The organism is Synechococcus sp. HIMB2401 (assembly GCF_042883245.1).
GTDB lineage: Bacteria > Cyanobacteriota > Cyanobacteriia > PCC-6307 > Cyanobiaceae > Parasynechococcus.
Map to the genome: position 1 here is coordinate 277,406 of NZ_JBDJKK010000002.1, position 55,570 is coordinate 332,975.

Annotated in this window: 56 protein-coding genes and 1 tRNA gene (1 of these 57 only partly in view); 30 read left to right on the forward strand and 27 right to left on the reverse strand. The window is 60.7% G+C overall.

The genetic code is table 11. The features are described from left to right. Positions 1-124: the beginning of an SDR family oxidoreductase gene (locus tag AAXE93_RS06360; RefSeq protein ID WP_390129171.1), read on the reverse strand. Its footprint begins 830 nt before the window's first position; 124 of the gene's 954 nt are visible here — the first part of the coding sequence; the start codon lies at positions 122-124; the stop codon falls past the left edge of the window. A gap of 32 nt (positions 125-156) precedes the next feature. Between AAXE93_RS06360 and AAXE93_RS06365 the strand changes: the two genes are divergently transcribed. Beyond that, positions 157-324 (forward strand): hypothetical protein, encoded by a 168-nt coding sequence (locus AAXE93_RS06365; RefSeq protein ID WP_390129174.1) that lies wholly within the window; start codon positions 157-159, stop codon positions 322-324. Between the two features lie 3 nt (positions 325-327). On the opposite strand, the gene AAXE93_RS06370 is transcribed toward AAXE93_RS06365, so the two are convergent. After that, positions 328-723, reverse strand: coding sequence for an HNH endonuclease (locus AAXE93_RS06370; protein ID WP_114988841.1), 396 nt, complete (start codon positions 721-723; stop codon positions 328-330). Between the two features lie 161 nt (positions 724-884). Here AAXE93_RS06370 and AAXE93_RS06375 point away from each other — a divergent pair, with 161 nt between their 5' ends. Next, complete coding sequence (locus AAXE93_RS06375) at positions 885-2,489, forward strand: SNF2-related protein (protein WP_390129178.1); 1,605 nt, start codon at positions 885-887, stop codon at positions 2,487-2,489. On the opposite strand, the gene AAXE93_RS06380 is transcribed toward AAXE93_RS06375, so the two are convergent. The 3 genes from AAXE93_RS06380 to AAXE93_RS06390 are packed head-to-tail and all read right to left on the reverse strand — an operon-like array spanning position 2,444 to position 3,782. After that, positions 2,444-2,803 carry a hypothetical protein gene (locus AAXE93_RS06380; RefSeq protein ID WP_244275807.1) on the reverse strand — a complete coding sequence of 120 codons (360 nt, stop codon included), beginning with the start codon at positions 2,801-2,803 and terminating at the stop codon, positions 2,444-2,446. The two genes, AAXE93_RS06375 and AAXE93_RS06380, sit on opposite strands and share 46 nt — an antisense overlap. Before the next feature lie 22 nt (positions 2,804-2,825). Continuing rightward, positions 2,826-3,236, reverse strand: a complete 411-nt coding sequence (locus tag AAXE93_RS06385) for a DUF6554 family protein (protein ID WP_390129182.1) — start codon at positions 3,234-3,236, stop codon at positions 2,826-2,828. A 33-nt stretch (positions 3,237-3,269) separates the two neighbouring features. Beyond that, the gene (locus AAXE93_RS06390) at positions 3,270-3,782 is read right to left on the reverse strand and encodes an AbrB family transcriptional regulator (RefSeq protein WP_114988843.1); all 513 of its coding nucleotides are present in this window, start codon (positions 3,780-3,782) and stop codon (positions 3,270-3,272) included. Positions 3,783-3,865: 83 nt separating this feature from the next. Here AAXE93_RS06390 and AAXE93_RS06395 point away from each other — a divergent pair, with 83 nt between their 5' ends. Both AAXE93_RS06395 and AAXE93_RS06400 read left to right on the forward strand, forming a co-directional pair. Continuing rightward, positions 3,866-4,189, forward strand: coding sequence for a chemotaxis protein (locus tag AAXE93_RS06395; protein ID WP_115131450.1), 324 nt, complete (start codon positions 3,866-3,868; stop codon positions 4,187-4,189). A gap of 38 nt (positions 4,190-4,227) precedes the next feature. After that, entirely contained in the window at positions 4,228-4,446 is a 219-nt protein-coding gene (locus tag AAXE93_RS06400) for a hypothetical protein (protein WP_038551887.1), read from the forward strand. A 351-nt stretch (positions 4,447-4,797) separates the two neighbouring features. Here AAXE93_RS06400 and AAXE93_RS06405 read toward each other — a convergent pair. Then, a tRNA-Gly gene (locus AAXE93_RS06405) sits at positions 4,798-4,869 on the reverse strand. A gap of 32 nt (positions 4,870-4,901) precedes the next feature. Continuing rightward, positions 4,902-6,050 carry a pyridoxal-phosphate-dependent aminotransferase family protein gene (locus AAXE93_RS06410; protein ID WP_390129186.1) on the reverse strand — a complete coding sequence of 383 codons (1,149 nt, stop codon included), beginning with the start codon at positions 6,048-6,050 and terminating at the stop codon, positions 4,902-4,904. Between the two features lie 38 nt (positions 6,051-6,088). On the opposite strand from AAXE93_RS06410, the gene cbiD reads away from it, so the two are divergent. The 5 genes from cbiD (at position 6,089) to mrdA (ending at position 11,681) form a co-directional block, all read left to right on the forward strand. Then, the gene (gene cbiD / locus AAXE93_RS06415) at positions 6,089-7,195 is read left to right on the forward strand and encodes a cobalt-precorrin-5B (C(1))-methyltransferase CbiD (protein WP_390129188.1); all 1,107 of its coding nucleotides are present in this window, start codon (positions 6,089-6,091) and stop codon (positions 7,193-7,195) included. A 32-nt stretch (positions 7,196-7,227) separates the two neighbouring features. Then, complete coding sequence (gene guaA, locus AAXE93_RS06420) at positions 7,228-8,814, forward strand: glutamine-hydrolyzing GMP synthase (RefSeq protein ID WP_115009697.1); 1,587 nt, start codon at positions 7,228-7,230, stop codon at positions 8,812-8,814. A 78-nt stretch (positions 8,815-8,892) separates the two neighbouring features. After that, positions 8,893-9,504: a hypothetical protein gene (locus AAXE93_RS06425; RefSeq protein WP_390129193.1), complete on the forward strand. Its 612-nt coding sequence runs from the start codon at positions 8,893-8,895 to the stop codon at positions 9,502-9,504. A 9-nt stretch (positions 9,505-9,513) separates the two neighbouring features. Next, positions 9,514-9,897, forward strand: coding sequence for a hypothetical protein (locus tag AAXE93_RS06430; protein ID WP_390129195.1), 384 nt, complete (start codon positions 9,514-9,516; stop codon positions 9,895-9,897). After that, positions 9,894-11,681 (forward strand): penicillin-binding protein 2, encoded by a 1,788-nt coding sequence (gene mrdA / locus AAXE93_RS06435; protein ID WP_390129198.1) that lies wholly within the window; start codon positions 9,894-9,896, stop codon positions 11,679-11,681. Before AAXE93_RS06430 ends, mrdA begins: the two co-directional genes overlap by 4 nt. Here mrdA and AAXE93_RS06440 read toward each other — a convergent pair. The 4 genes from AAXE93_RS06440 to AAXE93_RS06455 form a co-directional block, all read right to left on the reverse strand. Beyond that, positions 11,678-12,823 carry a glycosyltransferase family 4 protein gene (locus tag AAXE93_RS06440; protein WP_390129200.1) on the reverse strand — a complete coding sequence of 382 codons (1,146 nt, stop codon included), beginning with the start codon at positions 12,821-12,823 and terminating at the stop codon, positions 11,678-11,680. The genes mrdA and AAXE93_RS06440 overlap by 4 nt on opposite strands. A gap of 13 nt (positions 12,824-12,836) precedes the next feature. Then, positions 12,837-14,033, reverse strand: a complete 1,197-nt coding sequence (locus tag AAXE93_RS06445; protein ID WP_115009693.1) for an NAD-dependent epimerase/dehydratase family protein — start codon at positions 14,031-14,033, stop codon at positions 12,837-12,839. Positions 14,034-14,107: 74 nt separating this feature from the next. Further along, positions 14,108-14,281: a photosystem II assembly protein Psb34 gene (gene psb34 / locus AAXE93_RS06450; RefSeq protein ID WP_115131458.1), complete on the reverse strand. Its 174-nt coding sequence runs from the start codon at positions 14,279-14,281 to the stop codon at positions 14,108-14,110. 92 nt (positions 14,282-14,373) lie between these two features. Beyond that, positions 14,374-15,192: a thiazole synthase gene (locus AAXE93_RS06455; RefSeq protein ID WP_390129204.1), complete on the reverse strand. Its 819-nt coding sequence runs from the start codon at positions 15,190-15,192 to the stop codon at positions 14,374-14,376. A gap of 51 nt (positions 15,193-15,243) precedes the next feature. On the opposite strand from AAXE93_RS06455, the gene AAXE93_RS06460 reads away from it, so the two are divergent. Next, entirely contained in the window at positions 15,244-15,789 is a 546-nt protein-coding gene (locus tag AAXE93_RS06460) for a hypothetical protein (RefSeq protein WP_390129206.1), read from the forward strand. 38 nt (positions 15,790-15,827) lie between these two features. Here AAXE93_RS06460 and AAXE93_RS06465 read toward each other — a convergent pair whose 3' ends face one another. The 3 genes from AAXE93_RS06465 to rpmI are packed head-to-tail and all read right to left on the reverse strand — an operon-like array spanning position 15,828 to position 16,959. Further along, positions 15,828-16,346 (reverse strand): hypothetical protein, encoded by a 519-nt coding sequence (locus AAXE93_RS06465; RefSeq protein WP_390129208.1) that lies wholly within the window; start codon positions 16,344-16,346, stop codon positions 15,828-15,830. A gap of 11 nt (positions 16,347-16,357) precedes the next feature. Next, positions 16,358-16,705 carry a 50S ribosomal protein L20 gene (gene rplT / locus AAXE93_RS06470; RefSeq protein ID WP_011363098.1) on the reverse strand — a complete coding sequence of 116 codons (348 nt, stop codon included), beginning with the start codon at positions 16,703-16,705 and terminating at the stop codon, positions 16,358-16,360. A 56-nt stretch (positions 16,706-16,761) separates the two neighbouring features. Beyond that, a complete protein-coding gene (rpmI, locus tag AAXE93_RS06475; RefSeq protein ID WP_006852081.1) occupies positions 16,762-16,959 on the reverse strand; it encodes a 50S ribosomal protein L35 in 198 nt (65 codons plus the stop codon). 57 nt (positions 16,960-17,016) lie between these two features. Here rpmI and AAXE93_RS06480 point away from each other — a divergent pair, with 57 nt between their 5' ends. Together AAXE93_RS06480 and AAXE93_RS06485 are read left to right on the forward strand one after the other, a co-directional pair. Continuing rightward, positions 17,017-18,576, forward strand: coding sequence for a SpoIID/LytB domain-containing protein (locus tag AAXE93_RS06480; protein ID WP_390129213.1), 1,560 nt, complete (start codon positions 17,017-17,019; stop codon positions 18,574-18,576). Between the two features lie 24 nt (positions 18,577-18,600). Beyond that, positions 18,601-19,920 carry a glycosyltransferase gene (locus tag AAXE93_RS06485; protein ID WP_390129215.1) on the forward strand — a complete coding sequence of 440 codons (1,320 nt, stop codon included), beginning with the start codon at positions 18,601-18,603 and terminating at the stop codon, positions 19,918-19,920. A gap of 61 nt (positions 19,921-19,981) precedes the next feature. Here the strand turns inward: AAXE93_RS06485 and AAXE93_RS06490 are convergent, their stop codons facing one another. From AAXE93_RS06490 to tig, 5 genes are all read right to left on the reverse strand, one after another. Then, positions 19,982-21,850, reverse strand: coding sequence for a DNA polymerase III subunit gamma/tau (locus tag AAXE93_RS06490; protein WP_390129218.1), 1,869 nt, complete (start codon positions 21,848-21,850; stop codon positions 19,982-19,984). A 23-nt stretch (positions 21,851-21,873) separates the two neighbouring features. After that, on the reverse strand, positions 21,874-22,512 hold the full coding sequence (locus AAXE93_RS06495; protein WP_390129221.1) for a lecithin retinol acyltransferase family protein: 639 nt from the start codon (positions 22,510-22,512) through the stop codon (positions 21,874-21,876). A 4-nt stretch (positions 22,513-22,516) separates the two neighbouring features. After that, complete coding sequence (clpX, locus tag AAXE93_RS06500; protein WP_390129223.1) at positions 22,517-23,866, reverse strand: ATP-dependent protease ATP-binding subunit ClpX; 1,350 nt, start codon at positions 23,864-23,866, stop codon at positions 22,517-22,519. 90 nt (positions 23,867-23,956) lie between these two features. Next, on the reverse strand, positions 23,957-24,631 hold the full coding sequence (gene clpP, locus AAXE93_RS06505) for an ATP-dependent Clp endopeptidase proteolytic subunit ClpP (protein ID WP_186494226.1): 675 nt from the start codon (positions 24,629-24,631) through the stop codon (positions 23,957-23,959). 43 nt (positions 24,632-24,674) lie between these two features. Next, the gene (gene tig / locus AAXE93_RS06510) at positions 24,675-26,084 is read right to left on the reverse strand and encodes a trigger factor (protein WP_390129226.1); all 1,410 of its coding nucleotides are present in this window, start codon (positions 26,082-26,084) and stop codon (positions 24,675-24,677) included. Positions 26,085-26,241: 157 nt separating this feature from the next. Between tig and AAXE93_RS06515 the strand changes: the two genes are divergently transcribed. Genes AAXE93_RS06515 through AAXE93_RS06525 form a run of 3 tightly spaced genes read left to right on the forward strand, consistent with a single transcriptional unit; the run spans position 26,242 to position 30,260 of the window. Further along, positions 26,242-27,264, forward strand: coding sequence for an aspartate-semialdehyde dehydrogenase (locus AAXE93_RS06515; RefSeq protein WP_390129229.1), 1,023 nt, complete (start codon positions 26,242-26,244; stop codon positions 27,262-27,264). Further along, positions 27,264-28,172 (forward strand): 4-hydroxy-tetrahydrodipicolinate synthase, encoded by a 909-nt coding sequence (gene dapA / locus AAXE93_RS06520; RefSeq protein ID WP_390129231.1) that lies wholly within the window; start codon positions 27,264-27,266, stop codon positions 28,170-28,172. The genes AAXE93_RS06515 and dapA overlap by 1 nt, the downstream gene beginning before the upstream one ends. 51 nt (positions 28,173-28,223) lie before the next feature. Then, positions 28,224-30,260, forward strand: a complete 2,037-nt coding sequence (locus tag AAXE93_RS06525) for a ribonuclease J (RefSeq protein ID WP_390129233.1) — start codon at positions 28,224-28,226, stop codon at positions 30,258-30,260. Here the strand turns inward: AAXE93_RS06525 and AAXE93_RS06530 are convergent. The 3 genes from AAXE93_RS06530 to holA all read right to left on the reverse strand — a co-directional run bounded on the left by AAXE93_RS06530 (position 30,246) and on the right by holA (position 33,877). Further along, positions 30,246-30,869 (reverse strand): hypothetical protein, encoded by a 624-nt coding sequence (locus tag AAXE93_RS06530; protein WP_390129235.1) that lies wholly within the window; start codon positions 30,867-30,869, stop codon positions 30,246-30,248. The two genes, AAXE93_RS06525 and AAXE93_RS06530, sit on opposite strands and share 15 nt — an antisense overlap. Positions 30,870-31,058: 189 nt before the next feature. Further along, complete coding sequence (locus tag AAXE93_RS06535; protein ID WP_390129237.1) at positions 31,059-32,864, reverse strand: aspartate kinase; 1,806 nt, start codon at positions 32,862-32,864, stop codon at positions 31,059-31,061. 47 nt (positions 32,865-32,911) lie between these two features. Then, the gene (gene holA / locus AAXE93_RS06540) at positions 32,912-33,877 is read right to left on the reverse strand and encodes a DNA polymerase III subunit delta (RefSeq protein ID WP_390129240.1); all 966 of its coding nucleotides are present in this window, start codon (positions 33,875-33,877) and stop codon (positions 32,912-32,914) included. A 9-nt stretch (positions 33,878-33,886) separates the two neighbouring features. Between holA and AAXE93_RS06545 the strand changes: the two genes are divergently transcribed. After that, a complete protein-coding gene (locus AAXE93_RS06545; RefSeq protein ID WP_390129242.1) occupies positions 33,887-34,534 on the forward strand; it encodes a precorrin-8X methylmutase in 648 nt (215 codons plus the stop codon). On the opposite strand, the gene tilS is transcribed toward AAXE93_RS06545, so the two are convergent. Further along, on the reverse strand, positions 34,482-35,462 hold the full coding sequence (gene tilS, locus AAXE93_RS06550; RefSeq protein ID WP_390129245.1) for a tRNA lysidine(34) synthetase TilS: 981 nt from the start codon (positions 35,460-35,462) through the stop codon (positions 34,482-34,484). The genes AAXE93_RS06545 and tilS overlap by 53 nt on opposite strands. 59 nt (positions 35,463-35,521) lie before the next feature. Between tilS and AAXE93_RS06555 the strand changes: the two genes are divergently transcribed. The 3 genes from AAXE93_RS06555 (at position 35,522) to ribH (ending at position 37,129) form a co-directional block, all read left to right on the forward strand. Then, a complete protein-coding gene (locus tag AAXE93_RS06555; protein WP_390129247.1) occupies positions 35,522-36,280 on the forward strand; it encodes a DUF561 domain-containing protein in 759 nt (252 codons plus the stop codon). Between the two features lie 114 nt (positions 36,281-36,394). After that, positions 36,395-36,583 carry a photosystem II reaction center protein PsbZ gene (psbZ, locus tag AAXE93_RS06560; RefSeq protein WP_006850156.1) on the forward strand — a complete coding sequence of 63 codons (189 nt, stop codon included), beginning with the start codon at positions 36,395-36,397 and terminating at the stop codon, positions 36,581-36,583. Between the two features lie 63 nt (positions 36,584-36,646). Then, entirely contained in the window at positions 36,647-37,129 is a 483-nt protein-coding gene (ribH, locus tag AAXE93_RS06565) for a 6,7-dimethyl-8-ribityllumazine synthase (protein WP_115009674.1), read from the forward strand. A gap of 4 nt (positions 37,130-37,133) precedes the next feature. On the opposite strand, the gene mutS is transcribed toward ribH, so the two are convergent. The 3 genes from mutS to AAXE93_RS06580 are packed head-to-tail and all read right to left on the reverse strand — an operon-like array spanning position 37,134 to position 41,296. Then, complete coding sequence (gene mutS, locus AAXE93_RS06570) at positions 37,134-39,842, reverse strand: DNA mismatch repair protein MutS (protein WP_390129251.1); 2,709 nt, start codon at positions 39,840-39,842, stop codon at positions 37,134-37,136. A 52-nt stretch (positions 39,843-39,894) separates the two neighbouring features. Continuing rightward, positions 39,895-40,350: a GNAT family N-acetyltransferase gene (locus AAXE93_RS06575; RefSeq protein WP_390129255.1), complete on the reverse strand. Its 456-nt coding sequence runs from the start codon at positions 40,348-40,350 to the stop codon at positions 39,895-39,897. Between the two features lie 55 nt (positions 40,351-40,405). Beyond that, positions 40,406-41,296 (reverse strand): glycosyltransferase, encoded by an 891-nt coding sequence (locus AAXE93_RS06580; RefSeq protein WP_390129258.1) that lies wholly within the window; start codon positions 41,294-41,296, stop codon positions 40,406-40,408. Positions 41,297-41,348: 52 nt separating this feature from the next. Between AAXE93_RS06580 and uvrB the strand changes: the two genes are divergently transcribed. From uvrB to pseI, 11 genes are all read left to right on the forward strand, one after another. Then, positions 41,349-43,382: an excinuclease ABC subunit UvrB gene (gene uvrB / locus AAXE93_RS06585; RefSeq protein ID WP_390129261.1), complete on the forward strand. Its 2,034-nt coding sequence runs from the start codon at positions 41,349-41,351 to the stop codon at positions 43,380-43,382. Positions 43,383-43,730: 348 nt separating this feature from the next. Further along, entirely contained in the window at positions 43,731-44,621 is an 891-nt protein-coding gene (locus tag AAXE93_RS06590; protein WP_390129264.1) for an aldo/keto reductase, read from the forward strand. A 3-nt stretch (positions 44,622-44,624) separates the two neighbouring features. After that, positions 44,625-45,872, forward strand: a complete 1,248-nt coding sequence (locus AAXE93_RS06595; RefSeq protein WP_390129267.1) for an N-acetyl sugar amidotransferase — start codon at positions 44,625-44,627, stop codon at positions 45,870-45,872. Beyond that, complete coding sequence (gene hisH / locus AAXE93_RS06600) at positions 45,869-46,522, forward strand: imidazole glycerol phosphate synthase subunit HisH (RefSeq protein WP_390129269.1); 654 nt, start codon at positions 45,869-45,871, stop codon at positions 46,520-46,522. The genes AAXE93_RS06595 and hisH overlap by 4 nt, the downstream gene beginning before the upstream one ends. A gap of 26 nt (positions 46,523-46,548) precedes the next feature. Further along, the gene (gene hisF, locus AAXE93_RS06605; RefSeq protein WP_390129772.1) at positions 46,549-47,301 is read left to right on the forward strand and encodes an imidazole glycerol phosphate synthase subunit HisF; all 753 of its coding nucleotides are present in this window, start codon (positions 46,549-46,551) and stop codon (positions 47,299-47,301) included. 2 nt (positions 47,302-47,303) lie between these two features. Further along, positions 47,304-47,840: a GNAT family N-acetyltransferase gene (locus AAXE93_RS06610; protein WP_390129271.1), complete on the forward strand. Its 537-nt coding sequence runs from the start codon at positions 47,304-47,306 to the stop codon at positions 47,838-47,840. Continuing rightward, a complete protein-coding gene (locus AAXE93_RS06615; RefSeq protein WP_390129273.1) occupies positions 47,837-49,927 on the forward strand; it encodes an aminotransferase class III-fold pyridoxal phosphate-dependent enzyme in 2,091 nt (696 codons plus the stop codon). Before AAXE93_RS06610 ends, AAXE93_RS06615 begins: the two co-directional genes overlap by 4 nt. A gap of 31 nt (positions 49,928-49,958) precedes the next feature. Then, positions 49,959-50,645, forward strand: a complete 687-nt coding sequence (locus tag AAXE93_RS06620; protein ID WP_390129275.1) for a PIG-L deacetylase family protein — start codon at positions 49,959-49,961, stop codon at positions 50,643-50,645. Further along, positions 50,642-52,882, forward strand: coding sequence for a UDP-2,4-diacetamido-2,4,6-trideoxy-beta-L-altropyranose hydrolase (gene pseG, locus AAXE93_RS06625; RefSeq protein ID WP_390129278.1), 2,241 nt, complete (start codon positions 50,642-50,644; stop codon positions 52,880-52,882). Before AAXE93_RS06620 ends, pseG begins: the two co-directional genes overlap by 4 nt. A gap of 157 nt (positions 52,883-53,039) precedes the next feature. Beyond that, complete coding sequence (locus AAXE93_RS06630) at positions 53,040-53,711, forward strand: hypothetical protein (protein ID WP_390129280.1); 672 nt, start codon at positions 53,040-53,042, stop codon at positions 53,709-53,711. Continuing rightward, entirely contained in the window at positions 53,708-54,757 is a 1,050-nt protein-coding gene (gene pseI, locus AAXE93_RS06635; RefSeq protein WP_390129283.1) for a pseudaminic acid synthase, read from the forward strand. Before AAXE93_RS06630 ends, pseI begins: the two co-directional genes overlap by 4 nt. A gap of 79 nt (positions 54,758-54,836) precedes the next feature. Here pseI and AAXE93_RS06640 read toward each other — a convergent pair whose 3' ends face one another. Continuing rightward, complete coding sequence (locus AAXE93_RS06640; RefSeq protein WP_390129285.1) at positions 54,837-55,451, reverse strand: hypothetical protein; 615 nt, start codon at positions 55,449-55,451, stop codon at positions 54,837-54,839. Positions 55,452-55,570: the final 119 nt, after the last annotated feature.

A 55,570-nucleotide genomic window follows, 5' to 3' on the forward strand; every position in this document is an offset into this window, starting at 1 on the left:
GCACCGGTGTTCCCAGGGCTCGAGCCAGCCCGGCCAGACAACGTCCGCTGTATCCGCCGCCCAGCACCAGCAGCTTGGTGTCAGCCGCCAGCGGCTGCGACCGCTTGACAAGATCAGCAAGCATCAGTACACCTGTATTAGATCAAATGTACTGTCGTGACGTCGTCGTCTCTCCATCGTTCCCGTTCCGGGCCCATTCTGCTCCGGGCCATCCTGACGGCTGCCCTGCTCGCCGGTGCTGTGGTGCTGGCGCCTGAAGACCCAGGCGTTCAGGCCTCCATCTGCCACCGTCACCACTCCTCGGATGTCTGTCGGGTTTGGTGAGCCTCAGGCCGCCTGAGCCGCGATTGAGATGTCGTCCGGCTCGTTGATGGGCTGATCCGGTTGGGCCCACTGCAGCAGCCGAACGGCGAGCCGAAGGTCGCCATCCATCCAGGCCCGAATCGCCATGGCGCGGCGTGGGTCATAGAAGCGCTGTCGCCGGTACCAGTCGAAAACGTCGGCGTCCGATTTGCGGCCGTTGCAAGACAGGCAGGCCGGTACGCAGTTTTCAGTAACGCTTGAACCCCCTTTAGCCTGGGGGTGAATGTGATCAATTGATTCGGAAGGTTTGCCGCAATAAATACAACTTTTGCCGGTAAAAGTGTGAAGAGACTGTCGCCATCTTCGAACGCGTAATTTGGGACAGAGTTCGTCGAGAAAAACCGCGTCCCTGCTATGCATCCGAATGCATCGGTTGAGGGAATTCTGCCTTGAACGAAAAGCCCGTCAATGTGTCGAGCGCTGCATTTTCGATAATTTTTCAGCCTGTGATGTGAATCTTGATCTCAATGCTTGCGCGCTGATCTGAGTTCACTAAAGTGATTGTTTGTGGGGGCCTGTTGGTGGCGTCAAAACCCACATTGACCTGTTGCCTGGATCTGTCCCCAGCGGGTCTGATTCGCGTGGTCAGCCCCTTTGATGCGGTGACCCAGTCCCAGTTGCGTCGGATCAAGCCCCGAGGGCGTTGGAACGGCGCTGGCCAGGGGTGGGATTTTCCCTTGGCCGCAGCCGATGCGCTTCAGCAGGCCCTGGGGCGCCGTTTTCCTGTCACCTCCGCACTGCAGCAGTGGCTCGACTGGTGCCAGCAGCCGCTGCCACCGCTGCCACCGCACCGAACCCTTGTTGCTGCAGCGGATCTCGACGAAGTCCTGCAGGATGGTCGTCAGCCTCTGCGCCATCAACGCTCCGGGGTCCGCTGGCTCCTGGCCCGTCGCGGCGCCGTTCTGGCCGATGAGATGGGGCTGGGGAAGACCCTTACAGCTCTGTTGGCGGCCCGTGCCCTGATGCGTTGTGCTGAGCTGCGGTTGCTGGTGGTGGCTCCCGTCGGCCTGCATCCCCACTGGCGCCGGGAATCAGAGGCCCTTGGGGTTGAGCTTGAGTTGGTGAGTTGGGCTCGGCTTCCCGACACCCTGCCACCAGCGGGGACGCTCCTGGTGGTGGATGAAGCTCACTACGCCCAGTCGCTTCAGGCGCAGCGCACGGCTGCTTTGCTGCGTCTGGCCCGTCATCCCCGTCTGCGGGCGATTTGGATGCTCACGGGAACCCCGATGAAGAACGGTCGCCCGTCCCAGCTGTATCCCCTGCTGGCGGCCATGGATCATCCGATTGCTCGGGATCAACGCCAGTTCGAAGAGCGGTATTGCCAGGGGCACTGGCGGGAGGGTCGATCCGGCAAACGTTGGCAGGCGTCCGGCGCCAGTCAGTTGGAGGAGCTGCGGCGCTTAACTCGACCGTTGATCCTGCATCGCCGCAAGCAGCAGGTGGTGGACCTTCCTCCCAAGCAGCGACGTCTTCACCCCCTGGCGCTGTCGGAGGCTGAGCTCACGGGTTTCGACCATCGTGTCGAGCTGGTGTTGGATGACTACCGGCGTCGGGCTCAGCTCGGAGAGGTGCGACGGGATGCAGAGCACCTGGCTTTGCTCACCTCCATGCGCCAGATCGCTGCGGAATTCAAATTGCCGGCGGCCCAGCAGCTGGTGGAGTCACTGCGCCGGCAAGGCGAGGCTGTAGTGCTGTTCAGTGGCTTTGTGGCCCCATTGCAGCTGTTGCAGCAAACCCTTGGTGGCGAGTTGTTGACCGGTCGTCAGCGCCCTGCTGAACGCCAGGGGAGTGTGGATCGGTTCCAGCAGGGTCAGAACGATTGTCTGTTGGCCACCTTCGGCACCGGTGCACTTGGCTTTACCCTGCACCGGGCCCGTCATGTGGTGTTGCTGGAACGCCCCTGGACGCCGGGCGATCTCGACCAAGCCGAAGACCGCTGTCACCGTCTGGGAATGGGAGATGGCCTGACTTGCCATTGGCTGCAGCTCGGCGCAGCCGACCAGCTGGTGGATGGCTTGTTGGCGAGCAAGGCGCAACGGATCGAGGTGTTGCTGGGGCCCCGGCGCTTGTCGCTGCAACGTCAATCACTCCCCGCCATGGTGCGTGATTGTTTGCAATTGCTCTGACGCACCTGGAGTTCGTGCTGCAGCATCGGGTCGACCGGCTGGCTCGACTGCTCCAGCAGCGACACTGCTATCGCGACGTCGTCGCAGGCTTTGGCTTGATCGCCAAGCAGGGTCAAGACCAGGGCGCGGTCGCGATGCAGATCGGCCTGATCCGGTGTCTGCTCGATGGCCTCATCACAGCGTCTAACGATCAGCTCAAGGTCATTCATGCGGAAGCCACCGAGGCAACTGGAGACGAGTGGCGTCGGTGGGTTGGCAGGCGTCGCGGGTTGCTTGCTCTGGCAGCCCGCCATCAACACGGCAGCCGAAAGCATCAGCCTCAGAAGCCCTGAGGGCTCAGTAGCTGTAGCGCGTGGTGTCGTAGCTGCTCTCGATGCTGCTTTCGGTGACGGAGGAGGAGTTTGCAAGGGCGGCAGCGGTGGCTGGTTGAGTGTTCCCGCCGAACAGATCACCAAGGAACCGGCCACAGTCGGGGAAGTTGCCGGGGTCCTGGACGACGGCTTCCGTAATCATCACCGAGGCATGCTCCGGGGATGTTTTGAACACGCCGCTGCGCTGCCGCTTGATCACGGCGTAGGCGGCATTCCAGCTCACCTCGTGGTCGTTGCCGCTGGACCGCATGAAGCAATAGATCTTGGCTCCCTTCTCTTCGGTGGCTTCGGCCGCTTGCAGGGGGGAGGTCATGGTGCTGAGAGCGCCGATCAGGGCCGCTGCGGAGAGAACCAGCGATGACCTGATGGGACCCATGACGTCAGTTGTGGATTGGTCCCAAGCTATCGATCAGCTTCCAGCTGTCGAGGGGACGATCAGCCGCACCACCAATGGCAGCACCAGCAGCACGGTGATCAGCCTCACGGCATGGAGGGCGGCCACCGCGGCACCGACGCCGAATTCGGCACCGACCAGGCTCATGCCACTGATGCCTCCCGGGGCAGCGCCAAGCAAGGCCACGACAGGATCAATGCCGAGCAAGCGGCTGGTCCAGAGGCCGACGACCAGTCCTGTCAGCACCAGCGCCAAGGTGATCAGAACCGCTGGTTTCCAGAGAAGTTGCAGTTGCTCCAAGGACGCTCGCGTCAGGCCAGTTCCGATCACGGTACCGATGCCGATCTCCAGAACCGTGCGCGTTCCCGCTGGCCATGTGGCTGGTTCCAGCTGGCCGCTCATGCTGACGATGCCAGCACCTAGTAAGGCTCCCGCCAGAGGTGCGGCGGGAATGCCGCTGAACAGAGCCAGCAGTCCGATGGCGGTTCCAGCCAGCAGGTACAGCGCCAGCGTTGCCAAGGAAGGCATCGGTCTCGATCGCGTCATGTCAGCTTGATCTTGAGACAGCGGCGCTCCTGTGTTGTCATCAGCGCAACCATCAGCTTTCGGTGATGACGTCCTCCGTGTCCTTTCGGATCACCCGCACAGCGGAAGATCTCGCTCAAACCATCACGGCTCTGTCGCAGCGCTTGGTGAAACTGGAACAGCGTCAGGAAGCGCTCGAACTCCAACTGCGCCATCAGCAGCAGAATCTGAATGCTGTCCCAGACGAAGAAATCACCACGCTCGAGGGCGTAGAAGCTCTGCTGCGGGAAACGCGGGAGCTGCTGGAGAGCACAGCTCCGATGCCAGAGCCTGAAATGGCTGAGGAGTCCTCCCAGAACCATGCCTGGGGTCAGGAGGCCGAAACAGAAGCGGGCCGCGATGTCGCGTAGGGGTGGCGCGCGGTGCCAAAATAAGAAGAAAGGCAACTATGGCGACCACCATCCCTGCCTCCAATGCTTGTGCTTCTCGCACCTTGCATGGCATGACCATCTGGACCCGGTCAGGTTTCCTTGAAGGTGGTCATCAGCTCGAGAAGCTGGAATTCGCGCTTGCCCTCGCTGAAGCCAAAGGTGATCAGCGCCGTTGCTCGCAGTTGCGCGACCGGATTGCCGATCTGGGGGGCAATGCGGAGGAACCGGGTACCTGATCGGAATCCAAGCAATCGACGGGGTTGATCGGCAATCGTGCAGATCGCGTGTGGGATGGTCTAAATATCAATTAGAGCTAATCTTTTGTTGACAAGGGAATCCGAACGTTGATCCTGACGCTTACGAAAACAAAACAATCGGAGACAGCTGCTCAACAACGTCAGGACCATGAATCAGCAGCCCAGGCTCTGTTCATCAAGGCCCGCCACTGCGCAGAAGATGGACGAATCAATGAGGCGGGCTCGTTGATCTTGCAGGCACTGGAACACGAGCGCCGTGCTGGATCTGCCGGGCCTCAGGTTCTTCAGCTCGTCAAGTCTCGTTCTTGATGAGCGTTTGAAATTTGATCAAGCGGGTGACCGGACTCGAACCGGCGACGTTCAGCTTGGGAAGCTGACATTCTACCACTGAATTACACCCGCAAAGGGGCGAGATCGCTCTCGCCACCTGTGTTTTAGCTAAGAGCAGCGGAGGCTGCAGCAACCCCTGCTCCCATGCTGCCTTTGTGCAGACCAAGGGACTGAAGGGTGGATTCGATCGCAGCGACGGCGGTCAGAACATCCCGGTCGCAGACGTAGCCGAGATGGCCGACGCGGAACACCTGACCTTTCAGGTGGTCTTGTCCTCCAGCCAGAAGAATGTCGAACTTCTCCTTCACGGCTTTGCGCAACTGTTCGGCATCGATGCCTTCAGGGGCCACTGCGGTGATGGCCGGGCTGCCGCAACCCTCGGCAGCAAACAATGGCAGGCCTATTGCCTTCATGCCTGCCTGGGCGGCGGCGCGATGGCGGGCGTGGCGGGCAAAAATCGCCTCAAGGCCTTCCTTCTGCATCATGTCCAGAGCAGCTTCCAGCCCGAAATAGAGGTTCACGGCCGGGGTGAAGGGGTTGCTGTCCTTCGCCGCTGTTTTCCGGTAAGGGCCCAGATCCAGATAGAACTTGGGCAGATCGGAGCACTCATAGGCCTCCCAGGCCCGTGCACTCATGGCCACAAAACTCAGGCCCGGTGGAAGCATGTAGCCCTTCTGAGCGCCTGATGCCACCACATCCAGTCCCCACTCATCCATCGGGACGTTGGTGGCGCCAAGGCTGGTGACGCAGTCCGCCAGGGTCAGTGCCGTGCCGTGGGCCTTCACGTGACGGGCAATGCTCTCCAGGTCATTGATCACCCCTGTCGAGGTTTCCGAGTGGGTGAGAATCACGGCCTTAATCGCTTTAGCGCTGTCGGCTTCCAACGCTGAGCGGAAGGCCTCTGGATCGAGGGGTTGGCCCCACTCCGCCTTGATCACATCAACATCCAGTCCGTAGGCGCGGGCTACCTTGACCCAGCGTTCGCCGAACTTGCCGTTGTCACCGCAGAGCACCTTGTCGCCGCGGCTGAGGGTGTTGATGATCCCCGCTTCCATAGCGGCGGTTCCGCTGCCGGTGATCACCAGCACGTCGCTTGTCGTCTGATGAAGCCACTTGAGCTGTTCGGTCGTGCGCCGCACGATGGCCTGGAACTCCCCGCTGCGGTGGCCGATGGGGTGACGACCCATGGCCTTCAGCACCGTTTCCGGCACCGGGGTGGGGCCCGGAATCATCAGGGTGAGCTTGTCCTGCATGGCGCGGGGAATGCCAATCGGCGACTCTAGAAAACAGCTTGTCCGGTTCCATCGCCCCCTTCAGTTCTGGATTGACCCTGCCGGTGTGGGTGGCGGCGGCGGCCAAGGCGGCCCTGCAGGTGTTGCTTGGTGAGCTGTTTGAGCCTGAGCAGCAGTTGAGTCAGGGCTCAGGTCAACCGTCTCTGCAGGTGCCGGTCTGCTCAGCGGCTTCTCTGGCATCAGAAGAGGCCCTGGGCATCAGCCGTTGTGATCCAGGGCCTGGCCTTGATCTGACGCGGGATCTTGAGGTCTGGGTGCGGGTGGCCTGGATCGCTGCATCCCAGCCGGTGCTCGAGCTGCAGGCCGGGGAAGGGGTGGGCCGTTTTGGCGCTAAGGGGGACGTTTGCCTCTCGGGTTTTGCCCGTGAGCTATTGGAGAGGAATCTGCTGCCTCTGGTGCCTCCGGGTCGGGGCTTGCTGGTGCAGCCGATTCTTCCGAGGGGCCGTGTCCTGGCCGAACGCACCAGCAATGCTGCCTTCGGTGTTGTTGATGGTCTGGCCTTGATCGGTACCCAGGCGGAGGTGCAGCGCAGCGCCGCACCGGATCAACTGCAGCAGGTGTTGGCAGACCTCAGGGTGCTTGTTGCGGATGCGGCGTTTCAGGGACGCCTCGTTCTGGTGATCGGTGAGAACGGCTTGGATCTGGCCCGCCAGCAGGGTCTGGGGCCCGTGCTGAAGGTGGGGAACTGGGTGGGCCCCGTGCTGGTGGCCGCGGCGGAAGCCGGTGTTCGCGATCTGCTGCTGCTCGGCTACCACGGCAAATTGATCAAGCTGGCCGGCGGCATCTTTCACACCCATCACCACCTGGCCGATGGCCGTCTGGAGGTGCTTGTGGCCCTGGGCCTTGATGGCGGTCTGTCAGTGGCCCAGTTGCTGCAACTGCGGGGTGCTGCATCTGTTGAGGACGCCTTTCAGGCACTGGAGGCCGATCAAGCCACGGCCCTCGGGCAACATCTGGCCACGATCGTGGAGCGGCGCAGCCAGTCCTATGTGGATCGCTACGGCGCCTGGTCGATGCGGATTGGTGCTGCCCTGTTCGATCGAAGCCGCACCCTGCGCTGGTGGGGACCGGAGGGGGAGAAGCGCTTCTTTACATTGAGGGATTGACGCTCGTCCGCGAGCGATACCTCCCAGGATCGATGTCCCAGCCCTCGTCCGACGGTCAGCGTCAGCCGGCCATCGTCATCCTTGATTTCGGCTCCCAGTATTCGGAGCTGATCGCCCGGCGCGTGCGCGAGACCGAGGTCTTCTCGGTCGTGCTCGGGTACAGCACGTCGGCCGAGGAGCTGCGACGCATGGCTCCGAAGGGAATCATCCTCAGCGGTGGCCCCAGTTCCGTGTATGCCGAGCATGCGCCGCTCTGCGATCCCGGCATCTGGGATCTGGGCATTCCCGTGCTGGGGGTTTGCTACGGGATGCAGCTGATGGTGCAGCAGCTCGGGGGCGTTGTGGAAGCCGCCACGGGCAAGGCCGAATACGGCAAGGCGCCCCTGGAAGTGGACGACCCCACGGACCTGCTCACCAATGTCGACAACGGTTCGACGATGTGGATGAGCCATGGCGACTCAGTGAAGGCATTGCCCGATGGGTTTGTGCGCCTGGCCCACACCGCCAACACGCCGGAGGCGGCGGTGGCGCACTTGCAACGCAAGCTCTACGGGGTGCAATTCCACCCCGAGGTGGTGCATTCCACCTGCGGCATGGCCCTGATCCGCAATTTCGTTTATCACGTTTGCGGTTGTGATCCGGATTGGACCACCGCGGCATTCATCGATGAGGCCGTTGGCCTGGTGCGGGAGCAGGTGGGCGACAAGCGCGTTCTGCTGGCCCTTTCCGGTGGGGTGGATTCATCCACCCTCGCCTTTCTGCTCAAAAAGGCGATTGGTGATCAGCTCACCTGCATGTTCATCGACCAGGGCTTCATGCGGAAGGGTGAGCCCGAGTTCCTCATGGACTTCTTCGATCGGAAGTTCAACATCCATGTGGAGTACATCAATGCCCGTCAGCGGTTCATCGGCAAGCTGAAGGGCATCACCGATCCGGAGGAGAAGCGCAAGATCATCGGCACCGAGTTCATCCGTGTGTTCGAAGAGGAGAGCAAGCGGCTCGGACCCTTCGATTACCTGGCCCAGGGGACGCTTTATCCCGATGTGATCGAAAGCGCCGGCACCAACGTGGACCCCAAGACGGGCGAGCGGGTTGCCGTGAAGATCAAGAGCCACCACAACGTGGGCGGTCTTCCCAAAGACCTTCAGTTCAAGCTGGTGGAGCCCCTGCGCAAGCTGTTCAAGGATGAAGTGCGCAAGGTGGGCCGCAGCCTTGGCCTGCCCGAGGAGATCGTGCGCCGCCATCCCTTCCCGGGCCCTGGTCTGGCCATCCGCATCTTGGGTGAAGTCACCGACGAGAAGCTGGACTGCCTGCGTGATGCCGACCTGATTGTTCGCCAGGAAATCAAGGAAGCAGGGTTGTATCACGACATCTGGCAGGCCTTTGCCGTGCTGCTGCCCGTGCGTTCGGTTGGGGTGATGGGGGACAAACGCACCTATGCCTGGCCGATCGTGCTGCGTTGTGTGTCCAGTGAGGACGGCATGACCGCCGATTGGTCCCGTCTTCCTTACGACCTGATGGAGACCATCTCCAATCGGATCGTGAATGAGGTGAAGGGGGTGAACCGGGTGGTGCTCGACATCACCAGCAAGCCCCCCGGCACGATCGAGTGGGAGTGACTCGCGGCTGACGCAGGCTGAATCACGGCTGGCGATGGCCCTGCATCACCGATACCTTGGGCCACCGGCCTTTGGGATATGACGGCGACACAACAGCAGGATGTTCAGCTGCAGCGTCGGCTGCAGCAGGACAGCATTCAGCTGGGTGGCCGCACGATCTATCTGAACCCCTTCCTTTACTGGCGGCGGTTCGATAGCAACACCGATCGCTGGCTGCGGGAGCCCGGCCAGCTGACGGAGGATCAGATCACGGCCAACCGCAGCCGTTTTTACCCCGAACTCGACTGGGGACAGCTCGATGATCACGCCACCGCAGTCCACGATGGCGCTGTGGAGATGTTCCTCAAGAGCCTGGAGCTGATCAGCACCTTCCATCCCGAACTGGGTTCCGGGCAGATGCTCGAGGTGGAACGCAAGATGACGATCACCAAGAAGCGGGCATTCGAGCGTTGGGTGGACAAGGCGATCCGGCGGCGTCAGCGCGACGAAACCCGTGAGTACCGCCGCTTTGAGCGCAGCCGCTTCTGGCGTGCCTGGCGTGAGTGGATTCTGCTGGACACCACCCAGAAAGCCCTGGTGCCTGTGGTGATGCTGATGGTGCTCAGCGGGGTGATGGGCTGGTCCCTGGCGGCGGACCGTGCCGCTTGTCCGACATTGGCGCTTCCTTCGGGACAGACTGGGGTCCGTTGATCTGGCCCCATGGCCGCTGATTCCAACTCCGACAACCCGCTCGACCAGTTGCGTCTGTCCTTGATGCAGGACGTGTTGCCTGTGGGGCTGGCCGTGCTGGAACGGGCCCGGCAGGGTGGTCCTGGCAAGGTGGTGGAGGCGTTCACGGCCGGCTCGGAGGACCCCATCGCTGATTTGCGTCAGGAGGGTGAGCCCGTGGCGCGCGACGTGCGAGAACAGCTTGATGCCGTGAGCCCCGGGCTGGGCAATCCGGTGATGCCCGTTTCGGTCTCTGTGGAAGAACCGGCAACGGTTGAACAGGATGGCCCCGACGACTTGCTGCCGACCTTGCGGCGGATCGAAGAACGCCTTGAGGAGTTGCGCCGCCGTTTGCCAGCGCAGCAGCAGGAATGACCCGTTCTGCACAGCAGCGTCAGACCGGTCTGCGTCAGCAACCACTGGTGCTGCTGTTGCTGGTGTTGCTGTTCTGCGGCGCCATGGTCAGCCGCCTGGTCTGGATGCAGCTGCTGGAGGGGTCGCGTTTCCGTGAACTGGCGGATGAAAACCGCATCCGTTTGGTGCCCCGCTCGCCCATTCGCGGTCGGTTGCTTGATCGCAAAGGCCGGGTGCTGGCCACCAGCAAACTCACTTACTCCCTGTACCTGGAGCCGCGCCTGGTCAGAGAAGACGACTGGCCTGATCTGCGTGATCGCTTGGCACGGCTTCTGAATTTGAAGCCTGATCTGCTCGACCAGCGCCGGCAGAAGGGCCTGGATCGGGATGGTTACCGCACCACGTTGGCCCTCGATCTCAAGCCGGAACAGGTGCTGCGCTTCCGGGAACAGGCCCTGGGGTTGCGGGGCGCCCAGGTGGATGTCGACATCCTGCGGTCCTATCCCAACGGAACCCTGGCGGCCCATGCCCTCGGCTACACCCAGCCGATCACGGAAAGCGAATTCGAAATCCTGGCGGAGAAGGGATACAAGATCCGCGACCGCATTGGTCGCACCGGTGTTGAGGCGGCCTACGAGCGCCATCTGCGTGGCAAGTGGGGCGGCCAGATGCTCGAGGTGAATGCCATGGGCGAGGTGCAGCGCAACCTGGGCGATCGACCGTCTCAAGCAGGAAAGGATTTGGTGCTCACCCTTGACCTGGATCTGCAGCGGGCGGCGGAGCAGGCGCTGGCCGACAAGCCCGGTGGCGCTGTTGTGGCGCTGAAGGCCGCAACGGGTGCTGTGTTGGCTCTAGCCAGCCGTCCCAGCTTTAATCCGAATTTCTTCTCCAAGCTGATCACCACCCAGAAGGAGTACGACGCCCTCTTTTCCAATCCGAAGAAACCGTTGCTTTCCCGGGCCATAAATCCCTATGACCCCGGCAGCACCTGGAAGCCGGTGACGGCGATGGCCGGCATGGAATCCGGCAAATTTCCGCCCGACACCAAGCTGCAGACCAAGGCTTGCATCACCTACGGCGGCCACTGCTTCTCGGACCACAACGGCAAGGGTTTCGGCACCATCGGTTATGCCGATGCCCTGCGCCATTCGAGCAACACTTTTTTCTATCAGGTGGGCGTCGGGGTTGGATCCCTGGCGTTGAAGCAGGCTGCTGATCAGCTGGGCTTCCAGCAGAAAACCGGCATTGAGATCGGCTGGGAAGAGAGTGTCGGGCTGGTGGGAGATGAGCCCTGGGCCGATCGCGGTCGGGGTTGGGCGGAGCCCGGCACGGTGCCCTGGATCCCTGAGGACATGGCCAGTGCTTCCATCGGGCAGTCCGTGGTGCAGATCACTCCCTTGCAGTTGGCCCGCGCCTATGCGGTGTTCGCCAATGGTGGTTGGTTGGTGACGCCGCATCTCGCCGCCGGCGACATCGACTGGCTGAGTCCGGAGCACCGCACCAAGGTGGCGATGAAGCCATCAACGTTGCAGACGATCCGGGAGGGTCTGCGCAAAGTGGTGGAGGCCGGAACCGGTGCCGGACTCAATGGCCCTGGTATTCCTGCTGCGGCGGGCAAAACCGGAACTGCTGAAGACAGCACGGGAGGGCCTGATCACGCCTGGTTCGGCTGCTATGCCCCCTATCCCGACGGCAAGATCGTGGTGGTGGCCTTTGCCCAGAACACTCCTGGAGGGGGATCGGTTCACGCTCTGCCCATGGCCAAGAAGGTGCTGGCGGAGTGGGAGCGGACCCGGCAGCGCTAGGCCGCCGTGAGTTGAGGCGCTGACAGCACCGTGCGGTAGTAGGTGCGCAGTTGTTCGGTGGCGCCTGCCCAGCCCCAGCGCTCGGCTTCGGCGCGTGCAGCGCTGCGTAGGGCCTGGCGTTCCAGGTCATTGCCCAGCAGGCGGCGGGTGGCTTCGATCAGGCTTGCAGCGCCACCATCGGCGCCGTCGGGTTCATAGAGGCAGCCGTTAACCCCGTCGGTGATGATGTCGGGGATGCCGCCACGGTTGGCGCCGACCACGGGACAACCGGCTGCCATGGCTTCCAGCAGCACCAACCCCAGCGTCTCCGTGCTGGAGGGGAAGAGGAAGGCATCGCCGCTGGCGTAGGCCCCTGCCAGGTCGTCCCCGGCGAGATAGCCGACGAAGGTGGTGGCGGTTCCCTCGAAGTGCTTCTCCAGTTGTTGGCGGTGGGGACCATCGCCCACCAGGGCCAGCCGTGCATCGGGAAGGGCCTCCAGCACAGGGCGGATCCGTTCGATCTGCTTCTCCGCGGAGAGGCGGCCGACGTAGAGCAGCAGTGCACCACGGTCGTCATGGCCGCCGAGAAGCCGCTGGCGCAACTCTGCGCTGTGCAGCTCGGGACGGAACAACTCCGTGTCCACACCTCGCTGCCACAGATCAGTGTGCTGAATGCCTTTGTCGCTGAGCTCCTTCACCATGGCGGTGGAGGTGCACAGATTCAGCAGGGCCTGGTTGTGGGCGGCCTTGAGCATCTCCCACAGGAGTGGCTCCAGCATTCCCAGGCCGTAGTGCTCGAGGTACTTGGGAAGGTGGGTGTGATAGCTCGCCACCAGGGGGATGCCTTTGTTCTTCGCGAGCCAGATGCCGCCGAGACCCAGCACCGCTGGGTTCACAACGTGGATCAGATCGGGTTGAAACGCATCGATCGCGTCGGACACTGCCGGGCGAGGCAAGGCCAGTTTGAGCTCGGGATAGAGCGGCAGCGGCATTGCCGGAACGCCGATCAGGCGTGCCCCCATGTACTCCTCGGGACAACCTTCCGGGCAGAAGACCACCACTTCATCGCCGGCGTCCACAAGATGCTTCACCGTCTTGGTCAGACGGGTGACGATGCCATCGACCTTCGGCAGGAAGGTTTCGGTGAAGAAGGCGACTTTCAAGGATGAAGCTCGATCAGGACGCGGTGCCGATGGCCTGGGCCTGGGTTTTGGTCCAGGCGGAGGTGCAGAGGATGCGGTTGCGGTCGCAACGGTCCGCATAGCGGGTGGCGATCTCCACCACTTCCTTCAGCAGGCCGTCATCGAGGGTGGTGGGGTTGAGGCCCAGCTCGATGAAGCAGCGGTTGTCCACGATCAGATCGTTTTCAACGGCCTCGTTGCGGGGGTTGGGCAGGTTGTTGACCTGAGCGCCGGTGAGGGCGGCCACCTTCTTGGCCAGTTCACCCACCTGATGACTTTCGGTCATCTGGTTGAAGATCTTCACCCGCTCCCCTTGTTCCGGAGGGTTCTCCAGCGCCAGCTGGACGCAGCGCACGGAATCGCGGATATGGATGAAGGCGCGGGTCTGGCCCCCGGTTCCATGAACGGTGAGCGGGTAGCCAATGGCGGCTTGCATCAGGAAGCGGTTCAGCACCGTGCCGTAATCGCCGTCGTAATCGAAGCGATTGGTGAGCCGCGGGTCACGGTCTGTGGCATCGGTGTTGGTTCCCCAGACGATGCCCTGGTGCAGGTCGGTGATGCGGACCTTGTCGTTCTTGTTGTAGTAGAGGAAGAGCAGCTGATCGAGCGTCTTTGTCATGTGATAGACGCTGCCGGGGCTTGCCGGGTGGAGGATTTCCTCCTCAAAGCGGCTGCCGTCGGGCTGGGGCACTTCCACCTTGAGGTAGCCCTCAGGGATGGTGGCGCCGCGGTGGGAGCCATAGCCGTAGACGCCCATGGTGCCCAGATGCACCACGTGGATGTCCTGACCGCTTTCAACGATCGCCGCCAGCAGGTTGTGGGTGCCGTTGACGTTGTTATCGACGGTGTAGCGCTTGGTGGCGCTGCTCTTCATTGAATAGGGGGCGGCCCGCTGTTCCGCGAAGTGGACCACGGAATCCGGGCGCTCGTCCCGAAGCAGATCCAGCAACCGCTGGTACTCATGGGCGATGTCCATGTGGACAAACCGCATCGGCTTGCCGCCGGTTTCCTCCCAGGCTTTGAGGCGCTCACCGATGCTCACGATCGGCGTCAGCGACTCAACTTCAAGGTCGATGTCGATCTTGCGACGGCTGAGGTTGTCCACGATCAGAACGTCGTGGCCCTGATCCGCCAGGTTCACCGCACAGGGCCAGCCGCAGAAGCCGTCACCGCCGAGAACGAGAACTTTCACCCCAAACTCCTGCTGGAACGAGCGTGATGCTCAGTCTTGGCAAGCTACTACAGGGATTTTCAGTGTGAACCGTCTCAGCTGATGGCGACGGTCACCGCCACCATGGCGGCCACGATCAATCCACCGCTGACCAGCATCATCATTGAGCTGCGGTTGCGGCTCTGACTGGTGGCGTCGTCCATCACCTCCATGCGTGGCTCCTTGGCGAAGGCGTTGAGACGACCGCCGTCTTCCGTGGTGACCGACATGGGTCCAATGCGACTGGTCGGACCTTATGAGTCCAAATGCTCATTGCCTGCCTTTGTGAAGCAGGCTTCACCTCACTTCACGTCTCTTCACTTCATTGGGGTGTCTGCACCAGGCCCGTGGTCGGTGAACTGGCAGAGGCCTGATCCCTCCGCGGCAAGCGCCCGGAAAGGTGGGCGGTCCGCCCGGCCATCACCGCCTGGCCCATGGCCTCGGCCATGGCGGCGGGGTCGCCCGCCAGGGCGATGGCGCTGTTGACCAGCACGGCATCGGCGCCCATTTCGAGGGCCTGTGCCGCCTCGCTTGGAACACCAATGCCGGCGTCCACCACCACCGGCACCCCGGCGTTTTCGATGATCAAACCGATGTTGGCGGCATTGTTGAGCCCCTGGCCCGAGCCGATCGGAGAGCCCAGAGGCATCACCGTGGCGCATCCCACCTCCTCCAGCCGTTTGGCCAGCAGGGGATCGGCATTGATGTAGGGCAGCACCGTGAACCCTTCTTCTACCAGGCGTTCGGCGGCGTTCAGGGTGCCGATCGGATCGGGCAGAAGATGCCGGGCGTCAGGAATCACCTCCAGCTTCACGAAGGTGTTGTCCTCCTGTCCCGCCAGCTTGGCGAGCTCCCGTCCAAGCCTGGCGACACGCACCGCTTCCTCCGCATTGGTGCAGCCCGCGGTGTTGGGCAGCATCCAGATCCGTTGCCAATCAATGGCTTCCATCAGGCCCTCATGGCCTGCCGCCACGGTCTGCACCCGACGCACAGCCACCGTGACCATGTCGCAGCCGGATCGCTCGATGCTCTGCTGCATCGCCGTCATGGATGGATATTTGCCGGTGCCCGTGAACAGACGGCTGTTGAACTGACGCCCGCCAATGGTCAGGGGGTCGGAGCTGGGGGAGGGCGAATCCATGACGCGTCTGAGCAGAAGGGCCTACCGTTCCTTCATCATCCATCGTCTTCCATGCCGTTCCTGCTTGCCATGGATCTCCCGGTTGGCAGCCAGGTGCCGTTCCAGACCAATCCCCAGTTGCCTCTGGATCCGATTCAGTTGGCGGTTCCCCTGGAGCTCAAGGAACGCGAAGTGGAGAGTTTCGATCCAGTCGCACGCGCTGCAGAGCTGGCGGAATCGCTGCCCCGACAGTGGTGCGGCACCTTTGAGCCCTTCGATGGCAACCCCACCGTCGATGTCACGTTGGACATCACCCAGATGACGGCGATGGGCCAGATGGTGGATCTCCGGGGCACGATGACCCTTGGTTCCGTCACCACGCCGGTTCAAGGCAATCTCCATGCCAAGTCGGATCAGCTGGATCTCATCCCCTTGGCGGATCCCCTGATCGCTGGCGTTGAGCCTGGTGGCGTCTTCCTCGGCCTGCAGATGTTCAGTCCCACCAGTTGGCAGGCGCCTCGATTGATCAACGTGGCCGACCCCGCCACTGGAGTGGGTGGACGCTTGGCGATGACCGCAAGCTGCCAGGAAGAACCTCCGGTTCAGCCGCTCTGGTGACCCCAAACTCTTGAGGTTTTGAGGACATCTGAAAGAGCTCAGCCGTTCCGACGCTTGAGTTTTTTCAGTCCTTTCTTTGCGGTGGTGTTGTCGGGTTCCAGCTGAAGTGTCTGCTCATAGAGGGAGATCGCCTCAGCGTCCTTCAGCAGCTTCTCCTGAGCAAAAGCCAGGTTGTTGAGGGCGACGGGGTAGTCGGCTTTTGCCTTCAGAGCAAGCCTGTAGTGCTTGGTGGCACCGGAGTAATCCTTTTGTGCGGCCAAAGCAAAGCCGAGCGCGTTTTCGATCAGCGCACGGGCTTCATCCGGCTCATCACTCAGGCGTTTCAGGGCCTGCTTCAAGGTGGCTGCTGCTTGTGGATACAGCCTCTTCCGTAATTGAACGGATCCGAGCTCGTAGAGATCAGACGCCTGTCGTGACGAGGCCGTGTCGGATTTCTCGAGCTCAATCAGGCGTGCCTCATCGCGACGCACACGCAAAAACTGTCGGCCCACCACCACCGCAACGATGGCAAGCAGGCCGACCAGGCCCAGCAGGTAGGTCTGGGGCAGCAGATTCACGGTTGGAAAATTCAGCTCTTGGCTGCAGCCACAACGTTGGTGAAGCTGCCGGGGTCAACGACCGCCAGCTGAGCCAGCATCTTGCGATTCAGGCGCACATCGGCCTTCTTGAGACCGCCCATCAGACGGCTGTAGCTCACACCATTCAGGCGGGCAGCGGCGTTGATGCGGGCAATCCAGAGGCGACGGAAATCGCGCTTGCGACGACGACGATCGCGGTAGGCATTGCAGAGGGCTTTCATCACCCGCTGGTTTGCTGTACGGAACAGGGTTCCGTTGCCACCACGGAAGCCACGGGCCAGCCGCAGGATCTTGTTGCGGCGTTTACGGGCGACGTTGCCTCTCTTGACGCGGGCCATGAGGTTGGAAGGGTTGGATCAGGTCTTGTTGAACGGTCTCGTCTGAGCAGCTGTGCTCAGGCGTAGGGCATCATCAGGGTCACGCGCTCTTCGTCGGTGCGGTCCACCACGGCCTTGGTGGCCAGATGACGCTTCTGCTTGGGCGTTTTGTGGTCCAGCAGGTGGTTCCGGAAAGCGCGACGACGCAGAAATTTGCCAGTGCCGGTCGCTTTGAACCGCTTCGCGGCAGCTTTGCGGGTCTTCAGCTTGGGCATTGGTCTGCTCGTTCGGACACAAACGACAACAATACGTCCCGACGTGCCCCCTGCTGAATGATTCGGTTCCTGACGCTCACATTGCTGCTTTGCGTGGGCCTGGGCTGCCGCGTCCGTGAGCAGGGTGATGGCCTGCAACCCACCCTGACTGAGCCCCCGGTGGTGGAACCGGTTCGGCGGGCGACGCACCGTTCCGTCGCTGACCCACCGCGGGTTGAAGGTCATGAACCGGTGCTCTGGGTGGCCTTGGCGGATCATCTCGGTGCTGCGGAAACAGCAGCTCCTTTGAATCTGCGTGCCTTTGCCGGCTCGCTCAGCCTTCGCGACGCCACCGGGGAGCAAGGCAGTGGTTCAGGTTTCGTGATCACCTGGCGAAGCGTCGCCTTGGCCCGTCCGCTCCAGTTGGCCCGCCGGATTGCAGGTCCCTACGCCAGCTTTGAGTCGGCGGATCGTGTCGCCTCCCGTTGGCGTGCTTTGGGGGTTGCGGCCGAGGTGGCCCATCCCAAGGAGTGGGAGGTGTGGGCGCCGGAGGGCTCGCCTGTTCCCGACGGTCTGGCGGTGCGTGATTGGCAAGGCACCGTCACCAGCACCGTCGAAGCGGTGTTGCAGACCCCGGAGGGTGAGCGCCCCCTGCAAGGACCTGTCTTGATTGAGGCCTCGGATGGGTTGCTCTGGGCGGGTGGACGTTTTGAGGGGCCCTTCCGCTTGCAACGGGATGCCTACGGCAGCTGGACGCTGGTGGAGCAGGTGCCGGTGGAGCGCTACCTCGAGGGGGTGGTGCCCCACGAGATCGGTGCCGGTTCACCGATGGCGGCGTTGCAGGCCCAGACCGTTCTGGCGCGCACCTGGGCTCTGGCCAACAGCCATCGCTTCAGCATTGATGGCTATCACCTCTGCAGCGACACCCAGTGTCAGGTCTACAGCGATCCCCGAAGTGCGGGAGCTGCTGTGCGCGAGGCGATTGCAGCCACCCAGGGCAAGTTGCTCAGCCTGAACAACCGGCCAATCAGCGCCGTGTATCACGCCACCAATGGCGGGGTGATGGCTGCCGGGCCGGAAGCCTGGGCCATGCAGCCCACCACCTATCTGCGTGCGAAGCCGGATGGGGATGAGGGCTGGAGCAACCGTCATCCCTTGCCCCTGCAGCAGCGCAAGGCGGTGGAAGAGTTGCTGGCGGATCGCAGCGGGGCCTTTGGCCAGCGGCACCCCCGCTTCCGCTGGACCCGAATCCTTTCGGGTCCGACTTTGCGTCAGGCCCTCGGCGCAGCCGCAGACCCGCTGGTTTCGCCTGTGGAATTGAAGGTGCTCGAGCGGGGCGCCAGCGGCAGGGTGCTGGCCTTGCAGATCTCAGGCAGCAGCGACGCCGCTCCGGTCATCCTCAAGTTGGATGCCATTCGTCGCACCCTTCGCACGCTGCCCAGCACCCTGTTCGTCTTGGAGCCTCAGGGGGGCGAACACTGGTTGTTGGTGGGTGGTGGCTTTGGCCATGGGGCCGGTTTGTCGCAGGCTGGAGCCATTGATCTGGCCTGGCGTGGCTGGCCCGTGGAGCGGATCCTGAGCCATTACTACCCAGGGACTGTCTACGGCCCACTCTCAACACTGGTGCAGTCCCCTTAAAGTCCTTCCCACCTGGGCAGCTGGATGAGCTCGAACGCCACATCGGGTGATCACCGTCGGGTGAAATCGGCAGCGTTCCTGTTCGCCTGCGGATGTGCTGGTGCTGCTCCCCACTGGCTGGACTCCGCCCGTTCGCTCTGGCCCGCCATCAGTCTTGCCCTGATGCTTGGGGGCTATGGCCTCCGTTCCGTCATGCGCGGGCAGCTGACGCGTGGGTCATCGGCGTCGGTGCCGGAGATTGATCGGACGACGCTTCCCAGCCTGGATGTGGTGGTGGCCGCCCGCGACGAAGAGGCGGTGGTGCCGCGTTTGGTGGAACGGCTCACATCCCTGCGCTATCCATCCGGACAGCTCACCACATGGGTGATCGACGACGGCAGTCTTGATCGAACCTCTGAGCTGCTGGACGATCTGGCCGGCCAGCACCCTGAGCTGAACGTGATTCATCGCCAGCGCAATGCCGGTGGGGGCAAGTCGGGTGCGCTGAACACCGCTTTGGGCTGCCTCAAAGGTGAGTGGCTGCTGGTGCTTGATGCGGATGCTCAGCTGCAGGACGACTTGCTCGAGCGCCTTGTTCCCTACGCCTTGGAGGGTGGCTGGTCGGCGGTGCAGCTGCGAAAGGCCGTGATTGATGCCGATCGCAGTTGGTTGACCCGATCACAGGCGATGGAGATGGCTCTGGATGCGGTGATCCAGTCGGGCCGACTGGCCAATGGAGGCGTGGCCGAACTGCGGGGGAACGGACAGCTGATCAAGCGCTCCGTGCTCGAGTCCAGTGGTGGTTTCAACGAAGACACCGTCACCGATGACCTGGATCTCAGCTTCCGCCTGCTGACCCATGGGGCCTTGGTGGGATTGTTGTGGGACCCTCCGGTCCAGGAAGAGGCGGTTCCTGGTCTCCATGCCCTGTGGAAACAACGGCAGCGCTGGGCGGAAGGCGGTTTGCAGCGCTTCTTTGATTACTGGCCGGTGCTCACCTCAGCGCAGTTGAGTCTTCGCCAGCGTTGGGATCTGACGGCCTTTTTTCTGCTCCAGTACGCCCTGCCGGTGGTGTCCTTCGCTGATCTGAGCACGGCTCTGATCACTCGAAGCCTGCCGGTCTACTGGCCCTTGTCTGTGGTGGCCTTCAGCGTTTCGGGTCTGGCTTATTGGCGCGGCTGTCGCAGTGGCAGCGAGGGGCCGGAGATCCCCTCAGCGAGCCTGGCCAATCTCCTTGTGGCGATTGCCTACCTCGGCCACTGGTTTGTGGTGATTCCCTGGGTGACGCTGCGGATGTCACTCCTCCCCAAACGCTTGGTCTGGGCCAAAACCAGCCATGGTGTGGAGCATCCGGTTCAGGCCTGAGCTTGTTGCCTGTTGGACGGCATGACCGGGGGGGGGGGGAGTTCGCCGACTCGACGTTCTCTCAGTTGACGTCGTCAACGTCGAGCACCTGACCGTTGAAGAAGTCCGCCAGGTTGCGGGCCTGACGATCCAGGCCTGAGGGAGGACTGGCTTCAGCGCTTGATTTTGTTGGTGCAGCTGTCGGGTTGGCGTCCGAAGGTTTGGTTTGGGTGTGCGGCAGTTCTGGCGTTGGCACCGGAGCTGGCGCCTGTGTTGCTGAGGGAGCCGGCATTGGGGCCGGTACCGGTGTTGGCGGCTCGACCGGAGTTGTTGTGATGGTCGGTGCGACCGGGGGGGGTGTGGTCGGTGGAGTGATTGATGGTGGTGTGACCGGGGCTGTTGCCAGCGGAGGTGGCATGGCGCTGTTGCTGGCCTCCAGCACCAGCTGCCTCGAGCCTCCAAGCGCTTTGGCCACGGCCTGTTCCAGCAGGGATGCCCGGCTCTGCACCATCCCCATCCAGTTGCCTGCCACCTGCACAACGGCACGGTTGGCATCCAGGCGCACCAGTTGGGCCTGCTGCGAAAGCAGCATCCGGGTGGAGGGCAGTTCGAGGCTGCCCAGGATCTGTTGCCAGAGCTCGGGCAGGTTGGTGCTGGCTGCCGGTGCAGGGGTGGAGACCGTCGGAAGTTCCGGGGATGGCGCAGGGGCAGGTTTTGGGCTGGGGGTGGGCGCCTCGATTGCTGGGGCTGTAGCTGCTGTAGGCGCTGCGCCGGAAGGAGTGGGAGTCGGAGGTGCGACTGGTGTTGTCGCTGGTTGTCTTGGGGCCGGAGCTGTGGCTGTGCTCTGAGCCTGTACCGGTTCCGCCAGCAACCCCAAAAGCAGCACTTCCAGCCACAGGCGCGGCTGCACGCTTTGGCGCAGTTGTTGCTCGGTGCCGCGCAGTTGGGCCTGCCATTGCAGCAAGCGGGCCCGGCCGATGGCCTTGGCGAGGGCGGGCAGTTGCTCGCGGAACTCGGGCGACACGCTGGTGAGTTCCAGTCGGTCTGGAGCGGCCGCCATCAACACCAGATCCCGCAGCATCCCGGCCAGACCCTGCAGCACGGCCCCGGGATCCCGGCCCCGGTCCAGCAGGTTTCGGGTGGCCTCCAGCAGCTGCACAGGTTCGGCGCTGCTCATGGCCCCCACCAGTTCCAACAGCTCCTGTTCGGGGACTGCCCCCAGCAGATCCCACACCGCAGCGGCTTCGATCGGCGGCGGCAGCAGGCTCAGCTGATCCAGCAAGCTTTCCGCATCCCGCAGGCCTCCCTGGGACCGCTGGGCCACCACATGAATGGCCTCAGGCTTGATTTCGATCGCTTCCTGTTCGGCGATCCAGCTCAGATGATTGTTGAGGGCATCCAGAGGAATGCGCCTGAAATCAAAGCGTTGACAACGGCTCAGGATCGTCGGTAGCACCCGTTGCGGGTCAGTGGTGGCGAGCACGAACACCACCTGCGGCGGCGGCTCCTCCAGGGTTTTCAGCAGGGCGTTGAAGGCTGCGGTGGAGAGCATGTGGCACTCGTCCACCACGTACACCTTCCAGCGGGCCTGCACCGGTGCGAAGCGGGAGCGTTCGATCAGCTCGCGGATGTTGTCGACGCCGGTGTTGGAGGCGGCATCGATCTCGATCACATCGAGGGCGGTGCCGGCGGCGATCGTGGTGCAGAGCTCGCAGATGCCACAGGGCTCTGGTGTGGGCCCCTCGCTGTTCAGGCAATTGAGCGAGCGGGCCAGGATGCGGGCGCTGGAGGTTTTGCCGGTGCCGCGGGGGCCGCTGAACAGATAGGCCGGGGCAATGCGATTGCTGGTGAGGGCGTGGCCCAGGGTGGCGGCGATCGCCTCCTGCCCCACCAGCTGATCAAAGCGCTGGGGTCGGTATTTGTGATGCAGCGGCTGGTAGGCCGAACTCATGCGCCGCGAGCGTTGAGAGGAGATTACTCAGAGGAATCGGAGCCTGGAAGGGCGGGGTGCTGCTGGAGCAGGGCATCAATTCGTTGTTTGAGGTCTTCGACGGCAGCCAATTCATCGGCCAGGCTTTGGCCCGTGAGCAAAAGCCGGCGATCCGTTCCCTTTCCTGCCCGTTTCAGCAGACCCTCCAACTTGTGCAGCAGCGAGAGGCGCAGGCGTTCCAACTTCTCCACACCCCGCCTGGCCATGGCGCGGGCGTCGTCATCAAGCAGGCCCCGTTGCACCAGGAGCTCTAGGCCCCGCATCAGCGCCGAAGGCATCAGCCCGCTCCAGTGGCGGGCCCGTTCCAGCACGGTGTCCACCTGCCCACTGCGATGCCGTCCGGTTTTGCACCAGGTGGCGAAGTGCTCGCAGTTGTTGAACAGCAGGTTGTAGTCCTGTTCTCCCAGGCGCCCCATGGCCCGGCGCAGGGTCACACCAGGCGGAGACGCCTCGACGTAGTTGATCACCCGCAACGGTTGCCCTTGGCTGAAATCCTCCAAGGGGCTGCGCAGGATTTCACGCCCTTCCAGATAGTGGGCGACGGTTCCGTCCCCGAGGTCGATGCCGTGGTGGTTGAACAGGCCGTGCTGACGCGGCACCTCCAGGTGGTCAGCGGCAGCCAAGACTTCAGGCGGTCTTCTGTTGTTCCGTGCCAGGCAGGGGCAGCACCTTGCCGCCTGTGTGTTCCTCCACCATCGCCCTGGTGACGGTGAACTCCTTGACTGATGTCTGCGATGGCAGGTCGTACATCAGGTCCAGCATCAGCTCCTCAACGATGCCGCGCAGGGCGCGGGCACCGGTCTTGCGCCGGTGAGCCTCCTGGGCGATCGCCTCGATGGCGTCATCGGCGAACTGCAGCTGCACGTTGTCCATGCTCAGCAGGGTTCGGAACTGCTTCACCAGAGCATCGCGGGGTTCGGTGAGGATCGATTGCAGCGCACTTTCGTCCAGCGGCTCCAGCACGGCGCTCACCGGCATCCGGCCGATGAATTCGGGGATCAGGCCGTAGCGCACCAGGTCATCCGGCTCCAGGTGCCGCAGCACTTGGGCGGCCTGAAGGTCGCGGTTGGCGCGGCTGCGTCCACGGCCGTCGCTGGGCATGAAGCCGATGGCATTGCGGCCCATGCGTTTCTGCACCACGTCGTCCAGACCGACGAAGGCACCACCGCAGATGAACAGGATCTGGCTGGTGTCGATTTGGATGCAGTCCTGATAGGGGTGCTTGCGCCCGCCCTGGGGCGGCACGTTGGCCACAGTTCCCTCCAGCATTTTCAGCAGGGCCTGCTGCACACCTTCGCCGGACACATCCCTTGTGATCGAGGGGTTCTCGCTCTTGCGGGCGATCTTGTCGATCTCATCGATGTAGATGATCCCCCGCTGGGCCTGGTCCACATCCATATCGGCCTTCTGCAGCAGCCGCAGCAGGATGTTTTCGACGTCCTCACCCACGTAGCCCGCTTCGGTGAGGGTGGTGGCATCGGCCACGGCGAAGGGCACGTCCAGCATTTCGGCCAGGGTCTGGGCCAACAGCGTCTTGCCGCAGCCGGTGGGTCCGATCAGCAGGATGTTGCTCTTGTGCAGCCGGGTTGCCGTTTCCTCGGTTTCGCCCTGGCCATCCCCCTGCCAGGCCAGACGTTTGTAGTGGTTGTAGACCGCCACCGACATCACCTTCTTGGCGGCGTCCTGGCCGACTACTTGTTGATCCAGGAAGCTCTTGATGTCCTGAGGCCTGGGAATGGAAGCCAGGGTCGGGGCCGGTTTGCTGCTCTTGCGAGCGGCTGGTGTGGCCTTTCGGTTCGGCTCATGGCTGTGGCGTGGGTTGCCCTGCCCATCCACCAGCTCTTCATCCAGGATCTCGTTGCAGAGATCGATGCATTCATCGCAGATGTAGACGCCAGGTCCGGCGATCAGCTTGCGCACCTGGTCCTGGGATTTCCCACAGAACGAACATTTCAGATGGGCGTCGAACTTGGCCATCGAACGCTGGGCACCACACAGGAGAACAAGTCAGGAATCAACCGATGGGGTCTCCCTGAACACACAGGATCGAGAACGGAAGGGCGTCTGTCAGCCCTCCGTAATGATTCCTCCGTCCCCGGAACTGTCCACCACGCGATCGATCAGGCCGTATTCAACCGCTTCTGCCGGAGAAAGGAAGTAGTCGCGGTCGGTGTCTTCCGAGATCTTGTCGAGCGGCTGGCCTGTGTGTTCCGCCATCAACCCGTTCAGGGTTTCCTTGAGATAAAGGATTTCCTTGGCCTGGATCTCGATGTCCACCGCCTGCCCCTGGGCGCCACCGAGGGGTTGGTGAATCATGATCCGGGCATTGGGCAAAGCGAGACGCTTGCCCTTGGTGCCTCCGGAGAGCAGGAAGGCACCCATGCTGGCGGCGAGGCCGTAGCAGATGGTCACCACGTCAGGAGCAACCTGCTGCATCGTGTCGTAGATCGCCAGACCAGCGGTCACCGACCCGCCCGGTGAGTTGATGTAGATCTGAATGTCCTTCTCAGGATCCTCGGCTTCGAGGAACAGCATCTGCGCCACCAGGGCATCGGCGACGGCGTCATCCACACCGGTGCCGAGGAAGATGATTCGCTCCCGCAGCAGGCGGGAATAGATGTCGAAGGCGCGGTCGCCGCGACCGGACTGTTCCACAACCGTGGGCAGAGGCCCCGGTGCCGAGACGGGCATGGCGGCCCGCCAGCGGTTCTGGATGGGGTGGTGACTGCGGGCGTCGATCACGCGATCGGTCTGCGGTGAAGTTGGGCCAATCTATGGGCGTTGCTCAGTCCTTGGCGTCCGCCTTGGACTTGCTTTTAGCGGCGGTCTTCTTGGCGGCGGTCTTTTTCTTGGTTTCAGCCTTGCTCTCGTCAGTGGCCGGTGCCTTTTCGGTGAGGGTGCTGTTCTCCTCGAGCCAGCCCATCAGACGGTCCTGCATCAGGTCATCCATCACGGCCTGGCGCAGGCGCTCGGGATCGATCTTGGCGTCGGCGGAGAGTTCCTTCTTCACCTCCTTGATCTTGGCGTCCACGTCCTTGTCGTCGAGCTTGATGTCCTCCGCTTCAGCCAGGGCGGTGAGGGCAAAACTGCGGCGCAGACGCTCTTCGGCCTCGGGGCGGGAGTTCTGCATCAGGTTGCGCACTAGGTCGGGCGTGAACAGCGACTTCACGTCCATGCCCTGCTGAGCGAACTGGGCTGCGGTCTGCTCCAGCAGGTTGCGGCTTTCCTGTTGGATCAGGGCTTCCGGGAGTTCCACTTCGAGCTGCTCCACCAGGGCGGCGACGAGGGCATCGCGGCGATTGCTGGTCTGACGGCGTTCGGCGTCGTCCTTGAGCCGCTGCTCCAGATCTTTGCGCAGGTCCGCCAGGGTCTCCTGTTCGCTGGCCTGCTTGGCGAATTCGTCATCCAGCTCGGGCAGTTCGCGGGTCTTGAGGTCCTTCAGCTCGATCTCGAAGGCGGCCTTACGTCCGCGGGCGTCCTCCTTCGGGTAGTCGTCAGGGAACTGGCAATCCACGGTTTTGGTCTCGCCAATCTTCATGCCGATAACACCTTCGATGAAGCCGGGGATCATCCGGCCGTTTTCCAGGTCCACATCCATCGAATCGGCACTGCCGCCCTCGATCTCGCTGCCGTCATCGCTGTAGGTGCCCTTGAAGCCGAGTACAGCGATGTCGCCGTTCTTGGCGGCACGGTCTTCCACAGGCACGACCGTGGCCATCTGCTTGCGGGAATCCTCAAGCATCGCGTCGACCCGGGAGGCGTCGTAGGCGACGGTTTCAAATTCCGCCTTCAGTCCCTTGGTGGTTTTCAGCTTCGGCGTCGGGGCGACGTCGGCTTCCAGGGTGAAGGTGAGTTCCTTGCCGGGCTCAAAGCTCTCCAGCAGGCCGTCGAAACCACTGCTCAGATCAGGCTGACTGATCGGTTCCAGCGATTCCTGCTTGATGGCGTCACGCCAGGCGTTATCGATCAGCTTCTCCAGAGCCGTGGCTTTGATCCGCACGCCACCCAGCTGCTGCACCAGCACCGTGCGCGGCACCTTGCCCTTGCGGAAGCCCGGCAGGTTGATGCTGCGGCTCAGGTTGGTGATGGCGTCTTCGTAACTGGTCTTGCAGCGCTCCCCAGGAACGGTGACCGTCACTGCCAGGCGGCTGCTGGGGCGGGCTTCGGTGGTCACCTTCAGGGCTGCAGCGCTCATGGGGGAAGGGAAAGGGCAGCCCAGCACTTTATGCAACCGGTGAATTCAGGCTGGATCGGTAAGCTGAGCGCGTCGCTAGGCCGGCATCACGTTCTCTACGTAGTGATGTCGGGTCTGAGAAACGACGGGTTTTCGTTCAGATCGTTCACTCCACCGCTTGTCTTCGACCCTTCCCAACCGTCCTCTCAACATTGCTGTTCTCGGTGCCAGCGGTGCTGTTGGCCAGGAACTGCTGCTGCTGCTTGAGGAGCGCCGTTTCCCTGTTGGTGAGCTGAAGCTGCTTGCGTCGGCTCGTTCTGCCGGTCAGACCCAAGCCTGGAACGGCCGCACACTCACGGTGGAAGAGGTGTCGGCCCAATCCTTTGAGGGGGTCGATCTGGTGCTGGCGTCGGCCGGTGGTTCTGTTTCGAAGCAGTGGCGCGAGGCGATCACCGCCGCCGGTGGGGTGATGGTGGATAACTCCAGCGCCTTCCGGATGGAGGAGGGTGTGCCGCTGGTGGTGCCCGAGGTCAATCCCGACGCGGCCTTCGCCCACAAAGGCGTGATTGCCAATCCGAACTGCACCACGATCCTGCTCACCCTGGCTTTGGCGCCTTTGGCGGCCAAGCGTGCGATGCGCCGGGTGGTGGTGAGCACCTATCAATCCGCCAGTGGCGCTGGCGCCCGCGCCATGGAAGAGCTGAAAAATCTGTCGCAGACGGTGCTGGACGGCGGAACCCCCAAGGGAGAGGTGCTGCCTTACTCCCTGGCGTTCAACCTTTTTTTGCACAACTCCCCCTTGCAGGACAACAACTATTGCGAGGAGGAGATGAAGATGGTCAACGAGACCCGCAAGATCATGGGTCTGCCGGATCTGCGCTTCACCGCAACCTGCGTGCGCGTTCCTGTGCTGCGGGCCCATTCCGAAGCAGTGAACATCGAGTTCGAGTCCCCCTTCCCAGTTGATGAAGCACGTGAGCTGCTCGCGGCTGCTCCCGGTGTGGAGCTGATTGACGACCCGGCGGCGAACCGTTTCCCGATGCCAACGGATGTGACCGGTCGCGATCCGGTGGCGATCGGGCGGATCCGTCAGGACATCAGTGATGCCAATGCCTTGGAGCTTTGGTTGTGTGGCGATCAGATCCGCAAGGGAGCTGCTCTCAATGCCGTTCAGATCGCTGAACTGTTGATCGAGAAGTGATGACCCAGGCCGCCACCCTCTCCCCAACCCCCTTCGGCCGTGTGGTCACCGCGATGGTGACCCCTTTTGACGCCAGCGGTGCTGTGGATCTAACCGTTGCTGCAAACCTGGCGCGGCATCTGGTGGAGCAGGGCTCCGATGGACTGCTGGTGTGCGGCACCACCGGTGAATCGCCCACCCTCAGTTGGGACGAGCAGTTGCAACTGCTGCAGGCGGTTCGTGATGCCGTAGGCGATAACGCCAAGGTGTTGGCGGGAACCGGCAGCAACTGCACGGCCGAAGCGGTGGAGGCCACCAAGGAAGCGGCGGCGGCCGGCGCCGATGGCGCTCTTGTTGTGGTGCCCTATTACAACAAGCCACCCCAGGAGGGCCTGGAAACCCATTTCCGGGCCATCGCTGAAGCGGCTCCTGAGTTGCCGTTGATGCTTTACAACATCCCTGGCCGCACCGGCTGCAGCATCGCTCCGGCCACGGTGGCCCGGCTGATGGACTGCCCCAACGTGGTGAGTTTCAAGGCCGCCAGCGGCACCACGGAAGAGGTCACGGCCTTGCGGCTGGCCTGCGGTCCGCAGCTGGCAATCTACAGCGGTGACGACGGCCTCACCCTGCCGATGCTTGCGGTGGGTGCCGTGGGAGTGGTGAGTGTGGGCAGCCATGTGGCGGGCCCTGAGATCCGCGCCATGATCGAGGCCTATCTGAACGGCGATGGTGCCTCCGCACTCGCCCTGCACGACGCGTTGATTCCTCTGTTCAAGGCCCTGTTCGCCACCACCAATCCGATTCCCGTCAAGGCTGCCCTGGAACTCAATGGCTGGTCTGTCGGTGCGCCTCGTCCGCCCCTCTGTCCCCTCTCTGACGACATGAAACGTTCGCTTTCCAACGCCATGGCCGCCCTCCGTCAGACCTAGCCCGGTCCGGCTTATCGGCTTACGCAACCCGTTCTTTACACATCGTTTTTCATGGCCAACAACGCGCGATCCAGCAAGGGTCAGGAGCCCTGCCTTCGGGTGATTCCCCTGGGTGGTCTGCACGAGATCGGCAAGAACACCTGTGTGTTCGAGTACGGCGATGACCTGATGCTGGTGGATGCCGGTCTGGCTTTCCCCAGCGACGGCATGCACGGGGTGAATGTGGTGCTGCCAGACACCAGCTTCCTGCGCGAGAATCAGAAGCGGATCCGCGGCATGATCGTCACCCATGGTCATGAAGACCACATCGGTGGCATTGCCCACCACCTCAAGCACTTCAACATTCCCGTGATCTACGGGCCGCGGCTGGCCCTCTCGATGCTCACCGGCAAGATGGACGAGGCCGGTGTTCGCGACCGCACCACCCTGCAGACCGTCGGTCCGCGCGATGTGGTGAAGGTGGGTCAGCACTTCTCCGTGGAGTTCATCCGCAACACCCACTCGATGGCCGACAGCTTCTCGCTGGCCATCTCCACACCGGTGGGAACCGTGATTTTCACCGGTGACTTCAAGTTCGACCACACCCCGGTCGACGGCGAAAACTTCGACATGGCCCGCCTTGCTCACCACGGTGACAAGGGCGTCCTGTGTCTGTTCAGCGATTCCACCAACTCCGAGGTTCCTGGCTTCTGCCCGCCGGAGCGCTCAGTTTTCCCCAACCTGGATCGCCACATCGCCAATGCCGAAGGGCGGGTGATCGTCACCACCTTCGCCAGCTCGATTCATCGCGTGTCGATGATTCTGGAGCTGGCCCTGAAGAACGGCCGCAAGGTGGGGCTGCTGGGCCGCTCGATGCTCAACGTGATCGCCAAGGCGCGGGAACTGGGCTACATGCGCGCTCCGGACGAACTGTTTGTGCCGATCAAGCAGATCAATGATGTGCCCGATCGCGAAACGCTGCTGCTGATGACCGGTAGCCAGGGTGAGCCGCTGGCTGCCCTGAGCCGCATCTCCCGCGGGGAGCATCCCCAGGTGAAGGTGAAGACCACCGACACGATCATCTTCTCGGCCAGCCCAATCCCCGGAAACACCATTTCCGTGGTGAACACCATCGACAAGCTGATGATGCTTGGCGCCAAGGTCGTTTACGGCAAGGGTGAAGGCATCCACGTCTCCGGCCATGGCTTCCAGGAAGACCAGAAACTGATGCTGGCGCTCACCCGGCCCAAGTTCTTCGTGCCGGTGCACGGTGAGCACCGGATGCTGGTGCAGCACTCCCGCACCGGCCATTCGATGGGGGTTCCCGTCGACAATACCCTGATCATCGACAACGGTGATGTGGTGGAGCTCACCCCGGATTCGATCCGCAAAGGCAATGCCGTGAAGGCGGGCATCGAGCTGCTGGATCAATCCCGCAACGGCATCGTCGATGCCAGGGTGCTGAAGGAACGTCAGCAGCTGGCGGAAGACGGCGTCGTGACGATCCTCGCTGCCATCAGCACCGATGGCGCCATGGTTGCTCCGCCGCGCGTGAATCTGCGGGGTGTGGTCACCACAGCCGATGCCCGCAAGATGTCGTTGTGGGTGGAGCGCGAAATCAAGTGGGTGCTTGAAAACCGCTGGAAGCAGCTCTGCCGCAACACCGGTGGCAAGGCACCGGAGGTGGACTGGATGGGTGTGCAGCGTGAAGTGGAGGTGGGCCTTGGCCGCCGGATGCGCCGTGAACTGCAGGTGGAGCCGCTGATCCTCTGTCTGGTGCAGCCGGCTCCTGGTGGCACACCGGTCTACAAGGGTCGTGCCGATGCTGAGCCCGATGACCGTCCGGCTCCCCGCGGTCGCGGTGGCCGTGGCGGTGGCTCTCCCTATGCCCGTCGCAATGGCGGTGGTGGAACCCCCGCTCCGGTTCGGAACAACCAGAGCAATGGCCGCTCTGGCTCGGCAACACCGGCCCACGTGCGTGCAGCGGCGGCAACTGCAGTGGTGGAGAAAGTGACTCCTCAGCCGGTGGCTGAAAAGGCAGCCCCAGCTTCCCCGGAACCGGAGATGCCTGCAGGTCGTACCCGTCGTCGCCGTTCAGCGGCCAGCTGACCGGACGAAGACCCCTTTGATCCTGTTGATCAGCCCCATCGGCTCCACGGAGTCGGCGGGGCTTTTGGTTTCAGGCTGGAGTTGAACGCGGAGCCATGAGTGTTCCAAAAGTTTCGTAGCCGCAGGCTCCTGGGGTTGGGGCGCTGGCTCGATGGTGTCGTGGGGTTGTTCTTCTGCAGTGGGTTCTGGTTCCTGCTTCTCCACGTCTGCATTGGCTTCGGGGTTGACCGTGGGCTGTGGACTTGGCACAGGATCCGGCACAGGAGTCGCAGTGGGAGAGGGATCCGCAGTTGGCATGGCCCGGGGTTCCTCATCACCGGTCAACCACGGCATTGCGGTGACCACATCAGCCGGTGCTGGCCGGGCTTGATCGGGTTCTGTGCTCAGGAAGGGATCCTTGAGCAGGTCTGGGCTGGCGCCATTGGTTGCGGGCGTCGTACCTGCTCCGCTGGTGATGTCTTCTGATCGGCAGCGCTTTAGCCCCTGTTCCGCCAGGGCGGCGATGGTGGCGTCCACTTCACCCTGCAGCACCCGTTCGTAGGAGATGGCGGCTTGCTCCGGTTGCTGGAGCCCATGCAGTTGGATGTGACCCAGGAGCAACGACACCACCGCCCTCCAGCCCAAGATCAAGCTTGGGTCGTGCTCGTTCGATGCGCTTTGGAGTTGATCCCACAACGCTGAGGTGAGGGCCTATGGCCTCGGCGTACTCCCCGAGGCCATAGGCCCGTTCCGCGGCTTGGTAGTGCTGCTCGAAATCGGCGTCCACGCGTTGGGGGCCAGTCCCCTCGTTGTAGAGCGTTAGTCGGGGTCCTGCGGTGAAGCGGTGCCTTGGGCGGTGTGACGCTCCTCACCTCCCAGTCCGAATCCGGCGTGCACCACCTGGAGTGCCTGAACGCCAACATCTTCGGCCACCACACAGCTGGTTCTGATTTCGCTCGTGGCGATTAGGCCGATGTTGATGCCTGCATCCGCCAGTGCCCGGAACATGCGCCCCGCTGTGCCGGGCGTTGCCGGCATCCCCGCGCCCACAGCACTCACCCGGGCAATGGCATCACCATCTTCCAGAGCGGCACCGGGCCACTGGGCCAGCAGGGGGGCCAGGGCCACATCGGCGCGGGCGCGGTCGTCCTTGCGCAGGATGAAGGTGATGTCCCGCGATCCGTCGTTGTGCTGACGTTCCGATTGAACAATCGCATCGAGGCTGATGCTGTTGTCCGCCAGGGCTGAACACAGCGCCGCTGCAGTGCCGGGTCGATCGGGCACGTGGCGAACACTGAGTTGCACCTGGTCGCGGTCGAGGGCGACGCCGCGCACTTCCGGTTCCCCGCTGCCGTTGTCGGTGGGATTGATGCGGATTTGCGAGTCCTCCAGGTCGAAGGCCTCCTGCACGGCTTGAACCGACTTTTTGCCGGCGCCGGAGTCGATCACGCAGCTCACCTTCACCTCACTGGTGGCGATCAGGCGCAGGTTGATGCCTTGCTGACACAGGCAGTTGAACAGGCCGGCGGCAATGCCAGGGCGCCCCATGATTCCGGCCCCGCTGATGCTCAGCTTCGTCAGCCCTGCTTCGGACGCCAGATCGCCGCCCAGTTGATCCAGAACCTTCTGGCTTACAGCGCGGGCCAGCTCGAGATCCGCTTCCGCCACCGTGAAGGTGATGTCATTGCTGCTGCCCTCGTGGGTGGCCTGAATGATCAGGTCCACATTGATTCCCGCCTCGGAGAGGGTTTCAAACAGGCGTGCGGCAATTCCAGGCTGATCGGGAATGTGGGAGAGGGCGAGCACGGCCTGTCCGTCCACTTCCTCCATCCCATCCACAGGACTGCCGAGCTCGAGGCCGCTGCTGCTGATCGGACGGGCTGAACGGCTGGTGATCCGGGTGCCGGGGGCATCACTCCAACTGGAGCGCACCACAAGGTTCACGCCGTAGTTGCGGGCGATCTCAACGGCCCTGGGATGCAGCACGGAGGCCCCAAGGCTGGCGAGTTCCAGCATTTCGTCGCAGCTGATCGTCTCCATCAGCTGGGCATCGGACACCTTGCGCGGATCGGTGCTGAGCACACCCGGAACATCGGTGTAGATCTCGCAGGCATCGGCACCCAGGGCCGCCGCCAGGGCGACAGCAGAGGTGTCGGAGCCCCCGCGCCCGAGGGTGGTGATTTCGTTGAGGCCATCGCTGCTGGTGCTGGTGCCCTGGAAACCGGCCACCACCACCACCTGGCCAGCCGCGAGGCGGTTGCGGATTCGGTCGGTGCGAATCCCGAGGATCCGGGCCCGGCCATGGGTGGATTCCGTGGCGATGCCCACCTGTGGACCGGTCATCGACGTCGCACTGACCCCCTGGGCGTTCAAGGCCATCGCCAGCAAGGCGATCGACACCTGTTCGCCACTGGCCAGCAGCATGTCCATCTCCCGCTGGGTGGGGGCGGAGGTGATGGCGTTGGCCAGACCCGTCAATTCATCGGTGGTGTGGCCCATGGCGGAGACCACCACAACCACGTCGTGTCCCTCTTCACGGCAACGTCCGATCCGATCAGCCACCGCCTTGATGCGTTCCACGCTGCCGACGGAGGTGCCCCCGAATTTCTGCACCAGGAGGGCCATGGACCGGGCTTCAGCAACGCTGGATTTTCTCACCTGGCGGGCAGCGATCAGCCCAGCAGGCCGTCGCGGAAGGCATCGCCCGGTTGAGCGCCGCGTTTCAGCCGGGCCTCCACCTCCAGGAGACGGCCGAGCAGCGAGAGAAAGCGCTTGGGCGGGCGGCCCTGTAGCTGCTTGCGCATCACGTAGATGCGTTTGGGGTTGCCTATCCCAGCGGCTTTGGCGATCACCGCCACATCCCGTTCCCCCTGCTGTTCCAGCAGGCTCACCCAGAGCCATCCGCGGATCTGACCGGTGAGGGTGGCCACGATGCGTAGGGCTGGTTCCCCGGCTTCGATCAGGGCATCCCAGCGGGCGATCGCTTCGCCGGGGTTGCCCTCCAGCAGGGCATCGCCCACGGCCAGGGCGTTGGTGGAGCGCCCTCCCACCAGCTCCTGCACCCGTGCAGCGGAAATGCTGGTGTCCCGCAGGGAGAGCTTGCGCAGTTCCGATTCGAGCCGGGCGCTGTCGATGCCGATGGCCTCCACCAGGGCGTCGATGGCATCGGGCTCCACCTTCAGGCCCAGGGCTTCGGCCGTGCGTTGCACCAGCTGGCGCTGGCCGTTGCCATCCCAGGCGGCCGGTAGCGGAAAGCTCTGCTCCTGATCGAGCCCGCTTTTGATCCGTTTCTGCAGGGCTTTGGTGGTGCGCAGGCGACCATCGGGTTTGGCCGGGTTCACCAGCACCAGGTAGCTGCTGTCGGGGATGAGCTCGAGGGCGGCCTCAAACCGGTCGGCCAGTTCACTGGTGCAGCCATTGCAGAACGGACTGCGCTGCAGCAGCACCAGCCGTTCGCCCGTGGCGAAGGGAGGGGTGCGCGCCTCCTCGAGGGCCTGCAGGGCCTGACCCGCATCGGCCCCATCCAGGCGGCTGAGGTTGAGGCTGCTCCAGCTGGGGTCGACAACCTTGCCGATCAGGGCATCGATGGCCCTGTCCCGCGCAGCGGCGTCATCACCCCAGAGCAGATGGATCGGCATGGGTTGATGATGGCGTGGATGGCCCAGGACCACCCGATCTTCACCGAAAGCATCCGGCGGATCCGGGCGGCATTGGGGGACACGGGTTTGCCGCCGCTGCAACAGCAGGTGCTGGAACGGCTGGTGCACAGCAGCGGCGATCTCTCGTTGGGAACACTGCTGCGGTTCAGCGAGGGGGCCTGTGAGCAGGGTTTGGCAGCGCTGAAGCAGGGGGCGCCGATCCTGACGGACACCGCGATGGCGGCGGCGGCGGTGGCCCCGATGGCCCAACGCACCCTCGGCACTGCCGTGCATACGGTGCTTGGGTGGGCACCCGAGGTGGCGCCGGCGGGTTCAACGCGCACGGCGGCGGGCATGGAACAGGCCTGGCGCGCGCTCGCGCTGGCGTCTCCGGCTCCGGTGGTGCTGATCGGCAGTGCGCCGACTGCCCTTGAGGTGCTGTTGCAGCAGGTGGCTGCCGGTGCTCCAGCCCCCAGCCTGGTGATCGGCATGCCGGTGGGTTTTGTGGGGGTGGCGGAAAGCAAGAAGCATCTGGCGGCCAGTGGCCTGGCCCAGATCCGTTTGGAGAGCAGCAGGGGTGGAGCGGGTCTGGTGGCCGCGGCGGTTAACGCCCTGCTTCGCGCTGCTGCAGCACCAGCTCCCCCCCCTTCCAGCTGAGTTGCCAGCCCCCGGAAAGATCGGCCGTACCGCCGGGGGCACCGCTTTCCAGTCGCTTGCTGAGTTCGTCAAGCTGGCTGGCCGGCAGGGCTGGAACCCCCTGCTGCTGCAGCCACTGCGCCAGCAGCAGGCGGCGGCTGGCTGAGCTCAATGCCCCCAGGCCGCGGCGGTCCAGGCCGGTAGCGGTTTGCAGAAGCTCCAGCGCCATCCGGCTGAGTTCCGTCTGAATGTCCCGCACCTGGGACACCCGTTCGGCCAAATCGCTCATCCGCTGCGTGCTGCCTGGATGCAGTGCCTCCAGCACCGGCAGCACCTCCTGGCGTATTCGGTTGCGGGCGAACTCGGGGGATTGGTTGCTGGGGTCCTCCCAGATCGGCAGGGCCAGGTCCCGGCAGATCTGGAGGGTGTCTCTGCGCTGCAGGTGCAGCAGCGGCCGGCGCAGCCGGGGGCCTTCTGGGCTGAGGGGGCGGACGCTGGGAAGGGCCGCCAGGCCGGCCAGGTCGCTGCCGCGGGCCAGCTGCAGCAACATCGTTTCGGCCCGGTCGCTGGCGGTGTGGCCCGTCACCACATCGGCGCCCGCTTGGCGGCCTCGTTGGGCCAACCGTTCGTAACGCCACTGCCGGGCTTTGGCTTCGCTGGGCACCTCTCCCGGTGCTGCCTGGTCCACCAGTAGGGAGAGGTGCCGCTGCTGGCACCAGCTGCTCAGTTCCGCGGCGATTCGGCTGGAGTTGCCATGCCAGCCGTGATCGCCGTGCCACAGGTTCAGGCCCCAGCCATGCAAGGGCTTCAGATCCTGTAGCAACGCCAGCAAGGCCATGGAGTCCTGTCCGCCGGATACCGCCAGCAGCAGAGAGCTGCCCTGGGGCAGCAGCTGCGGCTGCATTAGCAGGCGCCGGTGCAGGCGGTCATGCCAGGACGTCCAGCTCAAGAAGCAGGGGTGCGTTTCCCCCACGGTGTGAGAATCAGGGCATTGCTGTCCAGTCCCCCATGACCCGTCTTCAGCAGCTGCCCGTTTCTCTGCAGCGCAGCATTGAGCAGCGCTCTGCGCTCAAGGTGATCGCCGGCCTGATGAATTTCGATGCCGCCAGTGTGGAGCGGGTGGCCCGTGCAGCCGGGCGCGGCGGTGCGGATCTGATCGACGTGGCCTGCGACCCAGCCCTGGTGCGTCTAGCAATCGAGGCTTCCGGTGGTGTGCCCGTTTGTGTGTCCTCGGTGGAGCCTGAGCAGTTCCCCGCGGCGGTGGACGCCGGTGCGCTGATGGTGGAGATCGGCAATTACGACGCCTTCTATCCCCAGGGCCGGATCTTTGATGCGGCTGAGGTGCTGGAGCTCACCTGCCGCACCCGCCAACTGCTGCCCAACGTGGTGATGAGCGTCACCGTGCCCCACGTTTTGCCGATGGATGAGCAGGAGCAGCTGGCTATCGATCTGGTGGCCTCCGGTGCCGATCTGATCCAGACCGAGGGCGGCACCAGTGCCAAGCCCTTCAGTGCTGGCCACCTGGGTCTGATCGAGAAGGCGGCCCCCACCCTGGCGGCCGCCCACAGCATCAGCCGCGCCGTCGATGTGCCCGTTCTCTGTGCTTCGGGTCTGTCCGCGGTGACGCTGCCGATGGCCATCGCTGCCGGTGCGGCCGGCGTGGGTGTTGGTTCTGCCGTGAATCGCCTGCAGGATGAGCTGGCGATGGTGGCGGTGGTGCGTGGTCTGCGTGATGCCTTTGGCAGCGCTGTCGCGACCCGCGTCTGAGCCTGAATCCTCTGCTGAGCGGATGCCTCTTCCCCTTCATGGTGTGAAGAGTGCTCCGCTTGCTCGCGCGAGCAACAGCTCTCGTGTGAAAATCGACTCCTGACTTCCAGCTCCATGCAGTTCATCAACACGCTGACCGTTCTGGCCCTGGTGGTGGCGTCCTTCGCCTTGATCGTTGCGGTGCCGGTGCTGTATGCCTCCAGCGAGGACAGTGGCCGCTCCAATCGTTTGATCCTGCTGGGCAGTGCTGTGTGGGTGGCGCTGGTGCTGCTGAACTGGGGTGTGAGCTTCTTCGTCGTCTGAGCTCAGCCTCAGGCAGAACCTGGCGGGTGCCACGATGGCTGAGATTCAGTTGGCACCTTCCCAATGGCCACGTTTGAAGGACGTTTCTCTGACGCAGCCGGGCTGCGCGTTGGCATCGTTGTGGCCCGTTTCAATGATCTGGTCACCGCCAAGCTGCTAAGCGGCTGTCTCGATTGCCTCAAGCGCCATGGAGTGGATGTGTCGGAGACCAGCTCCCAGCTTGATGTGGCATGGGTGCCGGGTTCGTTTGAACTGCCGATCGTGGCCCAGCAGATGGCCCGCTCCGGTCAGTACCAGGTGCTGATCACCCTTGGGGCGGTGATCCGCGGCGACACGCCCCATTTCGATGTGGTGGTGGCGGAGGCCAGCAAGGGCGTTGCTGCGGTGGCACGCGACACGTCCGTGCCGGTGATCTTCGGCGTGTTGACCACCGACACGATGCAGCAGGCACTGGAGCGGGCGGGCATCAAGAGCAACCTTGGCTGGAGCTACGGGCTGGAAGCCCTGGAGATGGGCAGTCTGATGCGGGCCTTGCCGTCGGCTTGAGGCTTCAGGCCGCCAACTGATCGAGCACCTGACGGGCCCGTTGCACCACGGGCTTGGGTACGCCAGCCAGGCGTGCCGCTTCGATGCCGTAGCTGCGGCTGGCACCGCCGGCTTGCACCTGATGGAGGAAGACCAGATCTTCACCGGTCTCCTCTACCAGCACCTGGAAGTTGGCCACGTTGTCGCGCTCGGAGGCCAGGTTGTTGAGCTCGTGATAATGGGTTGCGAACACCGTGCGGCTGCCCAGGTCGCCCGCCAGGTGCTCGCTCACGGCCCATGCGATCGAGAGGCCATCGAAGGTGGCGGTGCCCCGCCCGATCTCATCTAGCAGCACCAGGGAACGATCGCTAGCGTGGTGAAGGATGTTGGCGGTTTCGGCCATCTCCACCATGAAGGTGGACTGGCCGGCGGCCAAATCATCCACGGCACCCACCCGGGTGAAGATCCGATCGGCGATGCTGACACTGGCGGTGCGAGCCGGCACCCAGCTGCCGATCTGAGCCATCAACTGAATCAGGCCGATCTGGCGTAGGTAGCAGCTCTTGCCACTGGCGTTGGGGCCCGTGAGCACCACCAGATCGGTGCCTTCACCGAGTTTCACATCGTTGGGGGTGAAGGAGGTTTCCACCAGCCGTTGCTCCACCACCGGATGGCGGCTGGCCTCCAGCTGCAGCCCCCGGCCGTCGGTGATCGTCGGCGCGCAGTAGCCACCGCTGGCGGCTACATCGGCCAGGCCGGTTAGGGCATCGAGGCCAGCAACGGCGCGGGCCGCCTGGCGGATCGGGGCGGCCATGGCCCCCACCTGTTCGCGCAGCTGGCAGAACAGCTCGTACTCCCGCTGGCAAGCCCGGGCCCGCAGCTGGAAGATGCGGCTCTCCCGCTCTTTGAGATCCGGGGTGATGAAGCGCTCCTCGTTGGCCAGGGTCTGGCGCCGGATCCAGTGGTCCGGCACGGCGGTGGCCTTGGCTTTGCTCACCGCCAGGAAATAGCCGAAGGTGCGGTGGTGCTGCAGCTTCAGGGTGCTGATGCCACTGCGTTGACGCTCCTGCTGCTCCTGGTGGCTGAGCCAGGCGTCCTGATCGTCCAGCTGGTTGCGCAGCCCATCCAGCAGCGGATCAACGCCGTCATGGATCAAGTCGCCCTCGGAGAGGGAGAGCGGTGGCGCCTCCACCAGCTTGTGGCGAATCGTCCTGGCGAGCTCTGCCAGGGCTGGATCGGGGCTTAGCAGCTGCTGCAACCACTCCGGCCCTGCGCTGATCGCAGAGTCCAGCCGAGCGGTGAGCTGGGGCAACCGTTCCAGGCCATCTGAGATGGCCACCAAATCGCGGGCACCGGCATGGCCCGCTCCGGCCCTGCCGGCCAGCCGCTCCAGGTCGCCCATTGGCCGCAGCAGCTGGCGGATCGCCAGCCGCAGGCTGCGTTCACCTACCAGGTTGCTCACCAGATCCTGGCGCTGCTGAATCGCCTGGCGGTCCATCAACGGTGCTTCCAGCCAGCGGCGCAGGCAACGGCCGCCCATGGCGGTGAGGGTGCGATCGATGGCCCAGAGCAATGACCCCTGCAACTGGTTGTCGCGCTGTGTGGCGGTGAGCTCGAGGTTGCGGCGGGTCTGGGCATCCAGCACCAGGGCATCGCCGCAGTGCACGATCGCCGGCACCTCCAGGGGAATGCGGCTGTCCTCCTCCAGGGGTTGGGTGTCTTGCAGGTAGCGCAGCAGGCCGCCGAGGGCCTGCAGGGCCAGGGGATGTTCCGGCAGGCCGAGGCCATCGAGGCTGCTGAGGCCGTAGTGCTGCTGCAGGGTGCGCTCCGCCTCCACTGGGCTGAAGGGGGTGCTGGCCATTGGCGTCAGCCGCAACCGTTCCGGGCACCAGGCTGGCCGCTCAGCATCGAGGGCGGCGGCCCAGAGCAGTTCGGAGGCCTCCTGCTGGGCTAGCTGCTGGTGCAGGCCGCTGCTGTCTTCCCGTTGCATCACCTGCACCTCGCCGGTGCTCACATCGGCGCTGGCCAGGCCCCAGCGCAGCGGTTGTTTCCCTTGGGCCGGCTCCACCACCACCGCCGCCAGCCAGTTGTTGCGGCGGGCGCTGAGCATGCCCTCCTCCAACACGGTGCCGGGGGTTAGCACTCGGGTGATGTCCCGCTTGAGCAGGGCGCCCTTGGTGGGGGTGGTTTCGAGTTGATCGCAAAGGGCCACGCTGTAGCCCTGTTTGATCAGTTCGGCGCAGTAGCGCTCAGCGGCGTGGTGGGGGATGCCGGCCATCGGCACCCGTCCGATCGCCTTGCCTCCCTCCTTGCCGGTGAGGGTGAGTTCCAGCACTCGGGAGAGTTCGATCGCGTCTTCGAAGAAGCATTCGAAGAAGTCGCCCAGGCGGTAGAGCAGCACCCGTTCGGGATGGGCCGCTTTGAGTTCCACGTAGTGGCGCAGCATCGGTGTGAGTTGCAGCGGGTCCAGCTGGCTGTGGTGGGCCCAGGCCGGTTCGTCGCTGCTGGGTTCTGGATTGCTGGCTTCGGGTCTGTCAGCACTTCTGCCCTCGCTTGAAGTGCCCTGACGCGCTCGTGGCCTGGCGACGGCATCGGCCCCAAGTTCGTCATCGCTGAGATCGTGGCTGAAGGCCTCAGGTTCGCTGGCGCTTGATGTCGGTGTGGCCGGTTCCGGCGTCCCGAACAGATTGCCCTGCAGGGCGTCGTCAGGGGACTGGGACGCGGACCGGGGCATCGGCTGATCTGACGGATCTGGATCGTACCGGGCCTGACCGGATTGAGATGCCTCAGCGGCGCAGCACCATCAGCTGCTGAGGGTTCGCATCCTTGAAGCCCAGTTGCCGGTAGAAACCCGCACTCTTGGTGGTCATTAGGTACACCCGTTCCACACCCACCACCGGCGGGGTGTGCAGTAGTTCTTCGATCACCCGGCGGCCGAGGCCGTGGCCCTGCAGATCGCCGGCCACCACGATGTCCCAGAGCACGGCCCGGCTGCAGCCATCGGAGGTGGCCCGGCCGAAGCCCACCAGCCGCTTGCCGCGCCAGAGGCTCACTACGGCGTCGCTACCGGCCAGCAATCGGCGCAGCTGGGAAAAGCTGCGACCGCGAGCCCAGAAGGCATGGCGATCGAACAGCCGTTGCAGCTTTAGCAGTGCCCGGCTGGGCCGTAAATTCGGCCCGATGCCAAGCCAGCGAAGGCCGGGGGCACCGGGGGCATGGTGAACCAACCGGATCGGGGTCACGGTTCTGGAAGCCGCACCACTTCATCTTGCTCCCCAAGGCCAGAGAATTTATTGATCAAGGTGCAAGAGCTGCTTTCAGAAGGGCTCTGAGATCCCAGTAGGGCGGAGGTCCGATAGGAATGCTTTTGAGCTTGTTGGGGTCTGCGAACAGTCTCTGGACCAGGTCTTCCAGTTCCTCGATGGAATTGGCCCAGAACAGATCAGGGCGATTCATAAGTGGGCTGTTGTGCCCCAGCAGGCTTCGATCACCAAAGATCACCTGAGGGACTCCGGAGGCCATCACTTCGAACAGGCGATGGTTGAGGTCTTGGTTTAAGGGCACATTCAGCACCAAGGCGTGTTGGGCGTAGAGCTGAGCTGCTTCAGCAGCGTTTGTTGTGGTGGTGTGGCGGAACGGCACCTGTTGTCGCTTGAGGAGGGCCTTAACGAGCTCACGCCGGCGTGGGTGATGGGGGCCGAGGCTGCCTACGTGCAGCAATTCCAGGCGTGGCGTCGGGCTGGGAGTGGCAATCGGGTACTTAAAGAAGCTTGGTGCCAAGCAGCGCACCGGTGTGGGCAAGCGCTGTTGCACGTCTTGCAGCAGCGCCGCATTGAAGGTGAGCATCACAGCATCGTGCGGTTCAGCGGCGCAGTACCGCTGCAGGGTTCCGACTGGATCGGGGCCGTGATGGAGATCACCGCACGCGAGCAAACGTGGTCCGGGCCATTGGCGGATCCCCCGCATCGGGGCAGCGCGCAGCAGAAATGGGTCGGTGTACTGAATCAAAACCCCCTTTGAAGCCCAGCCCCTCTGCCGCAGGGCGTTGTGAAGCCCAGTTACCGAAAGATCCGACAGCCGCAAACTCTCTGGCCCGTTAGCGATCTGGGGTCCCACCTGGATCAGCCCGGGTTGTTGCCAGAGCGGTTGGTAGGCCCCGTGATGGATCAGCAGAGTTGGGGTTCGCATGGACCTTGTCTTCCAAGCGATAATTACGTTTCGTCGTTTGGCATCGCAACCCATGCCCGCCTACGACCTCACAGCGCCTTACTCGCCGAAGGGCGATCAGCCGACGGCGATTAAGCAACTCGTAGAGGGTGTTAACAAGGGCGAGCGCTTCCAAACCCTGTTGGGGGCAACGGGCACGGGCAAGACATTCACGATGGCCAATGTGATCGCTCAGACCGGTCGCCCAGCCCTCGTTTTGGCTCACAACAAGACATTGGCGGCGCAGCTGTGCAACGAGCTGCGGGAGTTCTTTCCCGAGAATGCAGTTGAGTACTTCATTTCCTATTACGACTATTACCAGCCAGAGGCCTATGTCCCGGTAAGCGATACCTACATCGCCAAGACGGCGTCGATCAATGAAGAGATCGATATGCTGCGCCACTCCGCCACTCGCTCGTTATTCGAGCGACGTGACGTGATCGTCGTGGCGTCGATCAGTTGTATCTACGGTTTGGGTATTCCCAGTGAATATCTCAAGGCAGCAGTCAAGTTTGAAGTTGGAGAGACCCTCAATATCCGCGGCCAGTTGCGCGATCTAGTGAATAACCAGTACAGCCGTAACGACACCGAGATCGCCCGCGGTCGTTTTCGGATTAAGGGGGATGTGCTTGAGATTGGCCCTGCTTACGAAGACAGGCTGGTGCGGATAGAGCTTTTCGGCGATGAGGTGGAGGCGATTCGTTATGTCGATCCCACTACCGGCGAGATCCTACAGAGCCTGGACGCGGTGAACATCTACCCTGCCAAGCACTTCGTGACGCCTAAAGATCGACTTGAGTCCGCGATCAGCGCCATTCGTTCGGAACTGCGGGAGCGTTTGAATGTGCTCAATGGCGAGGGCAAGTTATTGGAGGCCCAGCGTTTAGAGCAGCGCACTAAATACGATCTCGAAATGCTTGGGCAGGTGGGTTACTGCAATGGGGTTGAGAATTATGCACGTCACTTGGCTGGTCGCGAGGAGGGCACACCGCCGGAATGTCTGATCGATTACTTCCCGGACGACTGGTTGCTGATTGTTGATGAGAGCCACGTCACCTGCTCGCAATTGCAGGCGATGTACAACGGCGATCAGGCCCGCAAAAAAGTGCTGATTGAGCACGGTTTTCGTTTGCCCAGTGCAGCGGATAACCGACCGCTTAAGGGAGCCGAGTTCTGGGAAAAGGCGCGCCAGACCGTGTTCGTTTCAGCCACTCCAGGTGTTTGGGAGATAGAGGTCAGCGGCGATGAGGTCGCCGAGCAAGTGATCCGTCCGACGGGGGTACTGGATCCGGTGGTAGAGGTGAGGCCCACCACGGGCCAGGTAGACGACCTATTGGGGGAGATTCGCGACCGAGCCGCGAAGAATCAGCGGGTGTTGGTCACCACCCTCACCAAGCGGATGGCGGAAGACCTCACCGATTACCTTGCGGAAAACGAAGTGCGGGTGCGTTACTTGCACTCAGAGATCCACTCCATTGAGCGGATCGAGATTATTCAGGACTTGCGGTTGGGGGAATACGACGTGCTGGTTGGGGTAAATCTTTTGCGGGAGGGCTTGGATCTGCCGGAGGTGAGCTTGGTGGCGATTCTCGATGCGGATAAGGAAGGCTTCCTGCGGGCCGAGCGCTCGTTGATTCAGACCATCGGACGCGCTGCCCGGCACGTGGAGGGGGTGGCGCTGCTCTATGCGGACAACATGACCGACTCCATGGCCAAGGCTATTTCCGAAACGGAGCGGCGCCGGGCGATCCAGCAAACTTACAACGAGAAGAACGGCGTTGTGCCCACTGCTGCCGGTAAGAAGGCCAGCAATTCGATCCTCAACTTCCTCGAACTGTCCCGAAAGTTGAAGCAAGACGGGCCAGACGCGGATCTTGTTGAGGTCGTCGGTAAGGCTGCTAAGGCCCTGGAAGAAGATTCCGATGCCGGTTTAGCTATCGAGGTACTGCCGGAGTTGATTGATCAGCTGGAATCTAGGATGAAGGAAGCGGCCAAAAAGCTGGATTTCGAGGATGCTGCCAATCTTCGGGATCGGATTAAGAGGTTGCGTCAGAAGATGGCAGGGTAGGTGCCTTTGCTTTCTTTTTAAATTCCATCGCTATGTGTGTTGGCTTTCATTTTCATGCTTCATTCATTCTTTATTTGTGAAAGTTGAATCTTCTTTCTGGGTTCATGCGCTTTTTTTGGCGTACGAGTAAAGTTAGTTCTAGATGTTTCGTTTGGCATGACGCCACGATGTTTCCAGGCACATCAAGCCCCTGAGTCAAAAAACACAATAAGTGGGTACAAGTCTAATCAATATGCTTCTGTTAAAGATTTAATGCTAGTTTTATCGAGCGTGACAGCAAAAAGTTGTTTTTTCTCTCATTGCTCAACAATGGCAACATTTGAAAGTAGCGTACGTACTGTTTAGATCATGACACCGCAGCTTTGTCTAGGTACGGCGCAATTCGGCCTTGCTTACGGAATTACAAACACCGCAGGTCAGGTCTCGGAAGGGTCAGTAGCTCAGTTGTTGGCTGAGGCAGAAGATTTAGGCGTTTCATGGCTTGATACTGCGCAGGCCTACGGCAATGCGGAAGCGGTGCTTGGGCGAAACCTGCCAATGCCTAATAATTTTCGCATTATTAGCAAGTTGCCGGCCCAGCCGCAAACCCACTTCACCGCTCGAGATGTAGAAACCTGGGAGCAGGCTTATTTCTCCAGTTGTCAGCAAATGCGCGTCAATGGCCTCAACAGCCTGCTACTTCACTCCACAGCAGATCTGCGTAAGCCAGGTGGCCATTTTTTAGAGAACTGGTTGCTGGGCCTTCGTGAAAGAGGCTTGGTGCAAAGAGTTGGTGTTTCTATTTACTCTGCCGAGGACCTGGAAGGGATTAATTCGGAGTTGCTCGAATTAGTGCAGTTGCCCCTCTCTTTGTTCGATCAGCGTCTGCTCCAGGACGGCACTTGCGCCAGCCTTCGCGCTCGTGGTACCTCAATCCATGCGCGCAGTATCTATTTGCAAGGCCTTTTGCTAACCCCAGCTGCGCAATGGCCGGGTTGGGTGAGTTCTGAAGTACGTGCTCATCAACAGGCTTTGGAGTCCCTTGCGCGTAAGAGGGGTTGCCATTTGATCGACTTGGCCCTTGGATTTGCGAGGGATCAGACAGATCTAGAGGCCGTGGTGTTGGGTCTATGCAGTCTCCGGGAGCTTGCGGAGCTGCGAGAAGCATGGTTGTCACCCTTGCCCTGGCAAGGGAGTGAATGGCAAAGCTGGGCTCTTGATCATCCGACTACGCTGGACCCGCGTCGCTGGCCGCACTGATCTATGGGTGCACCTTTCTCCGCATCACTCAAGCGTTGCAGCCGCTGTTTGCTTCCCGAAACACATGAAACCCTGGTGCTCGACGCCGACGGTATTTGCAATGTGTGTCGTGCCCAAGAGGTGAAGGCTCAGATCAACTGGACGGAGAGACTTGAGCAACTCGATCAATTGGTTGCGGAGTATCGCGGGCGCTATCGCTACGACTGTCTTATTCCTTTTAGTGGCGGAAAGGACAGCACATGGACTCTGTATTACCTGATGAAGCGCTATCCAGGTCTAAAGCCACTAATAGTTCGCTTCAATCACGGTTTTCTCCGTCCTAATCTCAAGTCCAATTGTGACCGCGTCTTCCGCAAGTTAGGCGTTGATGTGCACGACTTCACCCCAAGCTGGGCAGTGGTGAAGCGTTTAATGCTTCAGGCTTTTCTTGAGAAAGGCGACTTTTGCTGGCACTGTCATACGGGCATCTTTGCCTATCCGATGCAGGTGGCTCTCAAAGAACAAGTTCCCTTGATTTTCTGGGGTGAACCTTCGGCGGAATACACCGCTTACTACAGCTACGATCAACCGGAAGAGGTGGATGAAGAGCGTTTCAACCGTTTCATGAACCTTGGCATCTCTGCCGAGGATATGTTCATCCGCTTGGATGGCTTTTTGGAAGAACGTGATCTTGAGCCATTCCGTTATCCACCTCTTAAAGATCTACGCAATCTGGGTTATCGGTCTGTTTGTCTTGGTAGCTATATACCTTGGGATGTGAAAATGCAGGTTAAGAAAATACGCTCTGAGCTCGGCTGGCAGGGTGATGTCGTTGAAAATGTCCCAGAAGAGTTCAACTATGAAAAGATTGAGTGCTGGATGCAGGGTGTTCGCGATTACATCAAATATATCAAGCGTGGTTATACGCGGCCAACTCACTTAGCAGCTATTGATTTGCGTAATAAGCGCATCACAAAAGAAGAAGCTGAGAAGATGATTTTTCAGTTTGAGGGGCGACGCCCTCCAAGCCTAGATCTCTTCCTTGACTACGTAGGTTTATCTGAGGAGGAATTTTATGAAATTGCCATGGTTCATCAAGTGTCTCCTTGGAAGTTTGATCACTCGGAAATACGTCAAGGTGAGGCTACGCCTGATATCAATTTTTGGTTAAAAGGTGAGGGTCTTGATCCTGAAGATGCTCAAGACCAGGTAAGTCGCTGGTCCGAAACATGCTCAAGCTGTGGTTCTTCTGGTGATTGCGGTGCTGGATGAGTCATCCAAGAGTGCTGGTGATTGATGCTGGACTAGGCAATATTGGCTCTGTCTTGGCTGCGCTTCGGAGGCTTGATTGCTCTGCTGAACGTTTGCAGCAACCTCCCGCTCCAGAATTATCGCTTGATTTCACCCATGTTGTACTTCCTGGTGTAGGAGCTTTCGCTGCTGGAATGGAAGCTTTACAAGCTTCTGGCTGGAAAAGCTGGATTAAGGATGTGTGGTGTCAGGTAGATCGTCCGCTCCTAGGAATTTGCTTGGGCATGCAAATGCTCGCGACTGAAGGTACGGAGGGTGCCTCGAAGAATGCTGTCGTTGCTGGTTTGGATTTAATCCCGGGCTGTGTCGATCGCCTCAATGTGGGTTTGGATTTCGTGATGCCTCACGTGGGTTGGAATTCTCTTCACTGGAATACGCCTTCTAGTGAGCTCTCTTGGGGTTTGCCGGATGGGGGCGATATGTACTTTGTTCATAGTTATGTCTTCCAGCCTCGTGATTCATCTCATGGTCTGGCGTCTTCTGACTATGGCCAGCAATTTACCGCTGTAGTCGGTAAGGGTTCTTGTTACGGCGTTCAGTTTCATCCCGAAAAGAGTCAGCGGCTCGGGCGTCGTCTTTTAGAAAACTTTTTGGCCTTGCCGACATGCTGAAGCGCCGTCTTATCCCCAAGCTGCAGATGGGATTACGCAGGAGTTTCCGCGGTCCTCAACCGGTTCTTTTAGTTACGCGTCAGTTCACTAGTCGTCGCGCTGTGGGCGACCCTCTTTCTCAGGCAAAAATTTATGAGGCGCAGTTGGCGGATGAATTAATTTTGGTGGATCTCGAGCGCACAGAGGAGAGTTGGCCAGTACTTCTCGATACTGTGGAAGTCTTAGCTGAAGCCCTTGCGACACCTCTGGCTGTGGGTGGTGGGGTTCACAGTTTGGAGCAGGTGCAGGCCCTGCTTGATCGCGGCGCTGACAAGCTGGTCCTAAATAGTGCTGCGCTTAAGCAGCCAGAGTTGATTGGACGTGTGGCTACTTCTTATGGCTCTCAGTGTGTGGTGTTGAGCCTGGATGCCCGTCCCAATTCTGATGGAGGCTGGCGGGTGTGCTCCGAGGGTGGCAATCTGGACGAAGGGAGAGAGGCGCTCTCTTGGGCTCTTGAGGCTGTTGATCGAGGAGCAGGGGAGGTGATGGTCACAGCAATCGAGCGTGATGGCACGGGCGAGGGTCTCGACCTAGATCTCACTAAGGCTCTGGCTGACACTCTCTTAGTGCCGGTTATCGCCTCAGGCGGTTGCGGATTGGCTCAGCACTTTGTGGAGGGTTATGAGGCAGGTGCTGCAGCCGTTGCTGCCGGCACCTTCTTCTGCCAACGCGACCAGAATCCAATGCAATGCCGATCTCATATTCGTAACGCTGGGCTACCTATTCGTCTAGAGGTCTGAGAGTGCTCAAATCTTCTCGCCTGTTGTTACGGGCTCTCGAGCCAGGCGATCTCAATGACACCTACTTGAGCTGGCTCAACGACCCTGCAGTGAACCGCTATCTGGAAACTCGCTTCCTACCGCAGACCCTCGAAGCCCTTCAGACTTACTGGCAAGCCCACCGTGATGATCCATCCAGCCCATGGTTCGCTATCTGTTTGGCAGGCCAGGAACGTCACATTGGCAACATAAAACTGGGTCCGATCCAGTGGTTGCATCGCCGTGCGGATCTCAGCTTGTTTATTGGAGAGCGCGGGTGCTGGGGTCAGGGCTATGCCAGCGAAGCCATTGCGCTTGTTCGTGACTGGGCCTTTCTTGAGCTAGATCTACAGAAGCTCAACGCCGGCATCTACGCCGGTAACTTCGGCAGCCGCCGCGCTTTTGAGAAGTGTGGATTTGGTCTGGAGGGAACTCTGCGGGAGGAGGTGGTGACTTCAGGACAGCGCCAGGATGTCTGGCGTCTCGGCATGCCGCGCAGCTACTGGACCCCAACTGCATGAACACCCTCGCCATTGTTCAAGCTCGCACCACGTCTTCCCGCTTGCCAGGAAAGGTGCTGCTGCCGATCGGCAAAAAGCCGATGATTCTCTATCAACTTGAACGCTTGCAACGTTGTAACCAAATCGATCGTCTGGTGCTGGCTACCTCAGTGCACAGTTCAGATGACAATCTTGCCAATTTGGTGAGGGCTGCGGGCTTCTCTGTTTTTCGCGGTGATCTGGAAGACGTCCTTGAGCGCTTCCGTGCTTGTGTTGCCTTGGAACGGGCCGAAACTGTAGTGCGCCTTACAGGCGATTGTCCGCTCAGTGATCCGGCCTTGATAGATGAGTTGGTGGAGCAGTTTTCAGATGGCGGGTGGGATTATCTGGCCAACTGTGCGGATGAGCAGAAGCTAAGTGTCCCAGATGGTTTTGATGCAGAAGTGTTCCGCGCTGAGCTGCTCGAGCGTGCGGCTCGAGAGGCGGCGCTGCCGTCGGAGCGGGAGCACGTCACGCCTTGGTTTCGCAGCGCTGGCGCTGGTTTGCGCTGGGGGCATTACCGGCATCAGCCGGTGCGTTCCTACTTCCGCGTCACCGTTGATGATCAGGTGGATTTGGACGTGGTGCGGGAGCTAGTAGCGGCCCTGGAGCCACAGGATCCGGAATTTGGTGTGGATGCTGTGGTGAAGCATCTAGAGCTGCATCCTGAACTCGCCGCCCGCAACCTGGCAACGGTGCGTAATGAGGGATTTTTGAAGTCTCTGGGGGAAGATGCGGCGCAGGCTGAGCAGAAGGCGATGGTTCAGGGACAGGGACAGGAGCTCTGGCGCCGCGCCAAGCGAGTTATCCCCGGGGGCAACATGCTTCTCTCCAAGCGGGCGGAGATGTTCCTGCCGGAGCAGTGGCCGGCTTATTTCTCACGCGTAAAGGGTTGTCGCGTCTGGGATCTTGATGGCCGTGAGCTCATTGATATGAGCATCATGGGAATAGGCACCAACCTGCTCGGGTATGGCCACCCCGAGGTAGATGCTGCTGTGGCAGCCACGATGGCTGCAGGCAACATGAGCACTCTCAATTGTCCCGAGGAGGTGTGGTTGGCTGAGCGGCTGGTGGAGCTGCACCCCTGGGCTGAAATGGCTCGATTTGCTCGCAGCGGAGGCGAGGCAAATGCCATCGCGATCCGCATTGCCCGTGCAGCCACAGGGCGAGACACAGTGGCCATTTGCGGTTATCACGGCTGGCATGACTGGTATCTGGCAACGAACCTTGAGAACGACTCTGGATTAGAGCAGCACCTGCTGCCGGGGTTGGAACCCAACGGCGTGCCCCGTTCTCTGGCGGGAACAGTGCGGCCGTTCAGTTTTAATCGCCTGGATCAACTCGAAACCATTGCCTCCACCCACGATTTGGCGGCCGTAAAGATGGAGGTGCAGCGCAGCAGTCCTCCTGATCCAGGGTTCCTGGAGGGTGTGCGTGAATTGTGTACTAGCCGCGGCATTGTTCTGATCTTTGATGAATGCACTTCAGGTTTTCGTGAAACCTTTGGTGGGCTGCATCTCAAATATGGCGTTCATCCCGATATGGCGATGTTTGGTAAGGCTCTTGGAAATGGCTACGCCATTACGGCCACAATCGGATGTCGTTCCGTGATGGAGGCGGCCCAAAGCACGTTCATCAGCAGCACCTTCTGGACAGAACGTATTGGCCCCACAGCTGCTTTGAAAACGCTTGAGGTGATGGAGCGCGAGCGTAGTTGGGATCAGGTCACATCAATAGGGCTACAACTTCGCAGCCGTTGGCAAGAGCTTGCAGATCGCCATGGTCTCTGCATCACGCACAACGGCTTACCGGCTCTCGCTGGATTCGCCATCCAGAGCTCTCAGGCATTGGCTTACAAGACACTGATCACTCAGGAAATGCTCAAGAAGGGCTACTTAGCTGCTACTAGCTGCTACACCTGCTTGGCGCACACGCCTGATGTGCTTGAGCACTATTTAGGTGCTCTTGATGAGGTTTTTGGCCTGATCGCTGAGTGTGAAGCAGGCCGTTCTGTTGAGGAGCTTTTAGAAGGTCCTATCTGCCACGGTGGCTTCAAACGCCTGAATTGAAAGGATTCGCTGAGGTATGGCTCTGGCTGCAATGAATCAAATTTTGGTGGTAGCCGCCCATCCCGACGATGAAGTGCTGGGTTGCGGCGGAACTATTGCCCGGCATGCCCATTCCGGGGATCAAGTGCATGTACTAGTCGTTGCGGAGGGTTCAACATCGCGCCAGCAAGAGCGAGATCGAGCCAGTGTTCGGGATGAACTTTCAGCGTTGGCTAAAGCTGCGCAAACGGCTGGATCAATTCTTGGTGCAGCAGGTGTGGAGCTTCTCGATCTTCCGGATAACCGTTTGGATTCCTTGGATCGTCTTGATCTGATTAAGCGCATTGAAGATAGTGTCGCGCGCCACCAACCAGATTGTGTTTACGTTCATCATGCTGGTGATGTGAATGTGGATCATCGCCGATTGCATGAGGCGGTGGTGACGGCATGCAGGCCTACACCCGCTCATGTGGTGAAGCGGTTGCTCAGTTTTGAGGTGGCGAGCAGTACGGAATGGCAACCGCCGGGTTCTGCCCCGGTATTCCAGCCCAACTGGTTTGTGGATATTTCAGATCAATGGGAGCGCAAACGGGAAGCTCTGGTGGCCTACTCAAGTGAAATGCGCGACTGGCCTCACGCCCGCTCACTTGAGGCTGTAGAGCACTTGGCACGCTGGCGCGGTGCTCAAGTGGGCGTTGAAGCAGCGGAAGCGTTTTGCTTGCTGCGGCAGCTGCTATGAAACGCATCCTCATCCGCTGCGATGCATCCCTGTCGATCGGCAGTGGACACGTGATGCGCTGTCGCACCTTGGCCCGAGAGTTGCAGCGTCGTGGTGCAGCGGCAACTTTTCTTTGCCGTCGCCAGCCCGGTGATCTGATCAATTTGCTGAAGCCAGATTTTTCGGTGTTGGCTTTACCCGAGCAGCCCTTGGCTGCCTGCGATGGATTGGGTGGTCGCGATCTCTATAGCTCCTGGCTTGGTTGTACTCAGGAGCAGGATGCCGCCCAGTGCCTTGAGGTTCTTGCTAAGGCCGGGATCAACGACGCTAGCTGGATCGTGTCAGACCACTACGGCCTTGATGCTCGTTGGGAAGCGCAAATGCTTGCGGGTTTATCCGGAGGCGATGCAGGTCCCAAGCTCCTGGTGATCGATGACTTAGCAGATCGAACTCACCAGGCCGATCTTTTGTTGGATCAGAATTTCTTTGGTGGGGCCACTCATCGGCGTTATCAGGATCTGGTGCCGCCGCAGTGCCGCCAGCTTCTTGGGCCCCATTACGCCTTGCTTGGGCAGGAATATGCCCAACTACATCCGCTGGTGCCGCCACGCACCCAGCTATCGCGGGTGTTGGTGTTTTTCGGGGGGGTAGATCCGTCCAATCTCACGTGCAGGGCGCTTGAGGCCTTGATGGATCTGGCACTTGCTGATCTGGCGGTGGATGTAGTGCTGGGGCTTCAAAGCCCCCATCGCCAAGCGGTGAAGGAGCTGGTGGCCCGAAGGCCAAACACCACTCTGCATGAACCACTGCCGAGCTTGGCTGGTTTAATCGCTCGTGCGGATCTGGCAATCGGTGCAGGAGGTGCCACTACTTGGGAAAGAGCCTGTCTTCGGCTTCCGAGCCTGGTGGTGGCGATTGCTGCAAATCAACTGCCTTTCTCACAGGCTCTAGATAAGGCTGGCCATCTTCAGCTGTTGGGTGATGGGGACAGCGTGACTGCTCAACAGATCCGCTGCGCGCTTCTGCAACTTAAAACTGAACCGAGGCCTGGGAAGGCAGCCAATGCACTTACTGATGGCTGGGGTGCACCACGCCTAGCGGTCGCAATGTTGGGCACCCAGGGGGCAATCAGTCTGCGAACAGCCGTTACTGCGGACGAATCCCTGCTCTCGTATTGGGCCAAAGATCCTGAGGTGAATGTCCATGGATTCGCCCATGAGTCGATTGAACCGGAAGATCACCACCACTGGTGGCAAGAAAGCTTGAAAGATCAGAATCGCCTCTTGCTCATAGCGACAACAGCAGATGGCTGTCCTATTGGTCAGATCCGTTTTGATCGGCAGTCCGCCAGCGTTCAAGATGATGCCAGCGAGGCCTTGGTGAATCTCTCGCTTGATCGCTGTGCCCATGGTTTTGGGTTGTCTGCTGACCTGGTCCGGTTAGGGCTTGAGGCGATGGAACAACGCTGGAGGCCTGCTCCTGAGGCAATAGATAACGTGCTCAATAGCAACACATTCAGCAGTGCTTGCTACGCGCGCGGCGGCTTCATATCGCATTCAGAACTCTTCTCGGAATCAAACCCTCCACTTTCTGACGGTGAATGTCTTGCTTTGGCGCCATCCCGCATCACATTGCTCAGCGATTGTGGCAGTTGGCTCAATGATTTTCTTCCAGACCTGTTAACAGCGCTGTGGAGACGTGGACATGTTGTTCGTTGGGTTCATACCCCTGCAGCGCTATGCCCTGGCGATGTCTGCCTGCTGTTGAGCTGCGGTCGTTTACTCAATGCTAAGCAACTTGCGTTGCACCGTTACAACCTGGTGGTGCACGAGAGCGCCCTGCCTCAGGGTCAGGGCTGGAGTCCAATGACCTGGCAGATCCTTCAGGGGGCTAGCTCCATCCCCATCACTCTGTTTGAAGCCGTTACAGATCTAGATGCCGGCCCTATCTACCTACAGCAGGAGATCAAGCTCCAGGGACATGAGCTGGTGGATGAGTGGCGCGTCCTCCAGGCGAGTGCCACCTTCGATCTCTGTTTGGACTGGTTTGATCGCCACTATGAGGTGGTAGGTGCAGCCAAACCTCAGTACGGCATACCCAGCCATTACCCCCGCCGCTACCCGACTGACTCCCAGTTGGATCCAGAGCTGTCTCTTGCGAAGCAGTTCAATTTGCTGCGAGTGGTCGATAATCATCGTTATCCGGCCTCCTTTCAATGGCACGGCCGGCGCTACATCCTGAATCTTCAGTCTGACTGAGCTGATGTCGGCTTTAGAAACTCCAAACTGCTTGTCATGATGAACAAGCTGATTTCATCGCTTTCGCTTCGGGAATGAAGAGCTGCTAATGAGCCCAACTTCACCTCTCTGTCGACGCCCCCTCCTTTTGCTCTCTAGCCGTCCTTGGAACAGTGCATTGGTTAATCGACTTAGTCGGCAACTCAATCGCCCAGTTGAGAGCATTACTGAACCTGCCAAGCTCACCTCAAAAGGTGTAGCGGAGATCAATCCACAGTGGATCTTCGTTCCTCATTGGAGCCATCTGATCCCCGAATCGATTTGGGCCTCCTGGCCAACTGTGATTTTCCACATGACTGACTTGCCCTATGGCAGGGGTGGCAGTCCGTTGCAGAATTTGATCAAACGAGGGCATAGCAGCACCATGCTGACAGCTCTGCGGTGTGGCGCTGACTTGGATGCTGGAGATATTTATATTAAACAGCCTTTGAGTCTTCACGGCAGCGCAGAAGAAATATTTCTCAGAGCTGATGGTCTAATCGGGCAGATGATCGAACAAATCGTGTGTGAAGAGCCTGCAGCTTCCCCCCAGCAAGGAGCGCCAGTGCTGTTCACTCGCCGAACTCCTGAGCAGAGTAATCTGGCCAGCTGCACTGAAGGAAATCTGAGCTCCTGGTATGACCAGATCCGCATGCTCGATGCAGAGGGTTATCCCCAAGCCTTTCTTGAAGCTTATGGGATGCGGTTGGAATTTCGCCGCGTATGTCAGCGCAGCGACGGGCTTCATGCCGATGTAAAAATCATGCCAATAGCAGCGAGTCAAACTGTTTCTAAAAACACCGCTTTATGAGCATTAAAATTGAAGGCCGTTCAATTGGCCCAGGACATCCACCCTTTGTGATTGCCGAGATGAGCGGTAACCACAATCAGAGCTTGGATCGGGCTCTGGCAATTGTCGAGGCTGCTGCTCAGGCCGGGGCTCATGCAATCAAGTTGCAGACGTATACGGCGGATACGATGACTCTCAATGCGCGAGGTGGAAGTTTTGAGATCAACGATCCCAACTCTCTTTGGTCTGGCCAGAACCTTCACGACCTTTATAAAAAAGCATACACACCATGGGAATGGCATGCCTCAATTATGGAACGGGCACGTGCGTTGGGGCTTATTTGCTTTAGTTCACCTTTTGATGAGACGGCCGTTGATTTTCTTGAGGAGCTTGGTGCTCCTGCGTACAAAATTGCAAGCTTTGAAAATAATCACTTGCCTTTGATTGCTAAAGCAGCAGCCACTAGAAAACCATTGATTATTTCAACTGGGATGGCTACGCTTGCCGAGCTTGAAATGGCAGTGGTTGCTGCTCGGGAAGCTGGATGTAAAGAATTAATTTTACTAAAGTGCACCAGTACTTATCCTTCGACACCAGAAAATACAAATATTTCTACAATTCCCCATCTTAGGTCTCTATTTAATGTGGAAGTAGGTTTAAGCGATCATACTATGGGCGTTGGTGTTGCGGTGGCTTCCGTGGCATTAGGTGCCTCAGTAGTTGAGAAACACTTTACTTTGGCTCGTGCTGATGGTGGTGTCGATAGTGCTTTCTCTCTCGAGCCTTCTGAGTTTAAAAGTCTAGTAATCGAAACTCAGAGGGCTTGGGAGTCTCTCGGTCAAGTTCGCTACGGCCCAAGTAAGGCAGAGAGTAAGAGCATGGTTTTTCGCCGCTCCATATATGTTGCCAGTGATATTTTTGAAGGTGATGTATTCAATGATTCTAATTTGCGTATTGTTCGGCCTGGAGACGGAGCACCGCCTTGGTTATTGCAAAAGTTGATTGGTTGTAAGGCACGAAGGGACTACAAAGCTGGTACACCGTTGTACCTAAAAGATCTATTCTGACTCTTGCAATAAATAAAGTTAAATTAATCTGCTCCTATACTTTAATAACAAATAATGTTAAATGCAAGAAAGAGGAATATTACTCAAGCCTTAAACATGTCATCGAGATGAATTCGTCACTAATATCATTAGCCCATTGCTCTGTAAATATAGCCTTTGCTGCAATAGTATGAGAATTGATTGACATAGACAAGAAAGACTCAATATATTCAGAAGAAATGTATGAGTGCAATTCATACAGATTGTCTTGCATTCGTGTTGCCAACATTTTTTGTCCAGTATTAAGAGTATGATCAAGAAACCTTATAGTGCTTGTGCAATATGAATTATTAAATATTTTCTGATCAAAAGTATCAAACGATTCTTGATTGAAAAAAGTTATTATTAGGATATCATTTTCACGGATAGCAGATGAAAGTAAATTTAAGAAAATATTTAAATCTTGATACATCATATGGTCTATAGTGTAAGTTACAAGAAACACTCTGCCATTATCTGAAGTTATTCTTGATAACTTATCGTAAAGATTACTAGATAGAAGATCTTCATCTATGATCCTAACGTCGTTGGTATTAAAAGCTAGAGAGGAGAGATAGCTTTTATCTAATGCGGTATCGACTAATATAACCTTTGAAAAAAATTTCTTTAATGGTAGAGAATTTTTCCCATTACCGCTACCAAGGTCAATCAGCACCTTATTTTTATTGAAACAAGGAGAGAGAATTCTAACGATTGATTCAGACGGAAAATGTTGATCGTATTTTCTTGACGAATGGATAATTTGCCAATTTTTGTTTAGATTAGATGACAAGA

Bases quoted from the DNA above. Each gene is read 5' to 3' on its own strand.
- AAXE93_RS06485 (WP_390129215.1), top strand. From the start codon at position 18,601: ATGAGCTCGAACGCCACATCGGGTGATCACCGTCGGGTGAAATCGGCA.
- AAXE93_RS06395 (WP_115131450.1), top strand. From the start codon at position 3,866: ATGACGTCCTCCGTGTCCTTTCGGATCACCCGCACAGCGGAAGATCTC.
- pseI (WP_390129283.1), top strand. From the start codon at position 53,708: ATGAGCATTAAAATTGAAGGCCGTTCAATTGGCCCAGGACATCCACCC.
- psb34 (WP_115131458.1), bottom strand. From the start codon at position 14,281: ATGTCGGTCACCACGGAAGACGGCGGTCGTCTCAACGCCTTCGCCAAG.
- rpmI (WP_006852081.1), bottom strand. From the start codon at position 16,959: ATGCCCAAGCTGAAGACCCGCAAAGCTGCCGCGAAGCGGTTCAAAGCG.
- AAXE93_RS06425 (WP_390129193.1), top strand. From the start codon at position 8,893: ATGACGGCGACACAACAGCAGGATGTTCAGCTGCAGCGTCGGCTGCAG.
- AAXE93_RS06590 (WP_390129264.1), top strand. From the start codon at position 43,731: ATGACACCGCAGCTTTGTCTAGGTACGGCGCAATTCGGCCTTGCTTAC.
- tig (WP_390129226.1), bottom strand. From the start codon at position 26,084: ATGAGCGCTGCAGCCCTGAAGGTGACCACCGAAGCCCGCCCCAGCAGC.
- AAXE93_RS06525 (WP_390129233.1), top strand. From the start codon at position 28,224: ATGGCCAACAACGCGCGATCCAGCAAGGGTCAGGAGCCCTGCCTTCGG.
- clpX (WP_390129223.1), bottom strand. From the start codon at position 23,866: ATGGCCAAGTTCGACGCCCATCTGAAATGTTCGTTCTGTGGGAAATCC.
- AAXE93_RS06480 (WP_390129213.1), top strand. From the start codon at position 17,017: ATGATTCGGTTCCTGACGCTCACATTGCTGCTTTGCGTGGGCCTGGGC.
- pseG (WP_390129278.1), top strand. From the start codon at position 50,642: ATGAAACGCATCCTCATCCGCTGCGATGCATCCCTGTCGATCGGCAGT.
- AAXE93_RS06490 (WP_390129218.1), bottom strand. From the start codon at position 21,850: ATGAGTTCGGCCTACCAGCCGCTGCATCACAAATACCGACCCCAGCGC.
- AAXE93_RS06620 (WP_390129275.1), top strand. From the start codon at position 49,959: ATGAATCAAATTTTGGTGGTAGCCGCCCATCCCGACGATGAAGTGCTG.
- AAXE93_RS06595 (WP_390129267.1), top strand. From the start codon at position 44,625: ATGGGTGCACCTTTCTCCGCATCACTCAAGCGTTGCAGCCGCTGTTTG.
- AAXE93_RS06410 (WP_390129186.1), bottom strand. From the start codon at position 6,050: ATGCAGGACAAGCTCACCCTGATGATTCCGGGCCCCACCCCGGTGCCG.
- mrdA (WP_390129198.1), top strand. From the start codon at position 9,894: ATGACCCGTTCTGCACAGCAGCGTCAGACCGGTCTGCGTCAGCAACCA.
- dapA (WP_390129231.1), top strand. From the start codon at position 27,264: ATGACCCAGGCCGCCACCCTCTCCCCAACCCCCTTCGGCCGTGTGGTC.
- AAXE93_RS06370 (WP_114988841.1), bottom strand. From the start codon at position 723: ATGCATAGCAGGGACGCGGTTTTTCTCGACGAACTCTGTCCCAAATTA.
- holA (WP_390129240.1), bottom strand. From the start codon at position 33,877: ATGCCGATCCATCTGCTCTGGGGTGATGACGCCGCTGCGCGGGACAGG.
- hisF (WP_390129772.1), top strand. From the start codon at position 46,549: ATGGGATTACGCAGGAGTTTCCGCGGTCCTCAACCGGTTCTTTTAGTT.
- rplT (WP_011363098.1), bottom strand. From the start codon at position 16,705: ATGGCCCGCGTCAAGAGAGGCAACGTCGCCCGTAAACGCCGCAACAAG.
- AAXE93_RS06430 (WP_390129195.1), top strand. From the start codon at position 9,514: ATGGCCGCTGATTCCAACTCCGACAACCCGCTCGACCAGTTGCGTCTG.
- AAXE93_RS06400 (WP_038551887.1), top strand. From the start codon at position 4,228: ATGGCGACCACCATCCCTGCCTCCAATGCTTGTGCTTCTCGCACCTTG.
- uvrB (WP_390129261.1), top strand. From the start codon at position 41,349: ATGCCCGCCTACGACCTCACAGCGCCTTACTCGCCGAAGGGCGATCAG.
- mutS (WP_390129251.1), bottom strand. From the start codon at position 39,842: ATGCCCCGGTCCGCGTCCCAGTCCCCTGACGACGCCCTGCAGGGCAAT.
- AAXE93_RS06555 (WP_390129247.1), top strand. From the start codon at position 35,522: ATGACCCGTCTTCAGCAGCTGCCCGTTTCTCTGCAGCGCAGCATTGAG.
- AAXE93_RS06390 (WP_114988843.1), bottom strand. From the start codon at position 3,782: ATGCCTTCCTTGGCAACGCTGGCGCTGTACCTGCTGGCTGGAACCGCC.
- psbZ (WP_006850156.1), top strand. From the start codon at position 36,395: ATGCAGTTCATCAACACGCTGACCGTTCTGGCCCTGGTGGTGGCGTCC.
- AAXE93_RS06615 (WP_390129273.1), top strand. From the start codon at position 47,837: ATGAACACCCTCGCCATTGTTCAAGCTCGCACCACGTCTTCCCGCTTG.
- ribH (WP_115009674.1), top strand. From the start codon at position 36,647: ATGGCCACGTTTGAAGGACGTTTCTCTGACGCAGCCGGGCTGCGCGTT.
- AAXE93_RS06580 (WP_390129258.1), bottom strand. From the start codon at position 41,296: ATGCGAACCCCAACTCTGCTGATCCATCACGGGGCCTACCAACCGCTC.
- AAXE93_RS06455 (WP_390129204.1), bottom strand. From the start codon at position 15,192: ATGGATTCGCCCTCCCCCAGCTCCGACCCCCTGACCATTGGCGGGCGT.
- guaA (WP_115009697.1), top strand. From the start codon at position 7,228: ATGTCCCAGCCCTCGTCCGACGGTCAGCGTCAGCCGGCCATCGTCATC.
- AAXE93_RS06545 (WP_390129242.1), top strand. From the start codon at position 33,887: ATGGCGTGGATGGCCCAGGACCACCCGATCTTCACCGAAAGCATCCGG.
- AAXE93_RS06535 (WP_390129237.1), bottom strand. From the start codon at position 32,864: ATGGCCCTCCTGGTGCAGAAATTCGGGGGCACCTCCGTCGGCAGCGTG.
- AAXE93_RS06380 (WP_244275807.1), bottom strand. From the start codon at position 2,803: ATGCTTTCGGCTGCCGTGTTGATGGCGGGCTGCCAGAGCAAGCAACCC.
- hisH (WP_390129269.1), top strand. From the start codon at position 45,869: ATGAGTCATCCAAGAGTGCTGGTGATTGATGCTGGACTAGGCAATATT.
- AAXE93_RS06460 (WP_390129206.1), top strand. From the start codon at position 15,244: ATGCCGTTCCTGCTTGCCATGGATCTCCCGGTTGGCAGCCAGGTGCCG.
- AAXE93_RS06385 (WP_390129182.1), bottom strand. From the start codon at position 3,236: ATGGGTCCCATCAGGTCATCGCTGGTTCTCTCCGCAGCGGCCCTGATC.